Here is a 51,336-nt window from a genome sequence, read left to right on the forward strand (position 1 = left end):
ATCGGTCAAACGACGCGCCCGAACTGGTTTTGCCATCCACCCAGACTGACGCCCCGACGATCACCCGCCACGAACGCCGACCGGCGTGTCGCCAACCCGGCCAACGTTCATGGACACAGCACTAGGCGCAAGTTCATGTACTTGGGCTACGCCTCGTCTCGGGCCAGAGAGGCGTGCACTGGGCGGGAGACCCGATCGGACCGATCAGTGGACTGTCACGACCCCAGCGCCGCCTTGGCCACAACCCGCACAAGACAAGTCACCTTTGCCTTACCTCTCAATAGGTTCCTGGGGCATGGTCACTCCAGGACTCACCGGGCCTGCTGAGCGCAAGAACTCCGTGCGCACTGTCCGGGTAGGCCGAGACGGCGGCTCGAAGCCGTGCAATCAATGCCCTGCCGCGCAACGGTTGTCGTCCTGAGTGATCGGGTGCCGGGCGGGAAGGCCGCCGCCCGTCCGGGTCGGCACGTATCGGCCTGCTGCGTCGCGAAATTCCCGAAGAAGGCTCACGAAGCACCGCAACCGGACGACGCGGTGATCAACGCAGCCCATCGACGTCAGGGGGACGATCCCTCGGAGCCACGAAACGGCCGTTCGCCGCCACCGGGACTGTGTTTTGCGCGCCCAGTGGCACGGTGACGGAAGCCGCCCGGCCGACGCATTGGTCTGGGAAGCCGGGTCAAGTGACGGTGATCTTCGCGGCGGGAATGGTCAGGCGGGCGTGGTTGAGGTCGGTGTTGACCACGGTCACGTCGGTGAAGGTGAGGCTGGGCAACACCAGCGGCGGAGGACGGTCCGGGGTGAAATCGACCGGGAGGCCGATGAGCCCGAGCACGCTCAGGGTCCCCTTCAGCCGCAGGGTGAGCAGCTCGATGGGGTGGCCGGTCGCGGTCGAGACGCTTCCGGGTGGTGCGGTGATCCTGCCAAGGTGGCCGTCGACCAGTTCGCTCGTCTGGACCAGGCTGGTGATGTCGATGCGGCTGGCGGTGAATCTGAGCACTTCGACCGGCACGCCGCCCACCCTGGTGGTGCCGACACCGTGGTACCGCAGGCCGTTCAACTGCAGGACGGAGGCCGTCAGCACCCACACCCGGCCTGCCGGAGCAGCGGTGGTGCGGGCCGAGGGGGCAGCCGCCGGGGCGACGACCAGTGCGGCGACGAGGAGGACCGTGATCCCCGCGGCCCTGGTCCGTGCTGAGCCCGGCCCGTCTTCCTGGTCGCGATCCCGCTCGCCGGTGGCCGGTGGCGCCCAGGAGAGAGCCAGAGCCCCGCCTATGAGTCCCAGCACGGTGCCCACCAGAAATCCGCCGAGGTTGCTGGTGACCAGCGCGACCAGCGAGACGAGGATCGCGGTCACGCCGGCGGCGACCCGGTACTGCGGCCTGATCCACAGCGACACCGCGCAGATGAGGAGCAGGGCGCCGATCAGCAGCGCCGACACCCCGCCGATGGTTCTGATCGAGAGCACCAGGTCACCCAGCCGGAAGGAGGCGTACGGCGGAAGTCCTATCACGACGGAGGCGGGCAGCAGGAACATCCCGGCACCGAAGGGCCGGTGCCGTCGCCAGCCGCGGAATGCCCGCCATCCGGCCTTGATCCGCCCGAGCGGAGCAAGGCCGATCATCGGTCCGGCCCGCGGCCGTCGGCCAACTCAGAAGCATTCATTCTTGCCACTCCTCAGCGACAACGCGAGGTTCTTCAGCCGCAGCGTCTGCGCATTGGTGCTCCACGCCGTTTGCCGGAGCTGGCCGATGGTCGCGCCGGTGGCCTGCAGCCCGAACGCTCCCGGCCTGCCCTTCGCCGCTTCCGGCCCCTTGGTCAGCTGAGCGGCGTCGATGCCGATCTGGGTGTCGGTCAGGCGGAGATCGCCGGTGAGCGAGGCGATGCCGATGATGATGTCCGTGGACTCCATCCCGCCCGGCCCTCCCGAGAGGAGCACCAGGGTGACGTCCCCGACCACGGGCACCTTCGGCAAGAACACCGACTGGCAGAAGTTGTCCAGCGTGGCCTTGCGAAAAGCGCTCACCGCGACGGCGTGGGCTTGACCGCTGCCCTGGTCGACATCCCCGTACTGGACGAAACCTTCGCCCACCAGCTTGTCCGCGCTGATCTTGAACGAGCCACCGGACACCGCGAACGACGCCGCGAGCGCTCCCTGTGAAAGCCCGGTGAGCAACAGCGCCACCCCCGCCAGCGCCAGTCCGAAGATCCCGGCGAACCGGGCCCACCGCGTTCTTCCTCGCGATTCCGAGCGCTTCATGTTCCCGTCCTTTCCTCGGTCGCCCGGTCGTCGGGCGACCGGGCGACGCCTTGCTTCAGCATGGGGTGATCGTGGGGCGGCTCAGGCCAGCCTTCTGCCGAGTGCGCGCCCGGCGACCCGGCCGGAGAAGATGCAACCGCCGAGGAACGCGCCTTCCAGGGCGTGGTAGCCGTGCATTCCCCCGCCGCCGAACCCGGCCGCCTCACCGGCTGCGTACAAGCCGTCGACGACGGACCCGTCCGGGCGCACCACCTGTGCGTCGAGGGTGGTCTGCACTCCGCCCAAGGTCTTGCGAGTGAACAGGTTCAGGCGGATCCCGTACAGGGGCCCGTGCGCGGGGTCGAGCAACCGGTGCGGGCGGGCGGTGCGCATCAGCCGCTCGACCTTGTACTCGCGCAGGTTGCGCAAGGACATCAGCTGCAGATCCTTGGAGTAGTCGTTCCGCACCTGCAGGTCGCGCGTCGCGGCCTCGTGCTCCACCCCCGCGAGGTCCAGCGGTGTTCCGGGGGTGAGTGCGTTCATCGCCTCCACGAGCGCGGGCAGCGTCCGGCCGACCACGATGTCCTCGCCGCGTTCGAGGAAGTCGCGCACCGGCTTCATCAGGCTCTTCTTCGCCCGCAGCAGCAACAGGGCGCAGTTCTTGCCGGTGATATCGGGGTTTTCCGCCGATCCCAGCAGGTCGAACTCTTTGTCCACCATCGTCTGGGTCATGATGAGCCACGAGTGGGAGTGGCCGTTCAGGGTCAGGTGCCGCAGCGCGTTTCCGGCGGTGTGGCCCGGGAACAGCGGTGGCGGCAGTCGCCGTCCCGCAGGATCCAGCCACAGGGCCGAGGGGCCGGCCAGGAAGTGCACCGCGTGGCGCGACCAGGTCGGGCTGTGGTGCTTGAGCCCCTCGGGGTAGTGCCACATCCGGTCCAGGTTGACTACCGAGCCACCGGCACGTGCGGTGATTTCCAGCATCCGCCCGTCGACGTGCGCCGGTACGCCGATGAGCATCGATTCCGGGTAAGCACCGAAGCGGCCGGTCGGCCAGTTGGCGCGTACCAGGTCGAGGTTGCCGCCGAGACCGCCTGAGGTGACGACCACCGCTTGCGCTCGCAGGTCGAACGTGCCGATCTCTTGCCGCGTGGAGGCCGCGCCGCGCGGCGCGTCCGAGGGTGCCAGCAGCGCACCGCGCACACCGACCGCGGCTCCGCCTTCGACGACGATCTCATCGACCCGGTGCCGGTGCTTGAAGCTCACCGCCCCGCGTGCGGCGGCGTCGAGCACCGGGTCGCGGAAGGCCCGTACGACCTCGGGTCCGGCGCCCCACGTGGCATGGAGCCGGGGCACCGAGTTGCCCGTCCCGGTCGCGGTGCCCGCCCCGCGCTCGACCCAGCCGACGTTGGGCATCAAGGTCAACCCGAGCATGCGCAGGTAGTCGCGCTTGACACCGGCGGCGAAGCCCAAGTACGCCTCGGCCCAGGCGCGAGCCCACTGGTCTTCCCGGTCGCGGTCGAACCCCGCTGAGCCCAGCCAGTCGGACAACGCCAATTCCAGCGAGTCCTTGATGCCCACTCGCCGCTGTTCCGGGCTGTTCACCAGCAGCAGGCCGCCCTGCGCCCAGTGCGCCTGCCCGCCGAGGTTGGCTTCGTTCTCCTGCTCGACCACGAGCACCCGCTGTCCGGCCCTGGACAGCTCGAAGGTCGCGACGAGCCCGGCCAGCCCGGCACCCACGACGATGACGTCCGCCGCATCGCTCATGACAGCAGCTCCCCGTGTACCTGGTCGCCGCCGACGTCGGCGAGGAATCGACGAACCGCGCGGACCAGTTTCTCCGGGGCCTCCGACGGCAGCAGGTGGCTGGCACTCGCGACCAGAACCAGCCGTCCGTGGCGCAGTCTCCGGCGGGCCGCGATGCCTTGCCAGAAAGGCAATTGCCGGTCTTGCACGCCCCAGGCGACCAAGGTCGGCATCGGCAACTCCCGCAATCGGCGCAGAAAGGGGTCGCGCTGTCCGAAGAGCCCGATTGTGGCGCGTTGCAAACGCAGGCTCGTCTCCAGTGCCACCGGGGTGGAGGCCACCAGGGTCTGGCTTGCCCACCAGGCCGCGTGGATGCGCCAGGGCTGGCACGATCCGGCCAGCGCCACCGCCGTGACGAGCAGCAGGGGGCCCAGCGGCAGCACCGGGATCAGCAGCGGGGTCAGATCTCCCAGAGGGGTGACAGATTGCAGGATCATGTACGGATTGACGGCGCGTCCCAGGCCTGCGGAATCGACCAGCACCAGAGCCGACACCCGACTCGGCTGGTCCAGAGCCGCGTGAACCGCCACCGCTCCTCCCAGTGAATGCCCGACGAGCACGAGCCGCTGCAAGCCGATGACACGGGCGAAGCGCCACACGAACGCCGCCAGCGCCGCGACCGAGGCGTCGGCGATCGGCTCGGTGTAGCCGTAGCCCGGGAAATCGACCGCGATGACCCGGTAATGGCCCGCGAGGCCCTGGATCACGTCGTACCACTCCTCGGACACGGACCCTTGCCCCGGGAGCAGCAGGACGACCGGACCGGTGCCGGCTGCCAGGTAGCGGGTGGCCGTGCCGTCCACGTCGATCCAATGCTCCCCGATCTCTCGCGCTTGCTCGGCGACGGAAGTGGTCATGGGGTTCTCCTCGCGTAGGAGTGCGGACACTCCGGACCACACGGTGCGGAGGCTCGACACCTGTACGGGCTCTCCCGCGACAACCTGGGAAAGCCCACGATCAGACCGTAATACGCGCCGCGCGGCGCGGGCAGGCGCACTTGAGGCGCTCGAGGGCGCAGATACCGCGTGGCCGCGCGCCGTTCACGCAGAATCAATCGGCCACCGGCGCCGTCGACCGGTGCGGGATTCTTGACTATGTGTGGCGATCGCGGCCGCTATAAGCCGGGACCGCGTCGAATATGAGTCCGAACGGGTTATTTTCCGCACGTTTAGAGACAAATGGAGACTTTCACTCCAACGGCTTATCTAAGCGGCTCGAAGCTGCGCCTAACATCACTTTCCATGCCTATAACCCATGCCTACAGGGGTGAAAACAGCGCCAGAGCAGGGCTCGCGGACAGTGCGACGTCCACCCCCGCCCTCGGCACGATGTGCGACGAAAAATGTGACATCGCTCTCAATTTCATTCCTTGGCAGTTCTCCGGGCTTTCGCAGTGGCGAAGCCGGATTTGCCGAGTAGGCACCTCGATCATGCGGGTTCGCGACGTTCGATTGCGCTGTTCGGATGCGTGACGACTTTCTCCTACGACCTTCGTAACGTAGCCGGGAAAGAAATCCGCCCCGGCCGTCTCCCGGCCGTCAATCCGGATTCGACATCGGGAGCCCCGACGGCCATCGGACCGTCTGATTTCGCCGCGGCCGTCCGGTGAGAGCACCTCCCGGGTGGTTTATGAAGGGGCTGCTGTGCGGGCAGGGAAGAGGATGATGGCCGTGACGCCGGCACTGCCGCGTTATGGCGTGAGTGACGCCGGAGCCAGCGACGTGAGATCGCACAACCGTTGCGGCGCAAGGCGATCATCGTGCCGGAAGCGGGTCGCCACTCGTGGTTCGCCGAGCTGTGGATCACCGGTGTCGCCCCGGTGCCTTGCGGAACGCGGTGCGAGGCGCCGACCACCCTGCTCGACCAGAACCGGAATCTCTTCCGCGGCAAGCAGATGTCGTTGGCGGACACGGGTCTTTCCGCTAGCTCTGCGTCGTGACCCAGCGGACGCGACCTGCCCGGCGTGCTCACCCGCGTCACGCGACCCCTGCCTGCCTTGCCATCGCCGGACGGCGCACCGGGAAAACCGCCTGACCAGCACGCAGCCGCCACCGAATTCACGGTTTCACTCGTCCAGGACACGAAGGAGACAAAGGTCATGAGTAGCCGACCGCCAGCGAGTCGGAAGGCGAACGAGCGACTGCGAGCCGTGATGGAGGAGGCGGGGTGCTCCAACACCGGGCTCGCCCGCCGGGTCAACATGTGCGGCGCAGGGCGGGGGCTGGATCTGCGCTACGACAAGACATCGGTGGCCCGCTGGTTACGGGGCCAGCAACCGCGCGGCCCGGCGCCCGCGGTCATCGCCGATGCGCTCGGGGACAAGTTGGGCCGCCCGGTCACCGTGGACGAGATCGGCATGGCGCCGGACACCAGCACGGCACCCGCCGCGGGGCTGCGGTTCGAGCCCGTCCTGACAGACGCACTTCACCACGTTCGCGCCCTGTGGCACAGCGACGCTCAGCGCAGTGGCCCGCTGACGGGCGAGGTGCTGCCGGCCTCCGTGCTCGTGCAGCCCAGTCGCGACTGGCTGATCGGTGTCCCGGACGACGTCGCCACCGACGACGGGCCCGCCACGGACGACGTCGAGGCGGTGCGCGCGACGACCGCCGCGTTCGCCGATCTCGACCACCGCTATGGCAGCGCCGGCATCCGGCCCGTCGTCGTCCACTACCTCGACAGCGTCGTTGCCCGGCCGCTCGTGGACTTTCACCGCGATTCGGCCGGGCGGCAACTGCTCGGCACCGCCGCCCGTCTCACCGAACTGGCCGGGTACATGGCGGTCGACACCGGTCAGCCAGGCCTCGCACAGCGCTACTACATCCAGGCTCTTCGCCTCGCCCAAGCCGCGGACGACCGGAGCATGGGCGCGTATCTGCTGGCATCGGGAATGAGCCGGATGGCGCTCGCGCTCGGCAGTCCCCACGAGGCCGTCCAACTCGCCCGGGTGGCACAGGAAGGGACGCGAGGCGGGGCAACCCCCGAGGTCGAAGCGGTCTGCCATGTCGCCGAGGCGCGTGGCCACGCCATGCTGAGCGACGCGAAGGCCTGCAAGCGAGCCGCAGGCAGGGCGATCACGGCGCTGGAGCGCGGCGGCCGGGGCTGGGAGCCGGCCTGGGTCGCGCACGTCGATCAGGCCTACCTGGCCGAGGAACTTGCCCGGTGCGCCCGTGACCTCGACCAGCTCGCGACCGTCGTGCGCTGGTCTCGCGAAGCCGTTCAAGGATGTCCCCCCGGTTGGTCACGGCGCCGTGCGCTCAGGCTGATGCTCCTGGCCACGGCACAGTTGCAGATGGGAGACGTCGAGCATGCCTGTCGCACCGCCAAACAGGCGGTCGAGGTGCTCAAAGGGGTGCACTCCGCGCAATGCGCCGTCGACCTCGTCGACTTCAGCGGGCGGCTGGGGGCGCTGGGCCACCCGGAGGAAGCACGCGAGTTCGCCGCCGCGCCGGAGGCGAACTGACCTGCCCGGTGCGCGAGCCGGTCCGGCGACGGGACAGCGCCGGACCGGCTGACACGCGGCGTTGCTCACGGTACCCACTTGGCCTTGTCGGGCCGGTTGGCGGTCATGCGGTGGAACGCCCGTGGCACGTCGACCTTCTTCAGGAACGCTTCGATGAGGACGAGCCGGTCCGTGGCGGCGGCGGCCCGGGTGAGCGCCCTGTCCAGCTCGGCGGGGGTACGGGCGGACAGCACAAGAGGGTTCGGTACGCCGAGCGCGGCCGGGACGTCGGACCAGTGCCAGCGGACCACCTCGTTGTAGACGGCGCTCGCCCCGTGGGTGATCCGCTCGACCGTGTAGCCGTCGTTGTTCACCAGGACCACGATGGGATTGACCTGGTGACGGCCGAGCACGCCCAGCTCCGGCGCGGTGAGCTGAACCGCGCCATCGCCGATGAGCAGCAGTCCGCGCCGGGCCGGTTCGGCGAGTTGCGCGCCGAGCAGCGCGGGGACGGTGAACCCGATGGATGACCACAGCGGCTGGGAAACGAAGCGGGCGCCATCGGGAAACCGCTGCTCCACCACGCCGATGAGCGCCGTGCCGCTGTCGGCGTAGACGATGTGCTCGGGCCGCACGGCCTCGCCCACGGCTTTCCAGAGGTAGGACTGGGTCAGCGGCGTCCAGCGTCCGCACAACGTCCGGAAGAGGGCCGTGGCGGACTTCTTCACCACCGTCGGGAGATTCCCCACCGGCGGGTTCGCCGTCGAAGAAACCTGCCGTCGCGGCCCCGTGACGGACGCGCGGGCCGGCGGGCGCTCCTTGATCAGCGCCGTCAGTGCCGTCAGGGCGGCGGCCAGCGGCACGCCGGGGAACTCGACGCCGTTCACCCGCGCGGTCGCCGGTCCGAGCTCGATGGCCTTCCCGGGATCGAATTCGTGCGTGAACTTGCCGGTGGCGTGATCGGTGAGCAGCACACCCGCCATGATCAGCGGGTCCGCGCGGTCGATGGTGGCGCGAACGTCCGCCTCGCTCATGGCACCCGCGTACAGCCCGAGGAAGCCGGGGGCCTGCTCGTCCACCACCGTCTTGCCCGCCATCACCGTCGCGTGCGGGAGCGGCCCGGCCGCCAGCAGCTCGGCCAGCTCCGCGCGGGCGTCGAACCGGTCCACCAGGAAGTCCGCCAGGACCGCGACGTCGTCCGACTCGGCGAGCCGCGCCCGGGCAGCCGCGCGGAAGTTGTCCAGGCTGCCAGGGTGGGCGACTTTCAGATCCGGCCGATTCAGCGGCGGAAGCCGCGGCGCGGGACCGAGGGCGACGTCGCGCGGTACGCGCAGATACCCCGGCCGGCTCTCCCGCAGGCAGGCGGTCACCACGCGGTCGACCTCGAACAGGGCGTCCTCGGCGCGCAACACCGCGTCCGCGCACACCACCTGCCGATGCGCTCGGGCGAACCGGTCGAAATCACCGTCCCCCATCGTGTGGTGGACCGCGCTGCCCGCCCCCTCGGTGTCCGTGGTCGGTCCGATCACGATGTGGAGCACCGGGACGCGCTCGGCGTAGCTGCCCGCCACGCCGTTGATCGCGTTCAGCTCACCCACACCGAAGGTGGTCAACAGCGCGCCGAAACCGTTGACCCGTCCGTAACCGTCGGCGGCGTAGGCGGCGCCCAGCTCGTTCGTCGTCCCGACCCACTCCATCCGCGGATGGGCGACCACGCGATCGAGTACCTTCAGGTTGTAGTCCCCCGGCATACCGAACAGGTGCCGTACTCCCAAGGCGCACAAGCGGTCCAGGATCTGGTCGATCACCGTGGCGCTCGTTTCCGGTGGCCTGGTTGTCATCTGCTTTCCTCTCTTGGCGTGGGAATCCGGCGTCGCACCGGTGTTCCGCCGGGACGCGGTGCGCCCGGTTCGTGCGGACCGCGCACCGGGGTGCGGTGGTCGAGCGTGCGTGCCCCGGCTGCGCCTTGTGGCAACCTCTTCCACTGCCCATGCTTTCCGGCATGGGAGAGGAACTGTCCCGGCGATTGGTGCCCGACCGGTTGTGGGCGGTGATCGGGCCGCTGGTACCGGAATTCGGCCCACGGCCGCAAGGAGGCGGGACCACCCCGCTGGAGGGCAGGGACGTCTTCACGGCGATCGTGTTCGTGCTCGTGAGCGGCTGCGCCTGGCGCCGGTTGCCGGACACGTTCCGTGTCTCCCCCGCGACGGCGCACCGTCGCTTCCTCGCTTGGACCGAAGCGGGGGTGTGGGAGTGCCTGCGACGGACGCTGGAGGGGCGCCCCGATCTCGGCGACGACCGGGAATGGGCGGTAGCGATCGTCGACATCGCGCTCACCCGGGCGGAGTGCCGCGGTTGATCCGCATCGTCGTGCCCGCCGACGCCCGCTCGTCGTATGCGCTCCCCGCCGTCACCTTCCTTCGTCGCCCACGCCCGGCCGGCCTTGCCCGTACCTGGCTGTGGGGCCGCACCTCGCGATACGTGCGATGGTGAGCGGCTCGGCGGGCATGCTGCTGTGCATGGGAAATCCTCCAGGCCGATGTCACTTCCGGAATACGGATCCCGGATCTGCGGTCCGTGCCACCGACCGTATGCGGTGACGCGACGTGCGTCGCCTGTCGCGGCCGTCTCGTGTGGTGGGCCCATCGCCACGTGGCGCGCACTCGTTCGCCACCGCCCTATCCGGACGACTTGCCGTCCTGGGTCCCGCGTGCTGCCCTGTGACAGCGAAGCGGCGGAACGGGGGCCACGACGGGTTTCGGCACGTCGCCCCATCGTCCACGTGAGACAGCGCTCTGGTGGCGCACACGGCGTCGTGGTCGGGGCACGGGTCCCACGGCGAGCCACCTCGCTGCGCCTTTCACACCTCTGTGGCTCCCGGCGAAGCCGCGACCCCCCAACGTGCCTGCCGACGCGCACCACGCGGTTCTACGGTCTTGCGGAGAAGTGAATGCCAACGGCTCGTGACCCCGCCACCGCCCTCCAGAGCCGGGCATCCGCCGCCACCACAGCGAGGTTCGGTCGACCGCCGGTCCGGTGAGGAGCACGACCAGTGGAAGCGCATGACCCCGAGCAGCACACCCAGGATGAGTCCAAACCTCCGGTGCCACCACCGAATGCCGGAGCACGGCGGTGGTATCGCGAGCTGCTGAAGGCGGTCGAGGCCGGGCCAGACCCCGGTGACGAACGGTTTCGCGACACCGCCTGGAACTCCCCCGGTTACCGGATCCTGCTCCGGGGATACCTGGTGTGGCGCCGGCTGGTGCTGGCGAGCGCCGAGGTCCCGTTCGTCCCGGCGTGGCGTCGGCCGCAGGCACGGCTCCTGGCGGAACTCGTCGCCGAGGCGTCGGCGCCCGCGAACACCTTCATCGGCAACCCCGCAGCGCTTCGCCGCGTCGTGACCACCCGCGGCGCGAGCCTGGTCCGCGGCACGAGCAACTTCCTCGACGACGTGGTGCACCGCGGGGGCCGTCCGGCCAAGATGCCCACAGGTGCCTACCGCCTGGGCACGAACCTGGCCACCACACCCGGCTGGGTCGTGTACCGCGACGACTTGATGGAAGTGCTCCAGTACGAGCCGCGGACCACCGAGGTGCGTCAGGTTCCCCTCCTGCTCATCCCCGCGTGGGTGAACAAGTTCTATATCTTCGATCTGGCCCCGGGCCGGAGCCTCGTCGAGTGGGCGGTCCGGGAAGGGTTCACGGTGTTCGCCGTCAGCCAGCGGAACCCCCTGCCCCACCACGAACAAACGGGGTTGGACGAGTATTTTCAGCGGGTTCCGCTACGCGCTCTGGATGTGGCGCGGGAGATCACCGGCTCCTCGGAAGTCCACTTGACCGGGGTGTGCGCGGGCGGCATGCTCGCGGCGTCCCTCGCCGCCTGGCTCGGCGCGGCCGGTGAGTCGGGTGCGGCGTCGCTGACGCTGCTGGTGTCCGCCCTTGATCACCTCTCGCCTGAGGACGGCGTGAACCGGTGGTCGGACCTGGAGATCAAGCTGCTGACCCGTGTCCTGGCCAACCGCGAGGGCCTGGTCGACGCCGGCCGCATCAGCCTGCTGTTCGACCTGCTGCGCTCGCGGGACACGCTGTGGCAACCGTCGATCTCGGGCTGGCTGATGGGGGACCGGCCGGAGCCCTTCGACATCTGGGCGTGGAGCGAGGACGGGGTGTCCGTGCCCCGCGTCCTCTTCGAGCAGACGCTGCGGTTGTCGATCGACAACACATTGGCCCGCGGCCGGCTGCGGCTCGCGGGCCGGCCGGTCGACCTTGCCGCTGCCACTCAGGACGCTTTTGTGGTCGCCGGTGTCCGGGACCACATCGTCCCTTGGCAGACGGTGTGCCGCGGCGCCGGGCTGCTCGGCGGTGACGTCGCGTTCCACTTGGTGCCCTCTGGGCACGTGGGCAGCATCATCAGCCCGCCGCGCCCCAAAGCCGCCTACCGGACAGGACCAACTCCTCTACCGGACGACCCCTCGGAGTGGTGGGCCGACTCGGTGCCACAGCAGGAGTCCTGGTGGCAGGCATGGACCCGGTGGCTCGCGCCCCGTTCGGGACCGTTTGTGCCCGCCCGTGCCGCAGGGAGCGCCCGGCATCCCGCCGGCGGTCCCGCGCCAGGTCAGCACGTGCGATCGCGCTGACCGGGCGCCCGATGCTCATCACAACAACAGACCAAGTCGTCAACCCGAGGAGGAAGAGCGTGAGCACCTTCACTCCTCGCCGGGTGACGGAAGGTGTCAGCGGTCAGCTGGAGTCCCCCTCCCCCGGGCGGCCACACGAGGACGGCCATCGTGGTTCCCGACTAACGGCCAGTTGCACGCTCGGTAGCGCCTCCACGAGCTACCGGTCAACGCCGAGATGCCCGGTCCGAGCGCCGGGCGCGAACATCACTCCCCGAACGTCCGGCCCCCGACCTGGGTTATGGAGCATCGCCGAAGCGAAGCACGCGGACGCCACTCCGGTCGTTTCGGATTCAGTCCTGCCTCGGCACGCATCCGCGACTACGCAACGCGCCCCTCGCTGACGGCCGGATAGCTCCCCGATAACAGGCCGCCAGTGGGGAGAAGGAACTGGCCACTGACAAGAAGGCTCCGCAAAGCACAGAGACCTGTCCGCCGCCCTCCGGTCGTCGGGCACAACGACACCAAGGAGTCAATTCATGATTCTTGACCGGTTTCGCCTGGACGGCAAGGTCGCTGTGGTGACCGGCGCCGGTCGCGGCATCGGCGCGGCGAGTGCCATCGCGCTCGCCGAAGTAGGAGCGGATGTCGTCCTCGCCGCGCGCACGCGGTCACAACTGCTCGCGGTGGCAAAGGCAGTGCGGGGGAAGGGTCGCCGAGCGCACGTGGTGCAAAGCGACTTGTCCGACCCGGATGCCGGCGCGGCGCTGGCCGGTAATGCCGAGGCCGAATTCGGCCGACTCGACGTGGTGGTCAACAACGTCGGCGGGGGTCGACCCGGTCCGCTGGGGCGCAGTTCAACAGAATCTCTCGAAAAAGCCTTCCGCTTCAACGTGTCTACCGCGGACGCGCTGACGCGTGCCGCGGCTGAAGTGATGCTGCGCGGTGACGGTGGCGCGATCGTCAACATCTCGTCTGTGATCGGACGCGTCGCCGGTCGCGGGTTCCTCGCTTACGGGACGGCCAAGGCGGCGTTGACGCACTACACCCGCCTCTCTGCCGCAGATCTGTCGCCCCGGGTCCGGGTCAACGCCGTGGCACCGGGCACCGTGCTCACGCTGGCGTTGCAGAAGCTGGTCGGCGAGGGGCCGACGCGCGAACGCGCCGAGGCGTCGACGCCGCTAAGGCGTATCGGCGATCCGCAGGACGTCGCAGCCGCCGTCCTCTACCTCGCTACGGACGCGAGCGCCTACTTGACCGGGAAGGTGATCGAGGTTGACGGCGGGTTGCACGCGCTCAACGTCGACCTGGACCTTCCCGACCTGTGAGCCCCCACAGCGCCAAACGACTTCTTTCACGTTGCCGTAGCCCATTCTGCTCAGAGCTTGCCTCATGTGGTGAGTTTGCGGAGTTTCTTGGAGGGGGTGAGGCGGCGGTATCCGGTGAACCGGGCCATGGTTCGTTCGATCACCCAGCGGTGCTGCCGAATTTGTCTTTGGATTGGATGCCTTTGCGGGCGATACGGACTTCGATGCCGCGGTACCGGACCCAGCCCCGAAGGTCGGCGTGGTGGTAGGCCTTGTCGGCGTGCAGTTTGGCGGGCTTGCGGCGCCGTGGGCCGCGGCGGGACTTGATTGCCGGGATCGCCATGACCAGTGGCTTGAGCGCGTAGGAGTCGTTGGTGTTCGCGGCGGAGACGGCGACCGAGAGTGTCAATCCACCGGGCCGTGTCATGACAACCGTGTAAGCCGCGGATGGACCAGGATCGGGTCGCTGACGGCGACCCGGAAAGGCTCCATCTGTGACTGAGAAACACATCTGATCGGGCTGCGGGTTCCGCGGCCGGCGAGGCGCTCGCCCGCGTGTTGTCACCGGAAACGCTTGATTCGTTGGTGAAAGACACGTATGCGAATGGCGGGGCGCTGGGTGCGCGCGAATTGCTGAACGAGATGACCAGGACGGGTGCCTGCGCGGGCGCTGGACGCCGAAATGATCCATCATCTCGGGTATGAGAAAGGAGACCCTGCCGGGAACGGGTCCGGGAATTCTCGGAACGGCAGGTCCCGAAAACCGTTTTCCACCTAGAATGGCCCGGTTGAACTGGTTGCGCCGCGACCGGAATGGTTCGTTCGAACCGGCAGTCCACATCAGCAAAGTCGATCGTCTTCCGAACACGTCGACCCTGGATCCACCGGTGTGTTTGGGTGTTGATCTCGCCAGTGTTATTGATCTTGTTTTTTGTTGGTGGTCAGGGTGGAGTGCCGGACGTCTCATCCGGTGTGTCCACTGTGGTCTGTTGTAACAGAGGCGGTGTCCGTCGCGACAGATACCGGTATCGCGGCGTGCGGCCGTGCCGACAAGATAGGGACTCCTTATGAGCATGCGCCGTCCGTCGCCCTCGGCGGTTCCGCTTGGTGATCCGGACGTGCTGACGCTTGCCCGCGAGATCGTCGGCACGCACTATCCGCCGGAGCTCGACCTGTTCGACGCCGTCGTGGACGAGTATCGGCGTGACCCGGACCGTCTGCTGAATCCGGAGACCCTACGTGCGCCGGTGGGTATCGGTGTAGATCTGGTGCTGATGACGCCTTACGTTCTCGCGGCGGCGGCTTATCTGGGGAACATGCTCGTGGAGAAGGCCGCCGACAAGACGCTGGACGCGGTACGCGACCGGCTCACCGAGGCGTGGGCCGCGCGCAAAGCACGCCGAGCCGACGACGACGTCGTTCGCCCGGTGACGAGTGCCGACGCCGACCTCACCATGGTCATCACGATCCATCTGACCGGCACGGGAGCCAGCCCCGAGGTGGCACGCGAAATCGCGGGCAAGGTCAGCGACGCGCTACTGCCCGGAAAACCTCCCAGTGACAACGACTGATCAGCGACCGCCCGGCGTCACTGCGGAAACCGTACTCGTACCGTCCGCGGGGCGCGGGCGGTACGCACTGCTCATCGTGGTGCTGCTGCTCGCCGGAGTACTCGTCGGAAGCCTTCTCCACGGCCAGTTCCTGGGATTGGCGTGGAGGGATGCCTTCCTGGCTTGCCGGGCGGCGACACCTCCAGTCACTGCCGGAGACACACCAGCCCAAAGCGTGGAGAAGTCACAGCAATTCCTGCAGTGCCTGGCACCCGCCGAACGACGCAGGGGACTGATATCGCTCAGCGGTGCGGTCCTGGTTCTTCTGCTCGGTCTCGCGCTGACGCAGTTGTTGCCGTGGCGGCTTTTTCGCCGCGCGGGTCCGGTCAGGGCCGCGTCGCAGGTGTGGCAGGAACGCGCGGAGCGAGCGGTGCGCTCGATGCACCGCCGCGCGGCACCCCCGCAGGTCGTCTTCGGCTCGCTGGCGTTGCGGGAGGCGTTCACCATCCGTTTCCTGCGCCGGACCCGGATGGTGCTCCCACCCGGAATCGTGACCGCGCCCGCTGAGCAGGCCGAGGCGATCGTGCGGCACGAAAGCGCCCATGTCGCGGCAGGCGATGTCGGCCTGGTGTGGCTCACCCGAGGTGTGTGGTGGGCGCTACCGCCCGTCCTCCTGCTGCCCATGGTCACCACCGAGATCCGGGTATTGCTGAGCGGTGACACGGCGTCCCCGCACACGCTGTGGGCACCGTTCTGGGCCGAATACGCCGCTCGCGCGGCCCTGGTGCTCACGCTGACCGCGCTGGTCTCCACCAGCGTGCTGCGTTCACGCGAGCACGAAGCCGACCTCCGCGCTGTCCACGGGATCCCGTCGGCACCGCTGCGCGCGTTGCTCAGCCGCACCACCACCAGGCGGATGCCTTGGTGGCACCGGGCCAGGGCCATCCATCCTCCACCCGCGCGGCGCATCGCCGTGCTCGACGCAGGCGATCTTCCCGGGCAGACCCGGGTGCTCGACGGTGTCATCTACGGTGCGCTCGCCGCGATGGCCGCCCAGACGGCGACCCTGGTGGCGCTCCCCACGCTCCTCGGCACGGGAGAGGATTCCCAGACCTACGCGGTACCGCTGTCGTGCTTGCTGGCCGGTGCGCTGACCGCGGCGGGCTGGGGCACCGCGCTCTGGCGAACCCCCCAGCGCTCCGCTCTCACCCTGGCCGGTGTCACCCTCAGCCTGCCGCTAGGTGTGGCCTTGGGCTTCCTGACCGACTTCTCCCGCACCGGCACCACCGACCTGAGCCCCTTCGGCGACTGGCCACAACTCGTCGCGGTCTCACTCGCCATGGCCGGAGCCGCCTGCCTGAGCCTCGCCCTCGCCGCACTCTGGGCCGCCCACTCCGGCACCGTCCCCCCGCCACGCCGGATCTGGTTCCTCGCCGCTGTACTCAACACCGCGTTGTTCACCGGCGCCTGGTGGATCGGGATGACCTCGGGCACCCTGATCACCGCCGCCAAGAACTGGTTCTACGGGATAGCGCTCGCGGGCATGACCGCGGCGTGGCAAGAACCGGCCGCGATCGGCTTGATCGTCGTCGCCGGGCTCGCCTGGTACTGGAACCGCCAACGGCTCTCACTGCTCGCGGTCAGTTTCGCCGCTACGGCAGCGGCACTCGCCGGACGCTGGGCGCTGCCCGTCAACGTCAATCACACCGACCCGCTCGCCCTGGACCGGCTCGACTGGTGGGTCGCCGTCAGCGCGGCAACGGCATGCGTGCTCACCCTCGCCGCACTCCACGGCCGCATCGGGCTCGCGAACTCACTCGCCGCGGCCCCGCTGGCCGCTCTCCTCACCATCACTGGATGCCTCCTGACACGAGACCCCCAGCACGACCTCATCCCCTACCTCATCTCGACCATGTCCCTAACCACCCTGGCGATTCTCTGCCTCGCACTGCCCATCACCCTGCTCCCCAGCCGATGGCTCCGCACCCACACCTGGCACCGACCAGCACTCGCACTCGTCACGGCGGCGGGCACCACCACGATCGTCATGCACCTAGGCAATGTTCTTACTTGAGCCGCGCAGATCCCCGCTCGTCAGTGCTCAGCCCGTCCGTGCGGACCCCCGCGGCCCGCGCGATCCACTGCCACACGGCGGTCTCGGTCAGGTCGAAGTCCTTCACGACCTGACCGATCGAGCGATCCCCGCGCTGGCACAGCTCGACGATCTCAGCCTGAAATCGCGCATGACGAACGTCACCTTCGGCACTGCGTCCAGGACGAGGAATTCCTCCCTCCAGGACCGAGAGCACCTTCGAGTCGTCGTCAGCTAGTGCTGTGACCGCATAGGTTTGCGGGGTTGCTGTTGTTATGAAGTGCTCGATGACCTCTCACGAATACGCGGAGAGACACCGAAAACCCCTTCGTCTCGCCGTGGACTCCAACAGACCCGTGATCCGCCCTATCGAAGTCACCGGCCTCGACGTCGTGCTCCGGCTCTACCACACCGTCGACGAAGCCCTCGACGCCACAAGTCGGCAAATGCACTAGTGTCGCGTGATCCTGCTTGCTTGATGTTGGGTTTCGTTCCTCGGACGGCGATCTCGCGTGATCAGACGGCGGTTACGCGTGATTGGACGGCGATCTCCGGAGATCGCCGTCTGATCACGGGTAAGACCTGCAGGATCACGCGACACTAGCAGCCGTCGATTGTCAATGCGGCGAGACTGCCTCGCGGGGCGCAAGAATCACGCCCTCGGCTCAAGAAGGTGAACAGCCTGGCATGGCGGGCAGTTTTCGGGCTGAAGCCTTTCTCGAATCAGCCGCGGACCTCCGCAGTGTGGTACTCAAAGCCCGCCCGCGTCAGGACCGTAACTGTTCGCGGATCAGGGTATCGAGCCGACGCCATGTCGGCGACGAGGCGTTGACGGCACCCTGGATCAGTGCTGGGACCTCGGTGTCGATGTCGTGTCCAGGCAAGTCATCAGTTCCGTATCGCGCATGGGTAGCGGCGACGATCCGGCGGGCAAGGTCATCGATACGACGGTCCCGAGGATCGAGATCGTACGCGCGGTCGTAATCGAGAAACATCTGGCGCAACGCCGGGTCAGCCAGGATCTGTGCCTGGTCGCGGAACAGGGCGACCGACGTAACGGGGTGCACGGTGAACACGAGGATCCACAAGTCGGTCTGAAGCGTCACCCATCTTTCGCTGAACCCCCAGCGAGGTAACTCCTCGAGATGGCTTCTGACCTCGCCCGGTATCGCAAGCAGACGTCCGTCAGCGAACTGCCGAAGACGCTCTTGGGACGCCTGCAAGCCACGGATACGTGCAGAGAGGTCCGTGTCGATCTGCCGAAGGGCTTGCCGGAACTCGCCGTCGCTGGCTGACCGGAGGTCACGGATGCGGGCCAAGGGGACCCCGGCCTCGGCCAGTGTCCGGATCTTGATCAGGTCGATCGCATGACCGGCATCGTACCGCCGGTACCCGGAGGCGTCGCGGACCGGTTCGGGCAGCAGTCCCTTCTCGTGGTAGACGCGAATCGTCTTGATCGACACCCCGACATACTTGGCGAGCCGTCCGATGGTGATCACCTGACCATGATCGCACTTGACCTTGCCCCAAGGGCAAGGTTGCAGGATGTCGTCATGGTGAATGCGAACCTCGATCAGGAGACACTGCGAGCACTGGCCGACGAGGGCAACCAAGTCGCCCTGGACCGGCTGGCCGACCTCGCCGACGCTCGCAAGGACATCGAGGAACTCAGCGGGTTGCTGGACGAGGGATGCATGCGCGCCGGACACTTGCTCACCCACCACGCGGTCGCGGCAGGGGACCTGCGTGAACTGCAGCGCATCGCGGACGCTGGATACGACGAGGCCGACCGGGAACTGAACCGGCTACTCCAGACTCCGACCCGCGAGCAGCGGGATTGACGAGCCCATCCAGCACCCCCCGGGCCCCGACGCAGTACTCGAAGCCCGGACCATCGGTTCCCGGTATCGACGATCGCCCCGCGAAAGCAGGCGATCCAGGCGCCCGTGACATCGGAATGGCAGCTAGCCGACGTGGATTCCGGGGCGGAGCGCCGGATCGCGTTCGCTGGTGCGGATGATCTCGCGGACCACTGGGGCGGTGTCGCCGCGGCCGAGGATCAGGTAGCGGAACAGATGCCCGAGCGGGTTGCCCTCGCTCCACTCGAAATGGCACTGCGGCCGCACGCCGGTGGCGTCGCGCAGCGCGAGCAGGACAGCCGCGATGGCGTTCGGTGCGGCGGGGCTTTCCACGCGCAGGACACGGAAACCCTCGATCTCGAACCCGCGGACCTTCAGCACGTCACTGAACCCGGACGGGTCGATCACGTCGATTTCGAGGAACAGGACGTCAGCGGCACCCGGCACCGGATTCAGACCGCGCTGCTCGGCCTCCTTCGCCCGGTATTCCTCGGCGTCCCCGGCCTGGCGCCGGTTCGCGATGATGGTGAGCGCGCCGTCGTGGGCGATCGACTCGGTGACGAACCGGCGCGCGGGCTCGTCGAACTTGATGTGCTCCACCCGCAGCTCCGTGGTGCGCGTGACCCGCGAGACCAGCGACACGACGATGATCCCGAGGATGAAGAACGCGGAGATGGTGAGGCCGTCGGGCTTCTCGATGACGTTCTCCACCAAGGCATAGATCAGGATCAAGCTCAGCACGGCAAACGCGATCGCGGCCTTGCGCTGCCGCTTCTTCGCCGCGGAGATGGCCACCGCGATCGACGCGGACACCATCATCGCGAGGATCCCGGTGGCATAGGCCCCGGCCTGGGCGTTGACGTCGGCGTTGAAGATGATCGTCACCAGGACGCAGATCGCGGTGTAGACCAGCACCACCGGACGCACGGCACGGGCCCAGTCCGGGGCCATCCCGTAGGCGGGCAGGTACCGCGGCACGATGTTGATCAACCCTGCCATCGCCGACGCCCCGGCGAACCACAGGATCAGGATGCTGCTGATGTCATACGCGGTGCCGACCCATTCGCCCAGCAATTCGTGCGCCAGGTACGCCAGCGCGCGGCCGTTCGCCTCACCACCCGGTTTGAACGCATCGGCCGGGATCAAGACCGTGGTGACGAAACTGGTCGCGATCAAGTACACCGACATGATCAGCGCGGCGGCGGTCAGCAGTTTGCGCGTGTTGCGGATCCGGTTCGCCAGCCGCTGCTCGGCGTTCTCACCCTTCGCCGCCACCAGCGGCATCATGCTCACACCGGTCTCGAAACCGGACAAACCGAGCACCAGCAACGGGAACGCCAGGATCGCCGGGCCGATGACCCCACCGAAGCCGCCTCCCCCGGAGGTGAGCGCGTCCACCCAGCGGTCGAACGCGGCGGGATCGGCGAGCACCTCGCCGACCCCGGCGACCACGACCACCGCGTTCAGGATCAAGAAGATCGCCACCAGCGGGATCGCGACACCGACCGCCTCACTGAACCCGAGCAGGAACACCCCGCCCAGAATGAGCAGCAGGACCACCGTGATCAGTACCTCGTGCCCGTGCAGGAACGACGGCGCGATCGGGTTCTCCAACGCGTGCACGGTGGCGTCCGCCGACGACAGCGTGATGGTGATGATCCACGACGTCGCGACGAAACCCAGCAACACCAAGACGAAAATCTTGCCGCGCCAGAACGGCAACAGATTCTCCAGCATCGCGACCGAACCCTGACCGTGCGGGCTCTCCTTCGCCACCCGCCGGTACATCGGCAGCATGCCCAGCAACGTCAGCGCCACGATCAGCAACGTCGCCAGCGGCGACAGCGCGCCCGCCGCCAGCGCCGCGATCCCGGGAAGATACGACAACGTGGAGAAGTAGTCCACGCCGGTGAGACACATGACCTTCCACCACGACTGCGGCGTGGCGTGCTCCTCATGGCTCTCCGGCCCGACCGGCTGAACCCGGTGCTCCATCAGCCACCGGCCGACCTTGCCCGTCGGCGCCGCCTGCCGGACCGGGCTGTCCACCCGCTCCGGAACAGCGGATTCGGCTTCTTCGGTCATACCCCTGTCCTCCCCAGATTCCCGTGGGCCGCACCTGCCCCGCCATCTCCACCTCGACGTGACGGCCGCGCACCGACGCGGACACTAACGATCCGGCGCCAAAAATCACCGAGCCGGCCGTAAAGAAAACATCAATGTCGCGCGACAAGCAGACGTTCCGTTTGTAGTGACGGCGGCCAGGAGGCGGTGACCACGGTCCCGCAAGGTCGTCAGCCGTACCAGCGCAACCACCTTGCGACCACGAACTCCGCTTTGACGGTAAGCCAGCCATCCACCGGGCTGCTCGCTGAATGGACACCGGCCGACCGAGTTCGAGGTAGCGTGTGTGCCGGACGAGCTGAAGGGATTCCGGGCACTGTGACTCGACGACTGCCAGCCGGCGACCGCCCCGGAGTCAAAGGACTACTCGGTCCTGTCTGTCTCGTACTCAGCTTGCTCGGCTGGCTGCTCCCCTATGGCGAGGTGGTCTCGGCACTGGCCGTGGCCGCCGGAGCGATATCGATGCTGACGGACCGCCGGTATCGACTGGACGGCCTTGTCATCGCAGGCGTCTGCATCGCCGCACTCCAGCTGTTCTTCGGGCTGCTGCTGTTCACAATGGATCTGACCGGCCACTGAAGACATCGACACCAGACGGCACTTCCGTCTCACGACAACGGCTTCACGAGTCGGTTGCGAACCCGGGGTCCGCCACCTGGCCAGTCGGCGCGGATGACGGTCACCTGCTGTCAGCTGAGGCCAGGTACCCGCTCGGGTGAAGGGCTCGTCATGGACGAGTGAGGGAGATTCCCGAACAGAACAGGACCACCGGACGGGGCCGAGGTCGCGGACGCGGTGGGTGCGCATGGCAGCCGGACTTTCACGATGACGCGGAGGCTGTCCGACGTGCCTCCACCCCAGCGGCGAACGCAACCGGATTCACGTGGCTACTTCCCCGCCGTGCCGGGTTGCCAGGTGAAGGACTCCTGATAGAGGTCCGCGTAGGTGGGCGAGTCCTTGATCAGATCGTCGCAGAAGGCGGCCGCGCCCGGCAACTGGAGCCGATAGCAGAGTTCGCAGGTAGCGATCGGCAGATACAGCGTGGCTCCAGCTCTGATTGCGACCCGTGATGTCGAGGGGGTGACCGTGGAGACACCGCGCATGCCGCGCGGCGGACGGAATGGATAGCCGTCGTCCGACGAGCTGGGCACGGGCTGAGCAGGCACAACCCGCAGTATGCATTCTATCGAACCTCAGTTCGGTCGAGGGATATTCGGTGCCGAACAGTTCCTGGCAGCTTGCACTGACGACAGGTGATAGTTGGCATCGCGGACGTGTGCGACCTGGTGATCGCCTCGAACGACAGATGATGGTTGGCACCAAAACAGGCGCTGGTTGGCATGCGACGACTCGGTTCCGGGTTCGCGGAACTTCCCGATCTGCTGAATAGCGGACGTCATCTGGCTCTCGACGGTCCGCCGGTAAGCGAGTTCGTGGTGGGTGATGAGGGTGTCGGGGTGATCAGCCCCAGGACCCGCGGCCGGTGGCGAGAACTCGAGGTGCCGAGACCGCGTGAACTCGTATTCGCCCGCGAGCGGATACGAGGTACCTGGTCCACTCATCGAGCGAGAGGCAATTGATGAATCGAGCAAGCAAGCATTTCCGGCGAACTGCTCTACTGAGTACGGCGCTGGTGTCGGGGCTGCTGGCGGTATCGGGCGTACAGGCGGTGGCGGCACCGGTCTACCAGCTGACGCTGCGCATGATCGACCGCAACGGCGCCGTGGCGACCGCGAACTCTCGCGCGACGTTCGACGTGATCAGCCTCAGCGGGGGCGGCCGTGAAAGCGACGTGCCCGCCGGGAGCACCCTGCGGCTGCCCGCTGACCGTTACGCGCTGGTGGGCAGCCTGATCACCCCGCGCCCCGGGCTGGACCCCTCGATGGCCGCGATGGCCCACCCGGAGCTCAACCTGACGCGCAACACCACCGTCACCCTGGACACCCGCCAGGCCGCGAAGGTCACCGCGAACGTCGACCAGCCGGAGGTGACCGGGGGCAGTTCGGCGGTCGAGATGGGAGTGCGCCTGGGCGCCGACCAGACGCAGTCGATGGTGTTCCCGTTCGATCAGCGTTTCCAGGAGATGTTCGCCGGCACCCTGCCGGGCACCTCGTCGGCCGCCTTCTACTTCGGCGCCAGCCACCGCCTGGAACAACCACGGCTGGAACTGTTCGGCGAACAGCCGAAGCGCTTCCCGGTCCTCACCGCGACGATCGGCGCACCCCTGCCGGTGGGGTCGCGGACGCCCGCACTGGCGTTCGGCGGCGCGGGTCGCCCGCAAGACTTGGCCGGAGTCGAGGTGCGCGACCGGCTGGTGGTACTCGAACTGCCCTGGGACACCACCCCGGAGACACTGGCCGAGCGAGTCACCACGGTGCGCGACCATGGTGGCGCGATGGTGGCCGCATGGCTGTCCACTACCGGCGCGGCGCGCCAGGGCACGGAGCTTGCCGGGCAGCCGGGCAGCCGAATCGCGGCCGCGGCGGCCGCCGCGGAACTGTCCAGCAAACTCACTGGCTCCAAGGCCGCCGGGGCACTGGCACTGCCGACTGTCCAGATCGCCGGCGCGAACGCCGAGCGGTTCGCCGCGCTGGCCCGGACCGGTGACGGCACCGCGGCCATGATCGCCCGCCCGGAAATCCGGGACGCCTACGAACTGTCCTTTCCGGCCACCGGGCGGGTCCCGGCACAACTCGAGCACTCGGTGCGCAAGTCCGAACTCGCGGCGGTGACCATGGCGTTTCACGGCTACTCGGCGGAGTCCCCGTCCCAGGTGCACGCGATCCACCGGGTGGCAGGGGTGCGCCTGGGAATGTCCCGGCTGGGCTATGGAACACCGGGGCTGGTGCAGGCGGAACGCCAGGAGTACTACACCCCGGGCACGTGGGCCTTCCTCAACATCCTGGTGAGCCAAACTCCGAGCGTCGGCGGTGACCTGCGCGGTGAGGAACTCTTCGCGGCGGGCAAAAGCTACCGGCTGGCCTGGAACGGCGCGGTCACCGGCCCCGGCTTCCGTGGCAAGCGCGCCTATCCGGCCGACAGTCCCTGGGCTGCACGCACCGCGCAGGAGATCAACATCAGCATCCCGTTGTTTTCCGACGGTGCCGGGCACACTGCAACCGCGGACCTGGACGCGCCCGGTGACCGCGGCAGCACCGCGCTCTACCGTGAAGGCAAGCTTTTCGGTAGTCAGGCGACCCCCGGGCGCGCGGTGTTCGTGGCGCCTACCGAGGAGGCCGGTTACCGGCTGACCACCGAGGCGGAGCGCGACGAACCCTGGGCGCCGTTGTCCACCAAGGTCTCCGCCGAATGGACCTTCCGCAGCGGGCACGTCCAGGGACCGACCCGAGCGCTGCCGCTGCTGGAGGTGCGTTACACCCCGGCAGTGGATCTGGCCAACACCGCCCCGGGCGGCGGCACCTTCACCGTCCCGGTGACCGTGTCCCGGCAGGACGGTCCCGCCGCGATCACCGGCCTGCAGGTCGAAGCGTCCTACGACGGCGGCGTCAACTGGCAGCCCGCGAAGGTGAGCGGGCAGGACGGCCGGTACAACGCCGAACTCAGCCACCCAGCGACCGGATCCGTCTCCCTGCGTGCGAAAGCCGCCGACGCCGACGGGAACACCACGACCCAGAGCATCATCCACGCCTACCGGCTCCGCTGACACCGGATGTCCCGCCCTTGCACAGAATTCAAGAGGTCGAATACAACCGCGAGTCAGGCGAAGGTGGCGTGTTCGAGCGCAGCGCCGTTGTCCGGTCCCTCACCGTGCGGACTTCGGGGCGTTTGATGACTGAAAATCCACACAGTCCCGCACGACAGTCCCAGTGACCACCGGATCCGGAAGGGTGTGTGGAAACAGGGAAGTCGAGTGTCCCTGTTTTCATACACCCCCTCATCCGACGCCACCCCTGCCCTCAAATAACGCGTCCAACGCACTCTCATACCGCAGAGCGTGCATCGTCGAGCCGTTCGTCATCGGGCCAGCGGCAGCGGTCAACTCTCGTGCTCGACTGACGAACTCGGGCGCTCAGTCACAGTCGACGATGGTGCGCGAGCTGGTGTCTTGAAGTCGCGGGAGCTTGCGTACGATGACCGCGCGGCGCGCCCATGGACAGGCGAGCCGGCGGCGGGCCGGTAGTGGTCGGGTTCGGGCTCCGGGCGAACGCCTCCGTGGTCGACGTCTCTTCCAAGAACTGCGCCATGTGTCCGACGATAGGTTCATGTATCCGGAGATCGAGCCCCACGCCTCTGGCCACCTGGACACCGGTGACGGCAACCTCGTGTACTGGGAAGAATGCGGAAACCCCGACGGCAAGCCGGCGGTGTTCCTGCACGGCGGCCCCGGCGGCGGCTGCTCACCGTCGGCTGTTCGACCCGTCCGCCTATCGGATCGTCCTGTTCGACCAGCGTGGGTGCGGGCGGTCGCTGCCGCACGCTTCGGCGTCGGGCGATCTTTCGTTGAACACGACCTGGCATCTCGTCGACGACATCGAACACCTGCGGGAGTCGCCGGGCATCTCGCGGTGGCAGGTGTTCGGTGGGTCCTGGGGGTCGACGCTGGCGTTGGCGTACGCCGAGAAGTACCCGGAGCTGGTGCTGCGCGGAGTCTTCACGCTGCGTTCATCCGAAGTGGACTGGTACTACCGGCGCGGCGCGGCGCACGTCTTCCCGGACCTGTGGGAGAAATTCACGGCGCCGATCGCCGGGCTCGACGGCGATCCTGTCGAGTTGTACGCGAAGCTGCTCGCCGACCCCGACCCCGGGGTGCACGGGCCGGCCGCCGTCGCGTGGAGTACCTGGGAGGGCGCGACGGTGACGCTGTAGTTCCGCGCCACGAGCCGGTCCCACAATTCGAAGTTATGCAGTTTCGCCCGGTCGACCTTGCCGATCCTGGACAAGTCCAGACCCTGTACGTAGTGAGTGGCCGCGGTCACGGGATGCCACGGCGGGAGCCCGTGCCTGTTCGGGTCGCCTGCCGAAGCGAACCGTGACCAGTAGTCGATCATCCGGTCCCCCAGTCTTCGTTGAGCCGCCGTCAACGGGCGATCGTCATACGGAAACTCGAACAGGTACTTCAGCTCGGACGCGTGTCCGGCCAGCGGCTGGACACCCAACGGGAACTCGAGAATCGGCGGTGCCGTGCGGTCCAGGAATTCATAGGCGTAGACCGGCACCGTTGCCGAGAACCGTCGTTCACTCGCCTGCTGGGCCCAGGCCCAGTCCAGATCACTCATGACCGCACCGATGGCCTGTGCCGCCGTGCCGTGCGCGGCGACGGGGTACTCGGCGGCCACCGCCGCGGCCTTGTCACCGAAATGGGTGTCCAACGCCTTGCGGTAACCCGCCTCGGTGAGCCCTGGGAACATCGAGGGCGAAAACAGGGTTCCTTCGTCCCTGGTGACGCCGGTCAAGAACGGCACGTGCTGAAAACGTCCGGCGGGCACGGCGACTGCGGGATCCTCCGGAAGCACGGCGTTGCCATAGGCCGGCAGGGGCAGGACCGGCGCGGCCAGCAGATCCGCCACCGACACCTGCCTGAGGCAGTCCAGTGTCGTACAGCCGAATCGGGTCGCCAGGTTCTGCCCATGTCCCTGCTGCCACTCCGGCGGCACGAAGTACGGCACGTCGAGCAACGGCCGGACACCCGCGCCGGCGAAGGCATCCGATACGCACGGTGTGCTCTGTCCGATGGCTCGCTGAAACAGCCCGGCCGACCCTGGGGACGCGAGCAGGCCACAGACCGAATGGGCGCCGCCCGACTCACCCGCGACCGTCACGTTCCCCGGGTCGCCACCGAAGGCGGCGATGTTGCGCTGGACCCACCGCAACGCGGCCTGCTGATCTTCGAGGCCGAACGCACCACCATCGGCGAGACCGGGGAACCCCAGGAACCCGAGGTTCCCCAGCCGGTAGTTCACCGTCACGACGACCAGATCGCCACGTTCCGCGAGCCGGGACGGATCGTAATCGCCACCGGCACCGGACACCAGTCCACCGCCGTGCACCCACACCAGCACCGGCGCCCTCCACACGCGCTTCTTCGCCACCACATTCAGGTACAGGCAGTCCTCGGTGTTACTGGCCGGCCTGTTGGGCAACGCGGCTTGCGGACAGCGATCGGCCGGTCGGGTCGCGTCACGCACACCATCCCACCGCCCCGGTGCGACCGGCGCGTGCCAGCGCAACTCACCGACCGGCGGGGCCGCGTAGGGCACACCTCGATGAATCCGGAGACCACCGGTCACCTCACCCCGCACCGACCCGGACTCGATTCGCACCACACCGCCCGGCGCCGCCACCGCAGGTGCTGTTCCAACCACGAGTCCCAGGACAACGAACAGGGCCCCCAGATATCGCCTCATGCAGTCCACAGTGGCCATCCAGACGCAGCTTGGCATCAACCAATCAGTTGATTTCGAACGCCCACACCGCGACCATGACACTGCACAACGTCGCGCACCCCGCAGTCAGCACATCGACCTGGCAATCGCCTGGCTCGGCGGGCAGGTCGCCCACGACGCCGCGATTTCCGAAACGTCCCAGCTACTGGAATGCCCGCGTCCCGAAGACACACGAACAGGCCTCTCGTTCGAACCCACCAAGAAATGGCCGCCGCCGTGGTCATAGGGCCTCACCGTTCGCGATATGTCGATCTTGGGTAGCCCGGGCGTTCTCGGCTGTCTCACGGCTTTGTCACCCATGATCAGTCTCAAATCCGTGGCATTTCCTCGCGAGGGCGAGATCAGGCCGCTTGTGCCACGGCGGCGGCTGACCGGACGGCCGGGTGGGGGTCGTCCGGACTGTCGGCGAGGAGGGAGCGCAGGCTGTCTGGGGGCGGTTCGGCCCAGAGCAGTCGCCGTTGGCCCGGACGCGTGGCCTGGGGTCGCGCAGGGCCTCGGGGCAGCAGCGGAGCGTCTTCACGTGGGTAGTCCGCCCGAGTGCCGCGGCGGCGCTGGACCGGACCAACTCGTCCTCGACCGCTGGCCTTCACGTGGTCGAACAGGTGCTGTGGTGTCCGGCGATCGGCGGCCTAGCCCTTCTCGCCCTCAGCTGACAACAGACCCTTCTTCTCGGCTTGGGCCACGACCTTCTTGACGAAGTCGAGGGAACCGCAGTCCTGGTCGAGCAACGCGTTGCGGCGTGTGGCCCAGGTCGTTCCCAGATCCTGCCGCACCTTCTCACTCACGTCGGTGCGTGCCGGGTTGAGAATCGTCTGCTCTTCCTCGCCGATGTGATGCATCAGCGCCTCGGCGAGCTTCTCGACCGCGTCGTCGAACTTCTGCGTATCGGTCCCCTTACATTCCAGCAAGTCCAGCAGTGCCCGGTTGCCCTCGGCGTGCTCTTCCTCACCATGTTCCTGCTCGTGCTTGTCGATCGCGTCCTTACGTCGCAGCGCCGGGTAGACCTCGTCCTCCTCAGCCTCACCGTGCGCGATCAACGCCGCCGACAGCGCAGCCCGGGCAGCACCACGGTCCGCAGTCGCGTCCCGCAGATCACGTAGGAGCTGCTCGAACAACCGGTGATCATCCAAAATCAGGTCTACGACATCACCGGCGACGGGACGCGGGATCTTCACAGCAGTCATCTCCTGATGATTCCCGCACAACGCCCACAGGGCAACACGACTCGCCATGCGGCCGACACTTCTCGCCGCTACGGTAGATCAAGGCACCGCCGCGACGCTGCCACAGAACTGGGCTACTTCCGGCGAAGACGGAGGGCCAGTTCGCGTCGTCGTTGGAATCGTGTGCGGCGGCCGAGCCGGATGGTCCAACAGCGGGTCGGCAGGCCCTCACCTGTCCCGAATGACAGCACCCTTCAGAGGTATCTGGGCAGCCTTCTCGACGCCTCCCGCCCCGACGCGCCCTCGCTGTGCTGACCCATGCCTGTCCGGCACCCTCATCCAGGGTGACCGGCCTGTCCACGAGAGCAATCTTCAACGACGCCGTCGTGACCGCCGACCGTGATGACAACCTGCTTCGTATTTCCCATCATAGTTCCGTTGAAAATTCATAAAACGCCCGAGATACCGGGAAGCAGCTTCGTATCCGCGGAGATGGCCAGCCAACGACGATGGCAGCCGCAACAACCAAAGAGGTATCGCATCATCTTTTTTCGCATCACCGAGCATCTGGTCCCGCCCAATTCACGTGGTTACAGTGAAGTTTCCGGCTTCAGGCCGGAGCATTCACTCGGGGCGCTGGGTTTGCGACCTGAGACTCCTTCGACGAAGGACGTACTCTATGCAACGGTTAACAAGAAACCGAAGGCTCATTGTCAGTGTGGTAACAGGAATCATGACACTGGTGTCAACCTGGTTCGCTTCGGATGCGCACTCGGCGGCCGCCGCCGGCTATACCCTCGTGCAGGAAATAGAGACGCAAGGCCGTCACGTCAAGCTCTGGCGCAACACCGATACCGGCAAACACCATGGCGAAATCACCAACGCGAAATGGCCTGACCAGCTGATGCTCACCGGAAGCGGTTGTCCCGGAGACCCGGTGAACTGTTACGTGACCTATGTGCCGCCGGGTGCGAGCGTCGCCAACACTCCGGAGGTCACCGGCGTGGTCGATGCTTGTGGGTACGCGGGAGGAGCTGGGTGGAAATGCACTTGTGTCGTCTGCCTGCACACCGAGGACCAACAGTCCTCGGCAGTGTCGCGCCTTGACGCGGTCAGCCGAGAAAATCAACCCAAGGAGAATGCGATCTGATCAAAACCGTGCTGATGATCGGCAAGTGAACAGAACTCTCATCGTTGGAAGGAAACCATGTCGAAGTTCTGGGGAAGAGTCGGCGTCGTAGGTCTAACGACAGCCGCGATCGCTCTGTGGGGCGGAACCGCCGCCGCCGCGCCGGAGCCTGCGTCTCCGGCGCTCGCTGCGATCACAGACCTGGGCACGTTGCCAGGAGACTCGTGGAGCGAGGGTCAGAGTGTGAACTCGCAAGGTGTGGTCGTCGGCGCTTCGCACACGAACGGCCGTGTTCGTGCTGTCCGGTGGTCGACCAACGGCACGGCGACCGCCCTTGCAGCGCTGCCCGGTGATCCGAGCAGTTACGGCTGGGCCGTCAATACCGCTGGGACGGCCGCCGGCGCGTCGCTCGATTCACAAGTCAATCCGCGTGCCGTCCGCTGGTCTGCATCCGGTGTCGTCACCGCCCTGTCCGGCATCGGCGGAACAAGCAGTTACGCCTATGGAATCAACGACAGCGGCGCTGCCAGCGGTTACGCGACGACCAGTGCCGGCCAGCGGCACGCGGTGCGCTGGGGCGCCACCGGCGGCGTAACCGACCTAGGGACGCTTCCAGGAGATAGTGCCAGCGAAGCCCGCCGTGTCAATAATCACGGTGTGGTCGTCGGCGTATCCACACTGGCAGCTCAGAGCAGAGCTGTCCGATGGACCGTGAACGGGACCGCCACCGAACTCCCCGGCCTCGGCGGATCGACAACCGTGGCCTGGGGCATCAACGACGACGGCGTCGTCGTCGGCAACTCCACCACGGTGAACGGCCAAACTCACGCCGTCCGCTGGAGCGCCACCGGGGCGGTCACCGACCTCGGAGTCCTGCCCGGTGATTCCGCGAGCTACGCATGGGGCGTAGACGCCAGTGGTAATAGCTCGGGCGCCTCGTTCAGCGGAAGCCAGGCACATGCCGTCACATGGGACGCCGGCGGCGCCGTCACCCCCCTCGGAGCTCTCCCCGGCGGCACCAGCAGCCACGCGGTCTCCATCGCCGCGAAAACCTTCGCCGCGGGAAGCGCCCTGACATCGCAGGGCAACTCCAGAGCCGTGCGGTGGACGTTGTAATCCGGTAGAAGCCGGGCCTGGTCGGCAGCGTTCCCGCGCTGCCGACCAGGCTGGGTGAAATCATCGCTTCACAGCAACGCCCACTCGCTCCGCTCGGTCGAGACCCGGTCACCCTCGGTTCCGCCGGCTGAAAGCCACACCGCAGCGGGGAGTCGACAGGGTGGCGGGCCGGTGTCAGTCGGTCCCCGGTTCCACGTCCAGCACCACCTTGGCGGCGATGCGCCGGGTCCAGCAGTGCTCAGGCGGCCTCGATGAAGCGTTCCCACAAGCCGGGCTAGGCGACCTCCGGGGACAGCTTTCCTGCCGCCACGAAATCCAGCGGGGTGGCCAGCTCCGGCCCGGCCTCGCGGGTGTCGCCGAACGTCCAGCCGATGTTCTGTACGACTCGGACATCGCGTCGAACGTAGGGCTCAACCGTGCCATCGATCTGATCGAACAGGGCGACAGCAGGGTGAGTTTCCTTCAGCAACGGCGAAGCGAGCTATACCGGTTGAATTCGGCGACATTTCCCTTGGTGCCCGGTTGAAACGTACCCGCACCCGCACTGTTGTCATAGTACTTGTTGACATACATACAGAATGAACCCGAGTTCCTGTTGTTCCAACTCCTGGTACGATCATCGAAGTTCTGCGCTGACAAGTCCGGTGAACCGACCTGGAAGAACGCCATAGCGCCTTGGCCGTCATCTCCCGCGAACAGGCACATATGCCCCGCCGGACAACGGTCGTATCCCGTGGCAGCGTCCGCCGCGGTCACGGTTCCGGCCATTGTGGCCAATGTGATCACCGCAACCCCGAGACTTTTCTTGAAAATCGACATCTGCTCCCTTTCTGTTTTAGCTACTTCTTGGTTCGTGCCCAGACTGACGATCATCTCGCCATTCTCGCCAAGTGGTAGCGATGCAAGCAGGAGACGGCGAGCGCCTCCCCGCACGCCAAGCCTGTTCCTCGGCGACAACACCAGCCACGTAGAGCGCTTCAATCAGGCTTGCCGCCGGGGCACCGCGCGGGAACCTTTCGTTCTGGCGGCCGTGGCCACGTGAATTGCCGGAAGAGCGACCGCTCGATCCAAGCACGTCCGCAGGATTCAGCCTTGTCCAGCACCGCGGGAAAGGCAATGATTCCGCGATGCGATGTGCTCACCTTACGATGCGCTATCGGATATCGTCACGGGTCATTCACCTATAAAGGAGCCATGCCTGCCAGCGTACTAACCGGCAGTGTCGGCTGCTCGGCTCTGGCACACCTTGACGCCGCCGCCCTCGCGCCGCCGAGATGACATGACGCTGAAGTTCAAGGCTTCATAGGGTTACGTCACTCTCGCCATACGTCGAAGCCTTACTCTGCGGCGCTTCGCTGACCGGGGCTTCCGTTCGGGCCCCCCGTGGTGTGCCGAACCAGGTAGTAAGGGCTTTTCGCAACGCAAGCACGGCTGTGTTCGTCGGTTCGTCGATGGCCGCGGTCCACGCGATATGGGCATCTGGCCGGATCAGCAAGGCATCGGCGGGCCGGTCACGGGTCTTTGCGGTCTGGATGATGACACGGGCGTCCCACTCTCGTGCGGCCTCGCGTAGCTCCGGCCGATCGGCGAGATCGAGCAGGATGGGTTGCGCGGTCTGCATCAGCTCCGCGACGCTCGTGGTAGTGCCGTGTTCGGTTTGGAGCGTGAAGTCGGGAACGAAGGTCCCGGTCAGCGCGTGGTGATCATAGACGTGCAAGGGATAACGAATGTCTGTACCGGCGAGCAGTCCTCCGATACGGCGTAGTGGTTGCTCATCAGCGAAGAGTTCCAGGAAGAGCGTCCGCAGTGCGTCGGCCGCCGCGTCCTGGCCGCGTCGAAGAGCCACTTGAGCCTGCGTGTGGAGCATAGTCCTCATGCCGGCCATCTGGCGTTCGCCGTGATAGGTGTCCACCAGTCCCGGTGGTGCCCAGGCGTTGATGTCCGCCGCCAGCTTCCACGCGAGGTTGACCGCGTCCAGCATGCCGGTGTTCAGGCCCACACCCGTAGCGGGGAAGAGGTGCGCCGCGTCTCCGGCCAGCAGAATTCGGCCGCTGCGATATCGTTCGGCCTGGCGCGCCTGAAAGTGGTAGCGCGAAAGCCGGATCGTCTCTTTCAGCGGCAGCTCTACGCCGAGGACACGGCGGACACTGTCCTGGAACTCGGCCAGTGTCATCGGTACGTTGTCGTCAGTCTCGGCGTCCTCATTCTCGGTGGTGGACACGAGCAGAACCTCTGGAGTGAGTGCCCCGTATCCGAAGACGCCTCGCTCTGTGCGCGTGAAGCCGGCCTTGATCGTGCCGCGCCCGGGCAAGTCAAGGGCTTCGCCGGCGCCGGGTCCTGCCAATGAATCAGGCAACGTGATTTGCCCGAGCCGGTTGACCTCGGGATAGGTCGCCCCTACGAACGCGATGCCGGCCAGTTCACGAATCCTGCTGCGCCCCCCGTCACAACCAACCAAGTATCGAGAGGTCACTTGGTAGCGTCCGTCAGGTCCGTTCACTTCGGCGGTCACTGTAGTGCCGTCCTGCGTGAGATCGACCACCTCGTGTCCGCGGCGAACGACCGCACCCAATTCGCGAGCCCGCTCGTCCAGAAGACGCTCGAGTTCCGGCTGAGGAAGGGTAAGGCCTCGCAGCGGTGGTTCGGGCAGAGGCGAGAAGTCCACATGTACTTCGCCGAACGGGTAGCGAGGGGCAGGATGACTCGGCGCGGTACAGGCCTCTTCGAACTTCTCCAGCAAACCCCTGTAACGAAGAAGCTCCAAGATTTGCCCGCCGAGCCCGTTGGCTTTCGGGATTTCGCGGAGCTGTGCCTGCCGCTCCAGAACCAACGGTCGGACACCGGCCAGTCGCAATTCACCGGCCAGCATCAGACCGACCGGGCCGGCGCCCACAATGACGACATCGACTTCGGGTGGCACATCCTGGCCTGTCGCGGATCGACCGGCGGAGACAGGGCTCATTACTCACTCCAACTTTTTGGGATCTGGATCTTGCCGGTTATTCTGCGGCACCGACCAGGGCTTGCCACAAGCCCCCCTGTGCGCTATATCTTGAAAATGAGAGGACGCCATGAGCAACACAGGCGCGTGTCACGGGTTCACGACCTGACGCAAATCGGAAATCGCAGCGAACAGAGCCCTGAACACGTGTTATATACAAAATGTTATTGATTTTTCACAATGAGCATGACCGAACTGTTTGCGTTCTAGCGCTTCCGGTGACCAAGATCATTGGTCAAATGTTCGAAATCTTCCACCGATGGGAAGGACCCGTCTTCACGGCGCCCGGCACTCGTCGGCAAGATGCGCAACCGGGCGGCTGGTTCATCCGCTGCGGGGCCGACGCTCAGAGCGGCCGCGGGCGTCGCGACTGTCAGGTGCGGGAAGGGAACAGCTTCTCGGCAGCTAGCCGGATGGCCTTGACAGCGGGGCGTTGACCACCCTCGGCATGCCAGGCTAGTGCCGAAGTGCACGGATCTATTCCGGTGACGTCGAGAAACGCGATGCCCGGGCGTGGAAAGAAATCTCTGGCCGCCGCGGGCTGGAACGCGATGGCTCTGCCCTGCGCTACCGTGGCCAGCAGTGACTCGACATCTCTCACGACTGGCCCGTACTGGACCGGGGTACCGTCCGGACGTGGGTCCACTGCCCAGAACTTCCTCCATACCTGTGGGCATTCGGGCGGGTAGTCGATCATCACTCGCCCTCGGAGTTCTGCGAGAGATACCTTCTTTTTGGAGGCGAGCGGGTCTTCCGCCGGCACACACACGACGCGAGGTTCGGTCGCGAGATGATGAGTCTGGATCTGCTCGGGCGCAGGCGGGCGACAGAAGACCACGTCCACGTCCCCCGTGTAAAGACTCTGAAAATGTTCTGTAGCGCTGAGCAGCCGGACCTCGATGCGCATGTCCGGATGCTGCCGTACCACTTCGGCCAACACGACGCGGGTATGTTCCATGGCCGCCTCGGCGCCAATCGTTCCCACGACCAGGTTCATTGTCGCCGTTTGGGAGTATTCGATTGCGACTCGGTGGAGTTCCTCCGTCGCCGCGAGGACTGCCGCGACCTTGGGGAGGGCGACCTTGCCTGCCGCTGTCAGCTTGACGGACCGTTGGTTTCGGTCGAGAAGTTGGATTCCGAGACGTTGTTCCAACACGGTGAACTGCCGACTCAGCGCTGGCTGGCTCATGAACAGCCGTGCAGCTGCGCGACCGAAGTGTAACTCCTCGGCCAAGACGAAAAAAGTTCTCAGCTGGTGTACTGTCGGTGCATTCCAGTGGTTCATTTGTACCCCATCCCCAGCTTCGCACGGATCAGCCACTCCGGACACGGTTTGCCTGAACATCCGATGTCAGCAACTCGTGTGCACTCGCTACACCCATGCTTTCTTACTTCCGTTTCGAACGAGACAATCTCACCGGATCAGCCGGGGTCGACAGAGACCACCTTGATCTGGATTCATACTTTGCTGCCATGAAAGTTCCGGGAGTTCAAGACCGCGTAGGTTCCACCTGTTTCCAGAAGCATGTTTTCGCCGTATCGCTTCGACCCGCAGTTCGTCGTACTCGTCACTCCAGTGGCCTCCATGACAGAGCATGCTACCTCCTAGGATAGCGAGTGTGCCGCAGTCGTCGAGCTGCTCCTAGCCCTACTTCGGCCGCTGACTCACGTAGCGTGATCAGGAATGCGCGACAACGCTCTTCTCCCTCTGCGGTCGCCGACGTAGCGGCAAAAGTGACACGTTTCGCGCTTGGTTCCCCGATCTGGGCGACTACGACGCCTTCGGGTAAGGCTGAAACCATCAGACCAGGGACGACAGCCAGCCCTAATCCCGCCGTCACCAGGCCAAACTTGGAGACCCAATCACGGACGACAAAGTCTATGTTGAGCTGCTTGTCTGATTGATTCCAGATACCGAGCAGCCCTTCGACCGGGTGGGCGGCTCCGGAAATCCATCGTTCTTCGCGCAACTCCTCGCCAGTGACGCTACGCCTGCCGGCAAGCCGATGAGTGACAGGCATGGCCACATACAACTGGTCCTCGATTATCGGAGTGAAGTCGATTCCCGCTGGTTGACGGTGAGGTTCTGTAATTATGGCCATGTCGAGCCGCCCACTTACCAGTGACGCCAGCAGTGCTGCCGAGAGCCCTTCTCGTAGCGTGATGCGAGTCAGCGGCTCGCGGGTTGCATACTCGTTGATGGCAGCCGGCACCAGAGCCGCCATCGCGGTGGAGTAGGCACCGACTCGTAATCGGCGAACGGACCGGGAGCCCAGTTCGCGCAGCAATTGTTCAGTTACGCTCAGCTCATTGAGCATGGTGTCCGCATGTTGCGCGACAATTCGTCCTGCATCCGTTGGTCGGACGCCACGAGCCTGCCGATCAAATAGAGCAACACCGGCTGCTTTCTCCATCAAAGCTATCTGCCGGGAAACAGCAGATTGGGTATATCCCAAGTTCTCGGCCGCCGTCGAAAACGAACCATATCGTACCGCCGCCCGAACCACCCGTAAACCCAAAATCGTGAAGTCACTCATGCGAGACAATCATATCAGATATGCACAGATGTCACTTGTCGCTCGACTGGCGCCTGCGTAGCGTCAGGCTCATGAGCACAGAGAACAACAGGAAACTTCTCGTAACGGTGTTCGACCAGTTGGCAGCGGGAAACGCTCGCGCTCTGACCGATGCCATGGCCGACGAGTGCCGATGGGTCTTTCCTGGTGATTGGTCGTGGGGCGGCGTTTGGGAACCGAAATCGGAGGTGGTGCACAAGTTGCTCCGACCGCTGATGGCGCAGTTCTCCGACAATTACCGTAGCGAAGCCGACATGATCATCGCGGCCGAGGATCGAGTGATCGTGCAAGCACGCGGCCATGCCACCACGAAGCATGGAAAGCCTTACGATCAGACATACTGTTTTATCTTCCGCCTGGCAAACAATCGCATCGTCGAGGTCGTCGAGTATTGCAACTCCGCACTGGTCGAGAAGGTTCTCGAACTTCCCACTCATTGATTCGCCGATCGAGGTTGTTCATCAATCACAACAATCCGAATCACAAACCTGCGATCCAAGTTAGAACTGGCCATGGTAACGCTAGCAACGTGATCTTCACCGGCTTCTCACCTCGCAGATCGAACCCGAAGGCACCTGGCAGCGAATGAACTGCCAGGTGCCTTACACGGTGATCAAGCACTTGCGTCATGCGATGAGCCCGACATCGTGCCCCACGCCGTCCGCAGTGGAACATCACCCGTCATCACATATGGAAGACAATTCCCCTTATCAAGGGGTGAATCCAATTTTGCCGCCGCGATTTTCGAACACCGGTCAGCGATGTTTGCGCATGGCTCTTGGTAGCATTAGTGCCACTAACACTGTGCACACCGTTCCACTGGCGCCTGCAATCACAAGAGTGACTCGAGCGTCGGCGAGGTCGAGCAACAAGCCGCCGCCGATATAGGATAATGCGGCGGCCACTCCGATCGCACCGTACAGATTACCGAACACTCTTCCCAGCATCTTCGACGGCACGATTCGCTGCAGGATCGTCGAGGAGGCCACGTCCATGCCGGCAAGGCCGAGCCCTCTCGTGGCCTGCACGGCGAACGCGGCGGTCACCGACCAGGCCAGACCCGTCAGGAGATTGCCCGCACTGCTCACGAAGAACCCGGCGATCAGAAGCATAGGCATCGCGACCTTATTACTGAACCGGCTCAACAACGCGTACCCGACCAGGAGGCCTATCCCGACTGCCCCTAACAGCAGGCCCACGGAGGCATCGCCTGACTTCAGCTCTTCTTTGGCCAACAGCACCAGTGCCACATCGTCGATCCCATTGAAGGCTACCACCGCACAGAAACCCAGGGACAGGATCCGCACAACAGGGGTGCGCGAAATGTAGCCGAGACCGACTCTCGCCTGAGCCAGCAACGTCAGGTTGTCTGGATCCGGCTCAGGACACATTGGCTTGGTGGCAGTCAGTATCGCGGCGGACAACAAGAACGACGCCGCATCCACCACCAATACGCCGCGGATACCGAGGAGGGGCAGCATGGCGGCGGCGATAAGAGGACCGAAGGCTTCGGCGCAGTTGGAGCCGAAGCCGACAGCCGAGTTCGCGGTCTCCAGGTCCCGACCGCCCACCATGGTTGGAATGGCTGCCCGGGAGGCGGGTTGAAAAACCTGCGAGGCGACGGCACGGACACCTACCAGCACCAGCAGAAAGGGTAGTGGCGGCAGTGTCAGTGCGATAAGCAAAATCAGCACTCCCTGCACTACCTCGCAAGTAATCATTACTCTACGCAGGTCGAACCGATCACTGATCGCTCCGGCGAGCGGGCCGAACAGTGAGGGCACGAAATCGCCGACCAGTAGCAGCAAAGCCACCGCCAGACCCTGGCCGGTGGAATTTGCCACATGAAGCATCAACGTGACAAGGCTGAGCGAATCCCCAGTATAAGAGATCACTCGTGCTGAGAACAGAGCCCGCAGCGGCAGGCTGGCACGTAGCAGCTGCATCGCACTCGAGGGCCCTGCTCCAGCGTCGAGGCCGGACATGGAATAAACTCCGTAATATTCTGCCTAGCGCGATTTCGCTGACACACCGAACCGGCCGCGAGTGCATTCCGTGCCGATCTTCTTGCTCCCCTGGTCCCATCAGTGAAGGCGGGCCGCACGATCGGAAAGCCCAGTCCAGTTCGGCCCTGAGCTTCCTCCGTCTACGGCGATCCCGAAACGCGACATCGATGGACTTTATTCAGTCGCGCGGGTGAGCCACAGCGGGCCTGAACTACTGCTTGTTGCCACGTCGTTCTTCACACAGTGTGCGCACCGCCCGCAGCTCTGTTTCGACAATGGTCATCTGCCGCGCGACGGCCTCCTCCGGCGTCCTCTCTGGGAACAGAAGGGTGAACTGGTACTCGGCGCCCTCCCCGCTGGGCAGGACACGCGTGAACACTCCTTGAGGAGGGTCCTCGGCGATCAACAGGTCGACGGTCCCATGCTCCCGCGAGACGCGCACGACCATGCGTGTCTCGGTTCCACCACTCTCGACCAGCCACGCTCCGTCATCAGGACGCACAGCGGACGCGGCGCCCGGAGCCCACAGAGGCAGATTGCGCGGATCGGACACCAGGTCAAGGACGACTCCTGGCGTTGCCTTGATGGACACTGACCGTGTTTCGGCACGAAACGTTTCAATAGGCACGTGCTGATCATAAGCACATGCCTACCAGTTGTCCAGCGGCAATGTCCGGCCCGGGCCAACATACGGCAGAGAGGCCCCGATGGCGCAACACTGCACTGCGAGGACGGACCCGGTCTTCTCACGCCCGTAGTCTTCCGCTTGTCGGATCAGCTCCAACGGCCTTCGACCCGGCATCACCGCGCGACGAACGTGGGCCCGACGCACGTTGTCGCACCACTGGGACCCGCAGCTGCCCGACCCGCTTGGACAGTCGTCTTGGAAAGCCGGACACAAACAGCGCTCCGGCCGCTCCGATTACGCAGGGCTACCCGACCAGACCGTCGGAGAACTCGGCGTCCCTACAGGACGGCAACGCTCAACCTGCACAGCACGACTGTCGCGATGTTCAGCGCGATCAGACGCCGCCGGCGGGTGATGTGCTGCAAACCGCTTACCTTCGGATTCCCAGCCCAGGTGCCAGCCGGTACAGGCGGCACAGATGGCTGGAGGTGCTGGTCGAGCGCTCCTGACGCATGTCGCTTTTCTACACCGTGACAACACCCGGCCGCACCGCTTCGGTCCGCTGCAAGTCGACAGGCAGAACGCGAGATGGCCATCCGTCGCTCGTCAAAGTGCCATCGTGTTCCCTGTTTACCCGCCTCCGTGGTGTGAGACACCCCTGTGTGAGTGGGGGTTCCTGGCCGAGGGTGGGATCGGTGATCCTGTACACGTGTCCGGTACCCCCGCACCTTCCGCGGGCGGTATGGTCCGGATCGCCCCGGCCCTCCGATCGACTCGGCGGGCCGAGGCTGCGGCTCGTTAACCGTGACTCGGAGACTGCACGTTTTGCTTGGCCTCTTGCGCGCGTTCGGTGACTTCATCGGTGGCGGCGTGTGCTTCGTCGGTCACCGTGGACGCGGAATCGGCGGCTTCGGACTTGACCGACTCGACCGCCTGCTTCACCGGCTCACGCAGGTTGTCCTTCACTTCCTCGGCGACATGTTGGGCCACCGGCTGGACGTGTTCTCGTGCGAGATCCGTCGCCTGATCGACCAGTCGGCGTTCGGGATCGCTGGCGGGCAGCAGCGACGAGATCAGCCACCCCGCGCCGAAGGCGATCACTCCCGCGGCCAGCGGATTACCTTGGGTACCGCGGCGAATGGCCGCGGGGGCTTCGCCGATCGACTCCGCGGCCGAACTCACCCGGTCCGCGGCCTCGGACGCGACCGAACCGGCGCCGTCCCGGGCCGTGGAGGCAACGGAACCAGCCTTGTCGCCCACTTTCGAAGCCTGTTCGGCGCCTGTGCCCATCACCCTGTCCTTCGCACGGGTCACCGCGTTTCGGACCTTGCCGACTCGGCGTTCGACGATACGGCCGGGGGTGACCTTCTCCGTCAAGGCATCCACATCAGTGCCCAAAGTGCGTTGTGTCCGCTCGATTTCCCCGCGGATCCTGTCCGGCTCGGTCATGGTCGCTCACCCTTCACTGCCGCGGGAACCTGCTGGAGTGTGTCGATGGTCTGTTCGGGTTTCGGAGAAACGCGGCGGATCGCGCTGCGCCCGGTGGTGTAGAGCACAACACCGATGACGGTCCATACCGCGGCCACGATGAGCGCCGCCCAACCCTGGTCCATGACGTTGGCGAGGCCCCACCACAGTGCCAGCGACAGGAAGAGAAGGACCATGTAACCGGCGAATCCGGCGCCACCGAGCATTCCTGCCCCTTTGGCCGCCTTGCCCGCCTCAGCCTTCATCTCGGCCTTCGCGAGTTCGACCTCCTGACGGACCAGGGTGGAGAGGTCCTTCATCACGTTGGTCATGAGCTCACCGACGGACGTGTCCGAGACGTCGGCGTGCTGTTCTGTGGCAGGCGTGCCACCCGGAACCTGTGGCATCACGGCATCTCACCGGAAGCGGAAGTTCGGGCTCCGATCGGGGGCACGGGTGCCGGCGGTTGCGGGGCGGAAAAACCCGCCGGGCCGGCCGCGGCGTTCGGTAACGCACCTTCGGCGATGGCGGGCTGTGCGGGGGTGACCGGCGACGGTTCGGAAGGCAGCGACGGAGCGCCCGGTGCCGGACTCGCGGAGGCTTGGCCCGGGTGCTGAGCGGTTTCTGTCCGAGAGCCGGATTCCTTCGGCTCACCGGCGACGGCGGCGCGAGTCAGCCTGCCCACGATGGCACCCGCGATCGCGGCGCCCACCAAGAACGTGCCGGGGCGCCGACGGGCGAACCGACGAACTTCATCGACCAGCTGTCCCGGCTCGCGTTCGTCCAGCCAGTGCGCCACCGCGTCGACGTGCCCGGACGCCTGCCGGGCGAGATCCGTCGCGACACCGGGAGATTCCGCCCGCTCGGCCATCCGGTCGAGTTGCCCAGCCAGGCCGTGCAGGCTCTGTGCCGCTTGCCGCTGGCCGTTGCGGGCCTGCTCCTCCAACTGACCCCTGCCCTCCCGCAGGAGATCGCGGGCCTCGTGCTGACTGTGTTCGGCGACGTGCTTCGCTTCCGCCACAGCGGTTTTGACCACTGAGTCGCCTCGTTCGGCCACCGTTCCGGCGACTTCTTTCGCCTCGTCTTTCGCTCTCTGCGATGTCGACGGCGAGTCGGTGCCGTGTGCCGGTGGCGCCTGTCCATCCGGTCCCTGTGACATATGAACCTCCTGCACGAGAAGAACTTCGGAGTGATCCGAGATGATCCGGTACTTCTCACCGGCTCATCTCAGTCAGGGCTACCCGGGCGGTTTCGGCGCAAACAAAAAGAATTTCAGCGCGACTTCGGATCCTGCCGAGCGGCCGTCCCTAAGATGTTTCCCGGCCACGAAGCCGGGTAGTCGGCTCGTATGACTCAAACCGAGGGCGCCGAGCGGCGGTATCCACCCCAACGAGCCGCTACCGTTGTCGGCGCGATATTCCTGCTGGTCGGGTTGGCCGGCTTCATCCCCGGTATCACCACCGACTACGGCGAAATGCGGTTCGCCGGTGCACACTCGGACGCGAGATTGTTCGGCGTCTTCGCCGTTTCGATTCTGCACAACGTGGTTCATTTGATCTTCGGCGTCGTCGGGATCCTGGTGGCGGCCAAATCGCGCTCGGGCTCCCGCGTGTTCCTGATGGTGGGTGGAGGCATCTACCTCCTCCTGAGCGTCTACGGCCTGGGCACATCCGAGCACAGCGCCGCGAACTTCCTTCCGCTGAACTCCGCCGACAACTGGCTGCACTTCGGTCTGGGGATCGGGATGATCGCTTTGGGTGTGATCACGACCGCGATCGAGCGTAAGCGTGGTGACTATCCGGAGCCCGAGATTCAGCACCAGTAGCCAAGGAAAGAGGAGAAAAGTTGCCTGATGCAGACACGTCGCCGGGGTAGCGGCGTACAGTTTTTCCGGATCCCAGCCGCCTCCGGCCCCGCCCGCGGCGTGCCCGGCTCGGCGTCCATCACTTCGTGAAGACGATGACCATCCGTTCATCTTCGTACGAATCCTTCGTTCCGGTCACCCGCGAGGGGCTTATCTGTCCGCCGCGGCGCGGTGACGGTGGCAGGAGGTGCACACGAGGGTCTTCGCCACCTCAACGCCATTGTCGGCGACGAGTCGCGCCACGCGAACAGCGGCGTAGCCGCAAACCTCGCACTCGATGGCGGTGCTGTCGCGGCTGATGATCATGCGGTTCGGCACGGGATCTCCCTGCTCGGGCAGTGTTCTCCCGCATACCCGTGGCCCGGGTCGAAACACATCGAAAAGTCGCGACCACCCGGATGGAGTAACGTCAAGGCTGCTCCTCGGCACCCGGTGTCTCCCTCGTCGTTTCGGGCGATGCTGCCGGGGTAGGCATGCGCATCGACGAACCCTACGTGCGATTCGTACGCACGACGCCTACTACCAGTAGCTCGACCGAGCCGGACGCGACGGCGAACCCGCCAAGATCATTCTGCTCTACCGACCCCAAGACCTCGGTCTGCAGAAATTCGGCTTTGCCGCTGACCCACCCGAGGAACTTCTCGGTCACGTCGCGAAAACCCTGGGCGAACACGACGCGCCGTCACGGCCTGCCGAACTGAAGGACGTGGTGGCCGGTTGAGCGGCCCGGACCAGGAATTTTCCGGCATCGAATCGTTTACGAATCGGTTTGCGCCGACGACAAGCGGGTAACCGGGTAACAGCCGGTCAGCGCGACTGTCCCGGTTGGACGCTCGTTCCCGATCTTGAGGACCCCACGATGACCACCTCCGATGACGTTCGCTCCGAGTTCGGGGAAGCGGTCAACATGACCGCTTCCGAACTGGAAAAATGGCTCGATACCGAGGAGTCCAAGGGTGCCGGTCAGCACAGCGGTGACGGGGAATCCATCGGACACGAATCAGGCCGCCGGATCGTCGGTCTGTTGCGTGAGAAGCAGGCCGACCGTACGGCGGAAGACGAGGAGCACATGCGCAAGGTCGTGGGCTACGTCCACCGGCATCTCGCGCAACGCCCGTCGGGCGACGTGCGGGAGACACGATGGCGTTACTCGCTGATGAATTGGGGCCATGACCCCTGCAAATAGCCCGCGGCTCCCTTGCCGCCCGTCTCGGGGCCCGAACGATTGAGCGCCGCTTCACCGGGTATTCGGGCGAAACGGCTGTACGCGGGTGCGCGTCGGTCGAGACACGCTCCTCCACCGTTGAGACGCCCTGCTGACCGAGGTGACCGCATGAGGATCGCGATGATTTCCGAACACGCCAGCCCGCTCGCCGCCGGAGCCGACGCCGGAAGCCAGAGCATCCACGTCGCCGCGCTTTCCGCCGCGTTGGTCAGGCAAGGGCATGAAGTGACCGTCTACACGCGCCGAGAGAGCCGTCGCGTCCCTGCGATGGTTCAAGTGCCGGACGGTTACCGAGTCGTCCACGTCCCGGCAGGACCAGCGAAGAGACTTTCGAAAGACGATTTGCTGCCGTTCATGGGGGAGTTCGGCCGGATCCTCCGTTCTCGCTGGGCCAAGGATCGGCCGGATGTCGCCCACGCGCATTTTTGGATGTCGGGCCTCGCTTCGGTGCTCGCGGCGAAGGATCTCGACATCCCGGTGACTCAGACCTTTCACGCTCTCGGAGCGGTGGAACGGCATCATCAGGGCCCGCATGACACGAGCCCGGCGGACCGTGTCCGGCTCGAACGGATCATCGCGAAGCAAGTCGACCAAGTGATCGCGACCAGTTCGAAGGAGGTGTTCGAACTCGTCCGGATGGGGTTGCCGCGTTCGCGCGCCGCGGTGATCCCGTGCGGAGTAGACCTCTCGATGTTCACCCCGGCTGGAGACGTCGCACCTCGTAGAGCTCGACACAGGGTCGTCTGCGCCGGGAAGCTCGTTCCGCGCAAAGGATTCGACACCGCCATCTTCGCGCTTGCGGCCTTGCCCGAGACGGAACTGGTCATCGCGGGCGGCCCGGAGTCCGGTGCGTTCGCGCATTCCCCTGAAGTCCGGCGGCTGAGGGCGACCGCCGCGTACGCCGGGGTCGGCGATCGCGTGTCCTTTCCGGGCGCGGTCTCCCGGGAGAAAATGCCTGCCCTTCTGCGGTCGGCCGACGCCGTCGTCTGCACGCCGTGGTACGAATCGTTCGGGATCGTTCCGCTGGAAGCGATGGCGTGCGAAGTCCCGGTCGTGGCGGCAGCTGTCGGCGGCCTGACCGACACCGTCATCGACGGTACGACCGGTCTGCTCGTACCACCCCGCAAGCCGAGGGAGCTGGCGAGCGCCCTCGGCCGGCTGATCAAGGACGCGTCGCTAAGGGAAGCCTTCGGGCTGGCCGGGGTGGATCGGGTCCGAGCACGGTACTCTTGGGATCGAGTGGCCAGCGACTGTCTCCGTGCTTACGGCCGAATTCTGCGAGGTGGGACGTTCGCCGTTCCAGCCGCTTCGCCCTCCTGAGCCCTTAAGAATTCGTTAAGTGTCAGGTCAGACTTCGCGGCGAGCCCTTCGGCGACCTGCCGCAGCTCTGTTGCCCGAGGGTGCATCGCGGTGCTCCTCCGCGATATGCAATCGGGCTTTGGTCTTGGCACCGATGAGCGCGATCGCCGCGTGGGTCGCGAACAGCCCGCCGTCGTCGTCGGCTTGGTCACCGAAGGCGTTGTGGGCGCGTGAGTGGAGGTTCAACGAGCCGAGGGTGGTCTCGCTGACGAACAACCGATACGACAGCATCAAGCGAACCCCGGTCTCGACTGTCTTCGGTCGGGTAGACGTCAGGTGGCGATGACGCGCTGTGCCTGTGGACCCTCTGTCCCTGGCCGGCCTCGAACTCCACGCAGACTTAATCTCGAGGGTCGTTGTCGCAGGTAGCAGGCCCCATCGCGCCTTGACCCGTCACAACCCGGACCGCGGACGTCAGCCAGATGGGCGAGTTTGACGATCGAGGTCCGCGAGGTACTTGATTGGGGTACACGGCAGCGCTCGGCCCTTCGGATCGGCACAGGATCCGCGTTGACGGTGTCACCAGAGGCGGTACGCGAACCGCGACGACGCCGGGGGCCAGCGCGATCCCCGCCGTCGACACGGCCAAGCCGAGCACCGTCGGGCCACGAACCGAACCGATGTGGTGATCCGCGTACACCGGTCGCGGCGTCCGCGCGGAGATCGGCAGGCCGTACCCCTGGCGTGCGTTGTCACGGTCCCAGCCGCTGACGAATTCTTCTCGTCAGCGGCTGAGAGCGTAATTCGTGATCGGTGATCGAAGAGCCCTCTGGGATCAGTCCTATTTCTAGCTCTTGGAACCCTTCGTCTCCGCCACGGCCTGGTTCTTGGCCGAATCGGCCTTGCCCTTGGCCGTTCCGACGGCGTCCTGAATCGTCGAATACGTCCCGTACAGTGCAGGATCGGGCTTAGGAGCGGTGCCGGGGCCGCCGAGCGGTTCGGGGTCGACCAGGTACTCGATCTCCTCTCCGCGGAAGCTCCAGTTGCCCTCGGCGCCGTCTGTGCCGTCGGAAAGACGCCAGACGGTGTTGTTGTGCTCCTGGTTCTCCTCGTCGAGTAAGGCGTCCGGGACGATCGCACCCCCGAGGCCGTCGGCTTCGAGTTCTTCGATGGCCGCCAGCCACTGCTTCTGGTGCACCGTGTCGCGGGCGAGATTGAACTGCAGCATCGCCTTCACGCCGGGATCGTCGGTCATGTTGTACAACCGGGCCGTCTGCAGTCGCCCCTGCGCCTCGGCAGCGGCGTTCGCCCGGAAATCGGCCAGCAGATTCCCGCTCGCCACGATGTACCGGCCGTTCCACGGATAACCCTGACTGTCGGCCGGGAGTGCACCACCGCCCGCGATGATCGCTTGCTGCGGATCCATCCCGCCAAGGATCGCCGCCGTCACCGGATCCTTCGCCGCCTCGGCGGTCGCCGTCGCGGGCGCGCCTTCCAGCAACCGGGCGACCATCGTGGCGAGCATTTCGACATGCCCGATCTCCTCGGTCGCCGTATCCATGATCAAATCTTTGTACTTACCTTCGATCCGGCAATTCCAACCCTGAAACAAGTACTGCATGGTCACGGTCATCTCACCGTACGCACCACCGATCAGCTCCTGCAGCTTCCGGGCGTACAGGGCGTCGGGCTTTTCCGGCTTGGCTTCGAACTGCAACAGTTTGGTATGACGGAACACAAGTAACCTCCAACGGATGAAAAGATGTCAGCGGGAGTCGGCGATGGGTGCTTTCGCTCCCGAGACGGGCACGACACCCAAAACGATCATTCCGAGACCGAGCCCAAGGTGCAGCCAGTTGTCGGCACTGTTCAGCGGGACGAAGTTCGCCGCCGAACCGTGATCGATCAACAGCCCGTACAGCCAGAGCACGAGGTAGATCACTCCACCGACGATCAGGAAGGATTTCGCTCCCTTGACGGTCCGCGACAGCAGAATCCCCGCGATCCCGAACGCCAGATGGACAATGTTGTGCAGGATCGAAACCTGGAACATACCCAGCAACAGGGCCCCGGATTCGTGGCCTGCACCCATCAATTGATCGTAATTCGTGGTGACGCCGGGAATGAATCCCAAAACGCCGACGAGCAGGAAGACCGCACCTACGGCCATCGCGAAAAGCTGACGTGGACTTCGCCGGACTTTGGTAGCCGATGCAGTCATGGTGCTTCCTTTCGATACACGTGAAAATGGACGAGCCGCACACCTGGATGTCGTTCCGGGCCGGCCTTCTCCAACCCGGAATCGGGCGAACATGGTGTCGAGTACCCCTGGTGCGGCCTCTCACACCGAGATGAGTGAGCTATTTCGTCGTGATCGATGAAATACAGGGAGATACCTCGGTGACACCGCTCAGCGGACGGGTCGGCCGGTGCGATCAGAACAGGTCGAGCGCCCGCAGGATGAAAAGCCCGCCACCCCCACGACGAAGACTGCGATCACGATGATCGTGGAATCGGTTGCGGGTGCGACAGACCTGAGGCCTGACCCACGTCCGGCGGGGTGTCACCGCGTGTCGCGAGAAGAACAGGCCTCAGCCCGGCCCCCCCGGTGAGACTGGTTCCGGCAGGCGAGGCGGTCGTCTTGTCCTCGCGTAGCCAATCGAGAAGCGTGCGGTAGACGACATCGTCGTGGAGTAAAGCGAAATGGTTCAGCCCGCCGAGCCAGACGATATCGGCGTCCTCGGTCAGCTCGTCGGCCGCGACCGGACTCACCAGGAGATCGCCGATCAACCGGCCCCACACGCTTCCCTCTGTCCGTGACACCGTGGCGGAGACGAAGAGCCGGTGGATACCGCTGGAAGGCAAGGGCGAAGCTTCACCGGGCAGGTCTGGATCATCGGCCCATTGCCGGTGATGGACATAGCCGTGCGCGAGGTCTTGAATGCCATCGCTGCGCAGAGCGAACAACTTGGTCAGCGGAGTCGCCAAAGGCGTCTTGCCCAACAGTGTCGTGAGCTGGGCGACGCCCCGTTCCAGTGGCGCGCCACCGTGTGGTGTGCCCAGGCACACCAGCCTTGTCACGAGGGAAAGCCATGGCGCATCTAGTTCCTGCGCACGGTACAGGGCGCTTCGTGCCACGAGGCCGCCCATGGAATGCCCGACGAGAATGATCTCGGTGACGGGTACTGGCCACGCGGCCACCAGCCGGGAAAGCAAGGCGACCAGTTCATCACCGTTCTCCGAGACGTGGCGGCCCGAGTTGTACCGCACGTAAACCGGACTGCCACCGAGGTCGCCTGCCAAGCGCGCCCCGAAGTCACCCCCAGGCTTGGAACCGCGAAACCAGCCTCGTTCGGTCTCGACCAGTCCGTGCAGAAGGACCACCAAACTCCCGTCGGCCTCCGGGAAGGCCGCGGCGAGCGATCGAGCGTCGAGTCCGACCGGTCGCCGTCCGATGCGGACGGTCATGCCACCGTCAGGCTTACGATCGCTCGCGGATCGTCCCGATCTGAACATTCCTTGGGCGATGCCGACGAATTGGTGCCCGGCAGCCGACTCGAGGATCGAGCTCGACCAGAGGTCCCGGGTGAGCGAGGCGGGCAGCTGCGAAGCCGCCTGTGCCAAAGAGGCCCAAGCGCTTACGAGTTCTCTCAGCGGCGCGGTCGGCGACTTCATGATCTTGCCGCGCGAAGACAGATCTTCGCCGCGTAGTAGCCGTATCGGCGTTCGAGTAGGCCTTTACGACGGAGGAGGTGCGCAAAATGACGGACGACGTCGCGAGACCTTGCATGAGCGACTGCTTCGCTCGGCGGCGCCACTGAAGAGATGGCCATGGACGTCCTTCCCCGAAGCTTGCGTCGCCGGGGCTGGGGCGACCTGTCGTACCATCGCCGAATTCCCCACCGGACGAGCATTAAACAAGTCGCGACGTGCGCCTGGCCACTTCGGGTCAGCGGTGGGCGATACCTCCCTCGCCGTGCGGCCCGGCCCGTCGACCAGTAGCTGGTCGGGATGTGGCCCGCCACGACCAGCCGGGCGCTGGCGGCCCGACACAGAGCTGCTGGTCACGCTCGTCCTTCGCCGAGATCGACTCGACGTCGCTCAAGGTGCCCATCCGTGACGATTCGCATAGACCTGCGGAGGCCATGACGCGCTGCCGACGCGATCGACCAGGCGAGGAAGGTAGCCGAATGGCTGCTCCGGCTCGCCCCGCACCTGCCCTTGGCCGTGCCCGTACTGGTGGCGGTGAGAGAACCGGTAACAACAACCGTGGCCGCTCGGACGGAACCACCGACCACGAGAACGCTCTCTACCTTCGAGAAAACGCCCGCAGGACGCTGTCGCAAAGTTCTTCGCCGACCGAGTGTTCGGCCCTGACCGTCGTTCGATCCCCGTTCAGTGGCCCATCAGTGTGCGATCGAGATCCGCAGGGCCACCACAATCCGCGGAAGCTTCGCCGCTGGATCTCGACGGAGACGTTATTCTGGACGAGCATCGTGTCCGCCGACCTCCCATGCCCCGTCACTTGTCTCGACATGCCACTCACGCCCAGTGGCACGCTCCCTCACCAGCCAGCTCAGCCTGTACACCTCGTGAGGTCGCCGAGCCGGCGGCCGACGCACTCGTCCTGAGCCTGCAAGCCGCGCCTCGTGAGGCGACTCAGCGGTTGCGTAACGGTCCCCCGCCGTGGCTCACTGTCTATCCGGGCTACTCCGATCCGAGCCCCGCGGTGAAAACTCTGGCCCGGACCGGCGATGTACGGGTATTGCCGATGCTCGGGTGGATGCTGGAGCACGAGCGGAGACCGGACGGCTTCGGTGGGATGATCAGTGGGCTCGGCGCGGAGGCGACCGGCCTGTTGCCGATAATCCTTCAGCAACTATCCGATGATGACCAGTCGTTGCGTATCGGCCTGCTCAGGGCGTTGTCCGCGATGGGCCCGGCGGCCGCTCCGGCCGTGCCGGAGCTGCTGGGTCTGCAACCCAACTGGTACGTGTTGGACACGCTAAGGCAGATAGGGGCCTGCGGCCGCCGAAGCGATTCCGATGCTGCGCTTGCTGCTCGACGATCCGGACAACGACGTGGCGGCGGCGCGTGCCTTGTGGAGTGTCGAAGGCGATCCCGAGCCACTCCTGTCAGTCTTCACGCGGCATCTAGGCAACGACACACCGGCCGCGTACTCGGCTCTGGACGGGATTGGCGAGGTAGGGTCGGCAGCGGCCGCGCTGTCTCCCGGCCTGCGCGCGTGGATCGACCGAGCGGAAACGGGTCGCCAGCACTGGATCGCCGAGGCACTCTGGCGAATCACGGGTGACGGCGAGACCGCGCTGCCTGTGCTGACAGCTGCGTGGACTGCGGAACCGCACACCCGGCGGCCGATCGTGACCTGTCTAGCTGACATGGGAGCAGCCGCAGCACTGTTGCGCACCGAACTCAGGTCCGTCCGACGGCACACTGTGCGGCGTATCTCGGCGTATGTCGACTTGTATCAAACCAGTATCGCGTCCGACGAACTACTGCGCTTGTGCGCGAAGACCCTGGCCGCCATCGACCGATCCTGACCGACCTCATCCCTGACTCTCGCGGTCGAGCCTGCCTAACCGACTGCGCACGCGCTCTCGGTCCCCTGCACGGGCTCGGCTCGGCGATGTTGTGGAGTCCGTGTGGACACCGGGCATTCAGCCGCTAAGTTCGTGTGGGTGTCCGGATGTCGCGAGATATCGATCTCGCATGACCAGTGGATTCTCCGATGTCTCGATGAGGGAAGGCGGGTTCTTGATCTTCCTCTGGGTGTTTCCGTACCGTTGGTTCAGTCGATAGGGTCTCTGTGCTGAGCAACTCGGTCTTTGGGTGCGGATGACTACTGTCTGGTCTTTGTCGGAGCTGGACGCCGTGTTCCGGCGATCCTGGGATTAGCGAACCTGTGACCCTGCCATCTCGTGGGATTCCGCTAACCCTGCTGCTGGGCACTGTGGTGTCACATCGATGGCCGTAACGGAGCTCCTTGGCGGTGTCTTGCTCTGGTCGGAGGTCTTTCGACGCGATGGCCGGCCCGACGGGCTCCACTATTGGAATCGTTTGCCGAGCGGCTTGGAACTCGACCTCACTCGTGATCAGTTCCGAGACGGCGAATATTTCGGCGAGTCGTCCGTGCAGCGGCCGATCCGAATCGCAACCGCACGAATGGCCACGCGGTATGACCTCTTTGCATGCCGTGTGCGAGCTCGTCTGGGCGGGTTGGTACCGGAAGGAATCCCGGCGGCGCGCACCGGCTCCCAAAGTGTCGAGATGCCGTCAGAGTCTTAACCTGGGTCTTTCGCGCAATGTGATGTAGAACTGGCCTGAAAATGGAGGAAGTGCCTGTCCTGTAAGGGAAAATTGGGCTTGCGACGGTCCAAGATTCACTCGATAGGAAGGCACTCCCTTGGTG

43 protein-coding genes and 3 pseudogenes are annotated in these 51,336 nt (G+C 65.8%); 19 read left to right on the forward strand and 27 right to left on the reverse strand.

Annotation, left to right across the window (positions count from 1 at the left end):
- Positions 1-679: 679 nt before the first annotated feature.
- The 4 genes from ACM6LU_RS37005 to ACM6LU_RS37020 all read right to left on the reverse strand — a co-directional run bounded on the left by ACM6LU_RS37005 (position 680) and on the right by ACM6LU_RS37020 (position 4,899).
- Positions 680-1,624, reverse strand: coding sequence for a DUF6114 domain-containing protein (locus ACM6LU_RS37005; protein WP_414942522.1), 945 nt, complete (start codon positions 1,622-1,624; stop codon positions 680-682).
- Positions 1,625-1,651: 27 nt separating this feature from the next.
- Entirely contained in the window at positions 1,652-2,260 is a 609-nt protein-coding gene (locus ACM6LU_RS37010; RefSeq protein WP_414942523.1) for a DUF6230 family protein, read from the reverse strand.
- An 81-nt stretch (positions 2,261-2,341) separates the two neighbouring features.
- Positions 2,342-4,003, reverse strand: coding sequence for an FAD-binding dehydrogenase (locus ACM6LU_RS37015; protein WP_414942524.1), 1,662 nt, complete (start codon positions 4,001-4,003; stop codon positions 2,342-2,344).
- Positions 4,000-4,899, reverse strand: coding sequence for an alpha/beta fold hydrolase (locus ACM6LU_RS37020; RefSeq protein WP_414942525.1), 900 nt, complete (start codon positions 4,897-4,899; stop codon positions 4,000-4,002). The genes ACM6LU_RS37015 and ACM6LU_RS37020 overlap by 4 nt, the downstream gene beginning before the upstream one ends.
- Before the next feature lie 902 nt (positions 4,900-5,801).
- Here ACM6LU_RS37020 and ACM6LU_RS37025 point away from each other — a divergent pair.
- Both ACM6LU_RS37025 and ACM6LU_RS37030 read left to right on the forward strand, forming a co-directional pair.
- Positions 5,802-5,981: a hypothetical protein gene (locus tag ACM6LU_RS37025; RefSeq protein ID WP_414942526.1), complete on the forward strand. Its 180-nt coding sequence runs from the start codon at positions 5,802-5,804 to the stop codon at positions 5,979-5,981.
- A gap of 159 nt (positions 5,982-6,140) precedes the next feature.
- On the forward strand, positions 6,141-7,502 hold the full coding sequence (locus ACM6LU_RS37030; RefSeq protein ID WP_414942527.1) for a hypothetical protein: 1,362 nt from the start codon (positions 6,141-6,143) through the stop codon (positions 7,500-7,502).
- Between the two features lie 65 nt (positions 7,503-7,567).
- Here ACM6LU_RS37030 and ACM6LU_RS37035 read toward each other — a convergent pair whose 3' ends face one another.
- A complete protein-coding gene (locus ACM6LU_RS37035) occupies positions 7,568-9,322 on the reverse strand; it encodes an alpha-keto acid decarboxylase family protein (protein WP_414942528.1) in 1,755 nt (584 codons plus the stop codon).
- 161 nt (positions 9,323-9,483) lie between these two features.
- On the opposite strand from ACM6LU_RS37035, the gene ACM6LU_RS37040 reads away from it, so the two are divergent.
- The 3 genes from ACM6LU_RS37040 (at position 9,484) to ACM6LU_RS37050 (ending at position 13,424) form a co-directional block, all read left to right on the forward strand.
- Positions 9,484-9,840, forward strand: a complete 357-nt coding sequence (locus tag ACM6LU_RS37040; RefSeq protein ID WP_414942529.1) for a transposase — start codon at positions 9,484-9,486, stop codon at positions 9,838-9,840.
- 693 nt (positions 9,841-10,533) lie between these two features.
- Positions 10,534-12,117, forward strand: a complete 1,584-nt coding sequence (locus tag ACM6LU_RS37045; protein WP_414942530.1) for a PHA/PHB synthase family protein — start codon at positions 10,534-10,536, stop codon at positions 12,115-12,117.
- 518 nt (positions 12,118-12,635) lie between these two features.
- The gene (locus tag ACM6LU_RS37050; RefSeq protein ID WP_414942531.1) at positions 12,636-13,424 is read left to right on the forward strand and encodes an SDR family oxidoreductase; all 789 of its coding nucleotides are present in this window, start codon (positions 12,636-12,638) and stop codon (positions 13,422-13,424) included.
- A gap of 95 nt (positions 13,425-13,519) precedes the next feature.
- Here the strand turns inward: ACM6LU_RS37050 and ACM6LU_RS37055 are convergent.
- A pseudogene (locus ACM6LU_RS37055) lies at positions 13,520-13,815 on the reverse strand (transposase); the annotation flags it as partial.
- 655 nt (positions 13,816-14,470) lie between these two features.
- Here ACM6LU_RS37055 and ACM6LU_RS37060 point away from each other — a divergent pair.
- Positions 14,471-14,974: a hypothetical protein gene (locus ACM6LU_RS37060; protein ID WP_414942532.1), complete on the forward strand. Its 504-nt coding sequence runs from the start codon at positions 14,471-14,473 to the stop codon at positions 14,972-14,974.
- Between the two features lie 214 nt (positions 14,975-15,188).
- Complete coding sequence (locus tag ACM6LU_RS37065) at positions 15,189-17,027, forward strand: M48 family metalloprotease (protein ID WP_414942533.1); 1,839 nt, start codon at positions 15,189-15,191, stop codon at positions 17,025-17,027.
- Between the two features lie 785 nt (positions 17,028-17,812).
- Here ACM6LU_RS37065 and ACM6LU_RS37070 read toward each other — a convergent pair.
- Positions 17,813-18,544 (reverse strand): MerR family transcriptional regulator, encoded by a 732-nt coding sequence (locus tag ACM6LU_RS37070; protein WP_414942534.1) that lies wholly within the window; start codon positions 18,542-18,544, stop codon positions 17,813-17,815.
- 54 nt (positions 18,545-18,598) lie between these two features.
- Here ACM6LU_RS37070 and ACM6LU_RS37075 point away from each other — a divergent pair, with 54 nt between their 5' ends.
- Positions 18,599-18,886 (forward strand): hypothetical protein, encoded by a 288-nt coding sequence (locus ACM6LU_RS37075; protein WP_414942535.1) that lies wholly within the window; start codon positions 18,599-18,601, stop codon positions 18,884-18,886.
- Between the two features lie 123 nt (positions 18,887-19,009).
- Here the strand turns inward: ACM6LU_RS37075 and ACM6LU_RS37080 are convergent, their stop codons facing one another.
- A complete protein-coding gene (locus tag ACM6LU_RS37080) occupies positions 19,010-20,989 on the reverse strand; it encodes an amino acid transporter (RefSeq protein WP_414942536.1) in 1,980 nt (659 codons plus the stop codon).
- Between the two features lie 432 nt (positions 20,990-21,421).
- On the opposite strand from ACM6LU_RS37080, the gene ACM6LU_RS37085 reads away from it, so the two are divergent.
- The gene (locus tag ACM6LU_RS37085; protein ID WP_414942537.1) at positions 21,422-21,607 is read left to right on the forward strand and encodes a hypothetical protein; all 186 of its coding nucleotides are present in this window, start codon (positions 21,422-21,424) and stop codon (positions 21,605-21,607) included.
- 308 nt (positions 21,608-21,915) lie between these two features.
- Here the strand turns inward: ACM6LU_RS37085 and ACM6LU_RS37090 are convergent, their stop codons facing one another.
- Complete coding sequence (locus tag ACM6LU_RS37090) at positions 21,916-22,194, reverse strand: hypothetical protein (protein WP_414942538.1); 279 nt, start codon at positions 22,192-22,194, stop codon at positions 21,916-21,918.
- A 413-nt stretch (positions 22,195-22,607) separates the two neighbouring features.
- Here ACM6LU_RS37090 and ACM6LU_RS37095 point away from each other — a divergent pair, with 413 nt between their 5' ends.
- Both ACM6LU_RS37095 and ACM6LU_RS37100 read left to right on the forward strand, forming a co-directional pair.
- Positions 22,608-24,692: a hypothetical protein gene (locus ACM6LU_RS37095; protein WP_414942539.1), complete on the forward strand. Its 2,085-nt coding sequence runs from the start codon at positions 22,608-22,610 to the stop codon at positions 24,690-24,692.
- A gap of 559 nt (positions 24,693-25,251) precedes the next feature.
- Positions 25,252-25,852 (forward strand): annotated as a pseudogene (locus ACM6LU_RS37100) (alpha/beta fold hydrolase); the annotation flags it as partial.
- Positions 25,853-25,941: 89 nt separating this feature from the next.
- Here ACM6LU_RS37100 and ACM6LU_RS37105 read toward each other — a convergent pair.
- Positions 25,942-27,429: pseudogene (locus tag ACM6LU_RS37105) on the reverse strand (carboxylesterase/lipase family protein); the annotation flags it as partial.
- Here ACM6LU_RS37105 and ACM6LU_RS37110 point away from each other — a divergent pair.
- Positions 27,404-27,658 carry a hypothetical protein gene (locus tag ACM6LU_RS37110; protein ID WP_414942564.1) on the forward strand — a complete coding sequence of 85 codons (255 nt, stop codon included), beginning with the start codon at positions 27,404-27,406 and terminating at the stop codon, positions 27,656-27,658. The pseudogene ACM6LU_RS37105 and the gene ACM6LU_RS37110 sit on opposite strands and share 26 nt — an antisense overlap.
- Positions 27,659-28,061: 403 nt before the next feature.
- On the opposite strand, the gene ACM6LU_RS37115 is transcribed toward ACM6LU_RS37110, so the two are convergent.
- Positions 28,062-28,616 carry a hemerythrin domain-containing protein gene (locus tag ACM6LU_RS37115; RefSeq protein ID WP_414942540.1) on the reverse strand — a complete coding sequence of 185 codons (555 nt, stop codon included), beginning with the start codon at positions 28,614-28,616 and terminating at the stop codon, positions 28,062-28,064.
- A gap of 721 nt (positions 28,617-29,337) precedes the next feature.
- Between ACM6LU_RS37115 and ACM6LU_RS37120 the strand changes: the two genes are divergently transcribed.
- The gene (locus ACM6LU_RS37120) at positions 29,338-29,745 is read left to right on the forward strand and encodes a hypothetical protein (RefSeq protein ID WP_414942541.1); all 408 of its coding nucleotides are present in this window, start codon (positions 29,338-29,340) and stop codon (positions 29,743-29,745) included.
- A 222-nt stretch (positions 29,746-29,967) separates the two neighbouring features.
- Complete coding sequence (locus tag ACM6LU_RS37125; protein WP_414942542.1) at positions 29,968-30,840, forward strand: hypothetical protein; 873 nt, start codon at positions 29,968-29,970, stop codon at positions 30,838-30,840.
- Positions 30,841-31,114: 274 nt separating this feature from the next.
- Here the strand turns inward: ACM6LU_RS37125 and ACM6LU_RS37130 are convergent, their stop codons facing one another.
- The 5 genes from ACM6LU_RS37130 to ACM6LU_RS37150 form a co-directional block, all read right to left on the reverse strand.
- Positions 31,115-31,309, reverse strand: coding sequence for a hypothetical protein (locus ACM6LU_RS37130; protein ID WP_414942543.1), 195 nt, complete (start codon positions 31,307-31,309; stop codon positions 31,115-31,117).
- On the reverse strand, positions 31,303-31,713 hold the full coding sequence (locus ACM6LU_RS37135; protein ID WP_414942544.1) for a peptidase inhibitor family I36 protein: 411 nt from the start codon (positions 31,711-31,713) through the stop codon (positions 31,303-31,305). The genes ACM6LU_RS37130 and ACM6LU_RS37135 overlap by 7 nt, the downstream gene beginning before the upstream one ends.
- Positions 31,714-32,140: 427 nt before the next feature.
- Positions 32,141-33,802 carry an FAD-dependent monooxygenase gene (locus tag ACM6LU_RS37140; protein ID WP_414942545.1) on the reverse strand — a complete coding sequence of 554 codons (1,662 nt, stop codon included), beginning with the start codon at positions 33,800-33,802 and terminating at the stop codon, positions 32,141-32,143.
- Between the two features lie 412 nt (positions 33,803-34,214).
- Positions 34,215-35,126 (reverse strand): LysR family transcriptional regulator, encoded by a 912-nt coding sequence (locus tag ACM6LU_RS37145; RefSeq protein WP_414942546.1) that lies wholly within the window; start codon positions 35,124-35,126, stop codon positions 34,215-34,217.
- Between the two features lie 313 nt (positions 35,127-35,439).
- Complete coding sequence (locus ACM6LU_RS37150; RefSeq protein ID WP_414942547.1) at positions 35,440-36,378, reverse strand: LysR family transcriptional regulator; 939 nt, start codon at positions 36,376-36,378, stop codon at positions 35,440-35,442.
- A 71-nt stretch (positions 36,379-36,449) separates the two neighbouring features.
- Here ACM6LU_RS37150 and ACM6LU_RS37155 point away from each other — a divergent pair, with 71 nt between their 5' ends.
- Positions 36,450-36,857: a nuclear transport factor 2 family protein gene (locus ACM6LU_RS37155; protein WP_414942548.1), complete on the forward strand. Its 408-nt coding sequence runs from the start codon at positions 36,450-36,452 to the stop codon at positions 36,855-36,857.
- 315 nt (positions 36,858-37,172) lie between these two features.
- On the opposite strand, the gene ACM6LU_RS37160 is transcribed toward ACM6LU_RS37155, so the two are convergent.
- The 5 genes from ACM6LU_RS37160 to ACM6LU_RS37180 form a co-directional block, all read right to left on the reverse strand.
- Complete coding sequence (locus ACM6LU_RS37160) at positions 37,173-38,402, reverse strand: MFS transporter (RefSeq protein WP_414942549.1); 1,230 nt, start codon at positions 38,400-38,402, stop codon at positions 37,173-37,175.
- 232 nt (positions 38,403-38,634) lie between these two features.
- On the reverse strand, positions 38,635-39,051 hold the full coding sequence (locus tag ACM6LU_RS37165) for an SRPBCC family protein (RefSeq protein ID WP_414942550.1): 417 nt from the start codon (positions 39,049-39,051) through the stop codon (positions 38,635-38,637).
- A gap of 798 nt (positions 39,052-39,849) precedes the next feature.
- Positions 39,850-40,500, reverse strand: coding sequence for a DUF3618 domain-containing protein (locus ACM6LU_RS37170; RefSeq protein WP_414942551.1), 651 nt, complete (start codon positions 40,498-40,500; stop codon positions 39,850-39,852).
- Positions 40,497-40,925, reverse strand: coding sequence for a phage holin family protein (locus tag ACM6LU_RS37175; RefSeq protein WP_414942552.1), 429 nt, complete (start codon positions 40,923-40,925; stop codon positions 40,497-40,499). The genes ACM6LU_RS37170 and ACM6LU_RS37175 overlap by 4 nt, the downstream gene beginning before the upstream one ends.
- Complete coding sequence (locus tag ACM6LU_RS37180; RefSeq protein WP_414942553.1) at positions 40,925-41,677, reverse strand: hypothetical protein; 753 nt, start codon at positions 41,675-41,677, stop codon at positions 40,925-40,927. Before ACM6LU_RS37180 ends, ACM6LU_RS37175 begins: the two co-directional genes overlap by 1 nt.
- A 189-nt stretch (positions 41,678-41,866) precedes the next feature.
- Between ACM6LU_RS37180 and ACM6LU_RS37185 the strand changes: the two genes are divergently transcribed.
- A complete protein-coding gene (locus ACM6LU_RS37185; protein WP_414942554.1) occupies positions 41,867-42,343 on the forward strand; it encodes a DUF4383 domain-containing protein in 477 nt (158 codons plus the stop codon).
- 189 nt (positions 42,344-42,532) lie between these two features.
- On the opposite strand, the gene ACM6LU_RS37190 is transcribed toward ACM6LU_RS37185, so the two are convergent.
- A complete protein-coding gene (locus ACM6LU_RS37190) occupies positions 42,533-42,700 on the reverse strand; it encodes a hypothetical protein (RefSeq protein ID WP_414942555.1) in 168 nt (55 codons plus the stop codon).
- A gap of 172 nt (positions 42,701-42,872) precedes the next feature.
- A complete protein-coding gene (locus ACM6LU_RS37195) occupies positions 42,873-43,031 on the reverse strand; it encodes a hypothetical protein (protein ID WP_414942556.1) in 159 nt (52 codons plus the stop codon).
- Positions 43,032-43,241: 210 nt separating this feature from the next.
- Here ACM6LU_RS37195 and ACM6LU_RS37200 point away from each other — a divergent pair, with 210 nt between their 5' ends.
- Together ACM6LU_RS37200 and ACM6LU_RS37205 are read left to right on the forward strand one after the other, a co-directional pair.
- Entirely contained in the window at positions 43,242-43,568 is a 327-nt protein-coding gene (locus ACM6LU_RS37200; RefSeq protein ID WP_414942557.1) for a DUF3140 domain-containing protein, read from the forward strand.
- Between the two features lie 147 nt (positions 43,569-43,715).
- Positions 43,716-44,927, forward strand: coding sequence for a glycosyltransferase (locus ACM6LU_RS37205; protein WP_414942558.1), 1,212 nt, complete (start codon positions 43,716-43,718; stop codon positions 44,925-44,927).
- Between the two features lie 27 nt (positions 44,928-44,954).
- On the opposite strand, the gene ACM6LU_RS37210 is transcribed toward ACM6LU_RS37205, so the two are convergent.
- The 4 genes from ACM6LU_RS37210 to ACM6LU_RS37225 form a co-directional block, all read right to left on the reverse strand.
- On the reverse strand, positions 44,955-45,197 hold the full coding sequence (locus ACM6LU_RS37210; protein WP_414942559.1) for a hypothetical protein: 243 nt from the start codon (positions 45,195-45,197) through the stop codon (positions 44,955-44,957).
- 556 nt (positions 45,198-45,753) lie between these two features.
- Complete coding sequence (locus ACM6LU_RS37215) at positions 45,754-46,644, reverse strand: manganese catalase family protein (RefSeq protein ID WP_414942560.1); 891 nt, start codon at positions 46,642-46,644, stop codon at positions 45,754-45,756.
- 27 nt (positions 46,645-46,671) lie between these two features.
- Positions 46,672-47,127: a DUF4383 domain-containing protein gene (locus ACM6LU_RS37220; RefSeq protein WP_414942563.1), complete on the reverse strand. Its 456-nt coding sequence runs from the start codon at positions 47,125-47,127 to the stop codon at positions 46,672-46,674.
- 275 nt (positions 47,128-47,402) lie between these two features.
- Positions 47,403-48,209, reverse strand: a complete 807-nt coding sequence (locus ACM6LU_RS37225) for an esterase/lipase family protein (protein ID WP_414942561.1) — start codon at positions 48,207-48,209, stop codon at positions 47,403-47,405.
- Between the two features lie 1,742 nt (positions 48,210-49,951).
- On the opposite strand from ACM6LU_RS37225, the gene ACM6LU_RS37230 reads away from it, so the two are divergent.
- Complete coding sequence (locus ACM6LU_RS37230; RefSeq protein WP_414942562.1) at positions 49,952-50,467, forward strand: hypothetical protein; 516 nt, start codon at positions 49,952-49,954, stop codon at positions 50,465-50,467.
- The last annotated feature ends 869 nt before the right edge of the window (positions 50,468-51,336 follow it).

The organism is Amycolatopsis sp. cmx-11-51, from assembly GCF_047608665.1.
In the GTDB taxonomy this organism is placed as follows: domain Bacteria; phylum Actinomycetota; class Actinomycetes; order Mycobacteriales; family Pseudonocardiaceae; genus Amycolatopsis.

Coding starts and splice junctions, on each gene's coding strand:
- ACM6LU_RS37005 (WP_414942522.1), bottom strand. CDS start 1,624: ATGATCGGCCTTGCTCCGCTCGGGCGGATCAAGGCCGGATGGCGGGCA.
- ACM6LU_RS37010 (WP_414942523.1), bottom strand. CDS start 2,260: ATGAAGCGCTCGGAATCGCGAGGAAGAACGCGGTGGGCCCGGTTCGCC.
- ACM6LU_RS37015 (WP_414942524.1), bottom strand. CDS start 4,003: ATGAGCGATGCGGCGGACGTCATCGTCGTGGGTGCCGGGCTGGCCGGG.
- ACM6LU_RS37020 (WP_414942525.1), bottom strand. CDS start 4,899: ATGACCACTTCCGTCGCCGAGCAAGCGCGAGAGATCGGGGAGCATTGG.
- ACM6LU_RS37030 (WP_414942527.1), top strand. CDS start 6,141: ATGAGTAGCCGACCGCCAGCGAGTCGGAAGGCGAACGAGCGACTGCGA.
- ACM6LU_RS37035 (WP_414942528.1), bottom strand. CDS start 9,322: ATGACAACCAGGCCACCGGAAACGAGCGCCACGGTGATCGACCAGATC.
- ACM6LU_RS37040 (WP_414942529.1), top strand. CDS start 9,484: ATGGGAGAGGAACTGTCCCGGCGATTGGTGCCCGACCGGTTGTGGGCG.
- ACM6LU_RS37050 (WP_414942531.1), top strand. CDS start 12,636: ATGATTCTTGACCGGTTTCGCCTGGACGGCAAGGTCGCTGTGGTGACC.
- ACM6LU_RS37060 (WP_414942532.1), top strand. CDS start 14,471: ATGAGCATGCGCCGTCCGTCGCCCTCGGCGGTTCCGCTTGGTGATCCG.
- ACM6LU_RS37075 (WP_414942535.1), top strand. CDS start 18,599: ATGGTGAATGCGAACCTCGATCAGGAGACACTGCGAGCACTGGCCGAC.
- ACM6LU_RS37080 (WP_414942536.1), bottom strand. CDS start 20,989: ATGACCGAAGAAGCCGAATCCGCTGTTCCGGAGCGGGTGGACAGCCCG.
- ACM6LU_RS37095 (WP_414942539.1), top strand. CDS start 22,608: ATGAATCGAGCAAGCAAGCATTTCCGGCGAACTGCTCTACTGAGTACG.
- ACM6LU_RS37115 (WP_414942540.1), bottom strand. CDS start 28,616: ATGACTGCTGTGAAGATCCCGCGTCCCGTCGCCGGTGATGTCGTAGAC.
- ACM6LU_RS37135 (WP_414942544.1), bottom strand. CDS start 31,713: ATGATCGTCAGTCTGGGCACGAACCAAGAAGTAGCTAAAACAGAAAGG.
- ACM6LU_RS37140 (WP_414942545.1), bottom strand. CDS start 33,802: ATGAGCCCTGTCTCCGCCGGTCGATCCGCGACAGGCCAGGATGTGCCA.
- ACM6LU_RS37145 (WP_414942546.1), bottom strand. CDS start 35,126: ATGAACCACTGGAATGCACCGACAGTACACCAGCTGAGAACTTTTTTC.
- ACM6LU_RS37150 (WP_414942547.1), bottom strand. CDS start 36,378: ATGAGTGACTTCACGATTTTGGGTTTACGGGTGGTTCGGGCGGCGGTA.
- ACM6LU_RS37155 (WP_414942548.1), top strand. CDS start 36,450: ATGAGCACAGAGAACAACAGGAAACTTCTCGTAACGGTGTTCGACCAG.
- ACM6LU_RS37160 (WP_414942549.1), bottom strand. CDS start 38,402: ATGTCCGGCCTCGACGCTGGAGCAGGGCCCTCGAGTGCGATGCAGCTG.
- ACM6LU_RS37170 (WP_414942551.1), bottom strand. CDS start 40,500: ATGACCGAGCCGGACAGGATCCGCGGGGAAATCGAGCGGACACAACGC.
- ACM6LU_RS37175 (WP_414942552.1), bottom strand. CDS start 40,925: ATGCCACAGGTTCCGGGTGGCACGCCTGCCACAGAACAGCACGCCGAC.
- ACM6LU_RS37180 (WP_414942553.1), bottom strand. CDS start 41,677: ATGTCACAGGGACCGGATGGACAGGCGCCACCGGCACACGGCACCGAC.
- ACM6LU_RS37185 (WP_414942554.1), top strand. CDS start 41,867: ATGACTCAAACCGAGGGCGCCGAGCGGCGGTATCCACCCCAACGAGCC.
- ACM6LU_RS37200 (WP_414942557.1), top strand. CDS start 43,242: ATGACCACCTCCGATGACGTTCGCTCCGAGTTCGGGGAAGCGGTCAAC.
- ACM6LU_RS37205 (WP_414942558.1), top strand. CDS start 43,716: ATGAGGATCGCGATGATTTCCGAACACGCCAGCCCGCTCGCCGCCGGA.
- ACM6LU_RS37210 (WP_414942559.1), bottom strand. CDS start 45,197: ATGCTGTCGTATCGGTTGTTCGTCAGCGAGACCACCCTCGGCTCGTTG.
- ACM6LU_RS37220 (WP_414942563.1), bottom strand. CDS start 47,127: ATGACTGCATCGGCTACCAAAGTCCGGCGAAGTCCACGTCAGCTTTTC.
- ACM6LU_RS37230 (WP_414942562.1), top strand. CDS start 49,952: ATGCTGCGCTTGCTGCTCGACGATCCGGACAACGACGTGGCGGCGGCG.